Annotated in this window: 24 protein-coding genes; 14 read left to right on the top strand and 10 right to left on the bottom strand. The window is 53.0% G+C overall.

Annotation, left to right across the window (positions count from 1 at the left end; translation table 11 throughout):
- Window positions 1-116: 116 nt before the first annotated feature.
- The 6 genes from deoC to mnmG all read right to left on the bottom strand — a co-directional run bounded on the left by deoC (window position 117) and on the right by mnmG (window position 6,834).
- A complete protein-coding gene (gene deoC / locus KTQ90_RS05810; protein WP_022157671.1) occupies window positions 117-1,055 on the bottom strand; it encodes a deoxyribose-phosphate aldolase in 939 nt (312 codons plus the stop codon).
- 73 nt (window positions 1,056-1,128) lie between these two features.
- Window positions 1,129-1,455, bottom strand: a complete 327-nt coding sequence (locus KTQ90_RS05805; RefSeq protein ID WP_217317563.1) for a nucleotide pyrophosphohydrolase — start codon at window positions 1,453-1,455, stop codon at window positions 1,129-1,131.
- A gap of 114 nt (window positions 1,456-1,569) precedes the next feature.
- Complete coding sequence (gene dtd / locus KTQ90_RS05800) at window positions 1,570-2,022, bottom strand: D-aminoacyl-tRNA deacylase (RefSeq protein ID WP_217317562.1); 453 nt, start codon at window positions 2,020-2,022, stop codon at window positions 1,570-1,572.
- 109 nt (window positions 2,023-2,131) lie between these two features.
- Entirely contained in the window at window positions 2,132-3,961 is a 1,830-nt protein-coding gene (gene uvrC, locus KTQ90_RS05795; RefSeq protein WP_217317561.1) for an excinuclease ABC subunit UvrC, read from the bottom strand.
- Between the two features lie 411 nt (window positions 3,962-4,372).
- Window positions 4,373-4,903: an adenine phosphoribosyltransferase gene (locus KTQ90_RS05790; protein ID WP_217317560.1), complete on the bottom strand. Its 531-nt coding sequence runs from the start codon at window positions 4,901-4,903 to the stop codon at window positions 4,373-4,375.
- Between the two features lie 59 nt (window positions 4,904-4,962).
- Window positions 4,963-6,834 carry a tRNA uridine-5-carboxymethylaminomethyl(34) synthesis enzyme MnmG gene (gene mnmG / locus KTQ90_RS05785; RefSeq protein ID WP_217317559.1) on the bottom strand — a complete coding sequence of 624 codons (1,872 nt, stop codon included), beginning with the start codon at window positions 6,832-6,834 and terminating at the stop codon, window positions 4,963-4,965.
- A gap of 1,613 nt (window positions 6,835-8,447) precedes the next feature.
- Here mnmG and KTQ90_RS05780 point away from each other — a divergent pair.
- The 9 genes from KTQ90_RS05780 (at window position 8,448) to KTQ90_RS05740 (ending at window position 27,604) form a co-directional block, all read left to right on the top strand.
- Window positions 8,448-9,128: a succinate dehydrogenase/fumarate reductase cytochrome b subunit gene (locus KTQ90_RS05780; RefSeq protein WP_217317558.1), complete on the top strand. Its 681-nt coding sequence runs from the start codon at window positions 8,448-8,450 to the stop codon at window positions 9,126-9,128.
- 36 nt (window positions 9,129-9,164) lie between these two features.
- Window positions 9,165-11,147 (top strand): fumarate reductase/succinate dehydrogenase flavoprotein subunit, encoded by a 1,983-nt coding sequence (locus tag KTQ90_RS05775; protein WP_022157665.1) that lies wholly within the window; start codon window positions 9,165-9,167, stop codon window positions 11,145-11,147.
- A gap of 5 nt (window positions 11,148-11,152) precedes the next feature.
- Window positions 11,153-11,908: a succinate dehydrogenase/fumarate reductase iron-sulfur subunit gene (locus tag KTQ90_RS05770; RefSeq protein ID WP_118354848.1), complete on the top strand. Its 756-nt coding sequence runs from the start codon at window positions 11,153-11,155 to the stop codon at window positions 11,906-11,908.
- Window positions 11,909-12,848: 940 nt separating this feature from the next.
- Window positions 12,849-16,151: a calycin-like domain-containing protein gene (locus tag KTQ90_RS05765; RefSeq protein WP_217317557.1), complete on the top strand. Its 3,303-nt coding sequence runs from the start codon at window positions 12,849-12,851 to the stop codon at window positions 16,149-16,151.
- A 303-nt stretch (window positions 16,152-16,454) separates the two neighbouring features.
- Window positions 16,455-19,298 carry a calycin-like domain-containing protein gene (locus KTQ90_RS05760; RefSeq protein ID WP_217317556.1) on the top strand — a complete coding sequence of 948 codons (2,844 nt, stop codon included), beginning with the start codon at window positions 16,455-16,457 and terminating at the stop codon, window positions 19,296-19,298.
- Between the two features lie 486 nt (window positions 19,299-19,784).
- Window positions 19,785-20,996: an efflux RND transporter periplasmic adaptor subunit gene (locus tag KTQ90_RS05755; RefSeq protein ID WP_254359592.1), complete on the top strand. Its 1,212-nt coding sequence runs from the start codon at window positions 19,785-19,787 to the stop codon at window positions 20,994-20,996.
- A gap of 6 nt (window positions 20,997-21,002) precedes the next feature.
- On the top strand, window positions 21,003-24,089 hold the full coding sequence (locus KTQ90_RS05750; RefSeq protein WP_217317555.1) for an efflux RND transporter permease subunit: 3,087 nt from the start codon (window positions 21,003-21,005) through the stop codon (window positions 24,087-24,089).
- Window positions 24,043-25,218 carry a TolC family protein gene (locus tag KTQ90_RS05745; RefSeq protein WP_217317554.1) on the top strand — a complete coding sequence of 392 codons (1,176 nt, stop codon included), beginning with the start codon at window positions 24,043-24,045 and terminating at the stop codon, window positions 25,216-25,218. The genes KTQ90_RS05750 and KTQ90_RS05745 overlap by 47 nt, the downstream gene beginning before the upstream one ends.
- A 175-nt stretch (window positions 25,219-25,393) precedes the next feature.
- Window positions 25,394-27,604 carry an alpha-galactosidase gene (locus tag KTQ90_RS05740; protein WP_254359590.1) on the top strand — a complete coding sequence of 737 codons (2,211 nt, stop codon included), beginning with the start codon at window positions 25,394-25,396 and terminating at the stop codon, window positions 27,602-27,604.
- 519 nt (window positions 27,605-28,123) lie between these two features.
- Here KTQ90_RS05740 and KTQ90_RS05735 read toward each other — a convergent pair.
- A complete protein-coding gene (locus KTQ90_RS05735) occupies window positions 28,124-30,259 on the bottom strand; it encodes a glycoside hydrolase family 97 protein (protein WP_217317553.1) in 2,136 nt (711 codons plus the stop codon).
- A gap of 270 nt (window positions 30,260-30,529) precedes the next feature.
- Here KTQ90_RS05735 and KTQ90_RS05730 point away from each other — a divergent pair, with 270 nt between their 5' ends.
- On the top strand, window positions 30,530-32,905 hold the full coding sequence (locus tag KTQ90_RS05730) for a choice-of-anchor J domain-containing protein (RefSeq protein ID WP_217317552.1): 2,376 nt from the start codon (window positions 30,530-30,532) through the stop codon (window positions 32,903-32,905).
- Window positions 32,906-33,294: 389 nt separating this feature from the next.
- Here the strand turns inward: KTQ90_RS05730 and KTQ90_RS05725 are convergent, their stop codons facing one another.
- The gene (locus tag KTQ90_RS05725) at window positions 33,295-34,353 is read right to left on the bottom strand and encodes a porin (protein WP_217317551.1); all 1,059 of its coding nucleotides are present in this window, start codon (window positions 34,351-34,353) and stop codon (window positions 33,295-33,297) included.
- A gap of 122 nt (window positions 34,354-34,475) precedes the next feature.
- On the bottom strand, window positions 34,476-36,224 hold the full coding sequence (locus KTQ90_RS05720; RefSeq protein WP_369680858.1) for a bifunctional metallophosphatase/5'-nucleotidase: 1,749 nt from the start codon (window positions 36,222-36,224) through the stop codon (window positions 34,476-34,478).
- A gap of 148 nt (window positions 36,225-36,372) precedes the next feature.
- On the opposite strand from KTQ90_RS05720, the gene KTQ90_RS05715 reads away from it, so the two are divergent.
- The 4 genes from KTQ90_RS05715 (at window position 36,373) to KTQ90_RS05700 (ending at window position 41,187) form a co-directional block, all read left to right on the top strand.
- Window positions 36,373-38,031, top strand: a complete 1,659-nt coding sequence (locus tag KTQ90_RS05715) for a Gfo/Idh/MocA family protein (protein ID WP_217317550.1) — start codon at window positions 36,373-36,375, stop codon at window positions 38,029-38,031.
- 51 nt (window positions 38,032-38,082) lie between these two features.
- Window positions 38,083-39,267, top strand: a complete 1,185-nt coding sequence (locus KTQ90_RS05710) for a dicarboxylate/amino acid:cation symporter (protein WP_217317549.1) — start codon at window positions 38,083-38,085, stop codon at window positions 39,265-39,267.
- Window positions 39,268-39,406: 139 nt separating this feature from the next.
- The gene (locus KTQ90_RS05705; protein WP_217317548.1) at window positions 39,407-39,886 is read left to right on the top strand and encodes a T9SS type A sorting domain-containing protein; all 480 of its coding nucleotides are present in this window, start codon (window positions 39,407-39,409) and stop codon (window positions 39,884-39,886) included.
- Entirely contained in the window at window positions 39,883-41,187 is a 1,305-nt protein-coding gene (locus KTQ90_RS05700; protein WP_217317547.1) for a hypothetical protein, read from the top strand. Before KTQ90_RS05705 ends, KTQ90_RS05700 begins: the two co-directional genes overlap by 4 nt.
- 62 nt (window positions 41,188-41,249) lie before the next feature.
- Here the strand turns inward: KTQ90_RS05700 and KTQ90_RS05695 are convergent, their stop codons facing one another.
- Window positions 41,250-42,080, bottom strand: coding sequence for an endonuclease/exonuclease/phosphatase family protein (locus KTQ90_RS05695; protein WP_217317546.1), 831 nt, complete (start codon window positions 42,078-42,080; stop codon window positions 41,250-41,252).
- Window positions 42,081-42,804: the final 724 nt, after the last annotated feature.

Here is a 42,804-nt window from a genome sequence, read left to right as displayed (position 1 = left end):
CTACGCCCTTGGCATAGGAAGGCCTAAGAAGGCTTAGTGAGGCTTAGTTTCTTAGTGAGGCTTAGCTTCTTAGTGGGGTTTAGCTTCTTAGTGAGGCTTAGCTCTCAATGCAAGCTTTAGAAGAACTTGATCTGCTCGCCCTTCAGCTCGCTGAGGAGCATGTTTGCGAGGCGTGATGTGCCGAGGCGGAACCACTTGTTGGTGAGCCACTTTTCGCCCAGAACCTCCTTGACGATGGTGTAGTAGGTGATGGCATCCATAACGGTATTGATGCCGCCAGCGGGCTTGAAACCTATCTGTATGCCCGTTTCATCGTAGTATTCCTTGATAGCCTGGCACATAACGTATGCAGCCTCCGGAGTAGCGGCAGGCTCCAACTTACCGGTAGAAGTCTTGATGTAGTCGGCACCAGCGTACATGGCGAGGATAGACGCCTTCTTGATGTTAGAAGCGGTCTTGATAGCGCCAGTCTCGAGGATAACCTTCATGGCTACGTCCTCGCCGCAAGCTGCCTTCTGCTCCGAAATCTCGTCGCAAACACCCTCATAGTCGCCCGAGAGGAACTTGCCAACCGGCATCACGATATCAATCTCTGTAGCGCCGTCAGCCACAGCGAGCGATGCTTCTGCCACCTTCACCTCGATACGAGCCTGAGAAGAAGGGAACGAGCCGCTAACGCAGGCAATCTCTACGCCGTCTACCTCCAAAGACTCTGCAACGGTCTTTGCGAAGCACGGATATACGCAGATGGTAGCCACGTGGGGCAGTTCGGGATACTCGTTGTCGAAGTCGTTCACGCGCTCTGTAAAGGCGAGTACGCTTGTCTCAGAGTCGGTGGTCTTGAGGGTAGTGAGCTCGATGCTGCCGAAGAGGAACTTTTTCACTTCCTCTGTGTCGTTCTGCGGCACCTTCTCAGCGATAATCTTGCGTACAGCCTCGCGAACAGCGTTGTCGTCGAGGTCGGTGTTGTACTTTGCGAGAGCCTCGTCGTACTTGCTCGGCTCCTGCTTATTTGCCTCCTGGTCGTGGAGGATAACGTCTTTAATGATTCCCATTGTTGTTAATATGTTTTGGTTTGTTGTTCTTTTCTAATTACTAAGCCTTTCTAAGCCTTGGGTAGAGGTTGTTTTATTGCTTTAGCTTGGGGTTGTTCTTGTGGCGATCCTTGTCGCGTTTGGTCTTTTTCTCGAAGCTCTTCTGCAGCGCATCCGTGAGGTCTACGCCAGTCTGATTAGCCAGGCAGATAAGAACCCACAAAATATCCGCCATTTCTTCGGACGGATCGTGCGATTCGCCCTCCTTGAAGCTCTGGTCGCCGTAGCGACGAGCCATGATGCGAGCCAGTTCGCCCACCTCTTCTGTGAGGCAAGCCATGTTGGTCAGTTCTGAGAAATAGCGCACGCCGTACTCCTTTATCCAACGGTCTACAGCCTCTTGTGCTTCTTTTATTGTCATATCGTTATATGTGATGTTATATCTCCAACGACTGTCCCATAAGCTTCATGTATAGTGAATATACAAGCAAAATGGCGAATGTCGCGATGAAACAAATACGGAATTCTTAATAGCCTATTCCTTGTTCTTCGTGTCCATGCAGATGGTTACTGGTCCGTCGTTCAAAAGCTCTACCTTCATGTCTGCTCCAAATTCGCCCGTTCCCACCTGCTTGCCGATTGCATCGCTCAGTTTGCGGCAGAATTCCTCGTAGAGCGGCACGGATATCTCGTGACGAGCCGCGCGGAACCATGATGGTCGGTTGCCCTTTTTGTATGAAGCGTAGAGCGTAAACTGGCTAACCACCAACGCCTCGCCCTCCACATCTACGAGCGAACGGTTCATTACGCCGTTCTCGTCGTCGAAGATGCGTAGTGCTGCCACCTTCTTCACGAGCCAGTCTACGTCCTCAGACGTGTCGGCTTCCTCCACGCCGAGTAGCAGAAGGAGTCCGTTACCGATAGATGATTTGATGTTGCCGTCAATGGTTACTGATGCGTGCTGCACGCGCTGTATTACTGTTCTCATTTCTTGTCTCTGATAGGGTAGTATTGTTATCGTTCGCAGGGCGTTTCCAGCTCTGCAAAACTATGAAATTATCTTCTACAAAGTTAATACAAATACTTGAAATCTGCAATTATTTATCGAAATGCTCTGCTATAAGCTTTGCTTTTGCTGCGCCAATCACTTCTGTAAGCTCCTCCACGCTTGCCTCACGTATGCGTTTCAGGCTCTTGAACGCCTTCAGAAGAGCGTCGCGTGTTGCCGGACCGATTCCCTTTATGTCGTCCAATTCGCTGTGCAGGGCGTGCTTCGATCGCTTGTCGCGGTGGAACTGTATAGCATAGCGGTGCACCTCGTCCTGTATCTGCGTCAGAACATGGAACAGTTCGGAGTTTGTCTTCAGCGCGATGGTCTGCGGCGGATTGCCGTAGAGCAGTTCGTTGGTGCGGTGGCGATTGTCCTTTGCGAGTCCGGCGATAGGGATATTAAGCCCTAATTCGCCCTCCACAACCTCTCTCACGACACTCATCTGTCCCAATCCACCGTCGGTAATAATCAGGTCGGGCAGGGCAGCGTTCTCCTCAATCATGCGCGAATAACGGCGTCTAACCACTTCCTGCATCGAAGCATAGTCGTCAGGTCCCACGACGGTCTTGATATTATACTTGCGATAGTCCTTCTTCGACGGTTTCATGCCCTTGAACACCACGCAGCCAGCCACTGCATCCGTACCCGATATGTTCGAGTTGTCGAAGCATTCTATATGATAAGGCAGTTTTTCGAGCTGCAGTTTCTGCTGCAATTCCTTCATAAGGCGCGTCTGCTTCTGTTCTGGATTGAGCTTTTCGGTCTGCTTCAAGCGATCGAACTTATACTGCTTGCAGTTCATCTCGCCCAACTCCAGCAGATGTTTCTTGTCGCCGCGTTGCGGCACGAAGAACTGCGCATCGTTCAGCGTCCACTCCATCTCGAACGGCACAATAATCTCCTTCGCCTTGCTCTTGAACCTCTCCCTGATCTCTGGAATCGCAGTAAGCAGCAACTCCTGGTCGGTTTCATCGAGCTTGCGCTTGTATTCGAACGTGAAACTCTGGTTTACGGCGCCATTCTTAACGTGTATATAGTTGATGAACGCCGTGCGGTTAGCCTCGTCGTCCACAATAGTGAACACATCCACGTCGGCGATGGTATGGCTCACAACTTCGCTCTTGGCGCAGAAACTCTCTATAAGCAGGTACTTCTGCTTCAGTTCTTCCGCCTCTTCAAACTTCAGTTCGGCGGCTTTCTGCTGCATCTGCTCGAAAACATGCTTAGAAAGCTCGCGTGTGTTTCCTTTCAGAATCTCGCGAGCCTGAGCGATAGACGCCTGATAGTCCTCCAACGACTGCTTTCCGCAGCACGGCGCCTTGCAGTTGTGAATGTGATACTCCAGGCACGGCTTGTACTTGCCCTGTTCGATGCCCTCCTTCGTGATTATCTGTCGGCATGTGCGCGGTTTGTAGAGTTTATGAATCAGTTCGAGCACGGCGAACATGCTGCCTGTGTGAGAGTAGGGACCGAAGAACGTGCCGAACCGCTTGTTCACCTGTCGCGTCTTGAACACACGCGGCAGATACTCGTTCGTGATGCAGATGCTCGGATACGTCTTGCCGTCCTTCAGCAGCACGTTGTAGCGTGGGTTGTACTTCTTTATAAGACTGTTTTCGAGGAGCAGGGCGTCCTCCTCCGTGTTCACCACCGTATAGCTTATGTCCTCAATCTTCGACACAAGCACCTTGGTCTTGAACCTGTCCACCTCTTTATGAAAATAGCTCGACACACGCTGCTTCAAGCGTTTCGCCTTGCCTACATATATGATGGTGTGTTCGGCATCGTAGAACTGGTAGCTGCCAGGTTTATCCGGCATGTTAAGCACGATGTTCTTCAACCGTTCGATGCGCTTTTCGTTTTCTTCCTTTGTCATATAACTTGCTTGAAACTAAGTGTTTTGCTTTGTTTTGTTTCACGTGGAACTTAAAAGGCTATGGCGCATGCCATAGCCTTTAGTAGTGTATTCTTGTATTGTTGGTGCAGCTCTCAGGGGGTGCACTTGTCTCAAGTGCACCAAACAAGTAGGAGTGCGCCAATCAAGTAGGGGCTCACATATTGCTTTGTTGGTGCAGCTGAGACAGCTGCACCCCCTTTAGAATGCTGTTTTGCTTGTTGGTGCAGCTCTCAGGGGGTGCACTTGTCTCAAGTGCACCAACCAAGTAGAAAGTGCACCAATCAATGGAGGTTTCTAATAGTTTGGTTGGTGCAGCTGAGACAGCTGCACCCCCCTTTAGAGTGCTGTTTTGCTTGTTGGCGCAGCTCTCAGAGAGTGCATCCCTTGGGTTTAAATCTTGATGAGCGATGTTATCTCGATGTCTTCGTCGAAACCTTCGCGACCATTGAGTCCTTCGTTAACGAGTTCGATGATGAAGTTGGCGTAAACCTTCTTCGGATGGAACTTCTTAACGAGGTTGCATGCAGCCTTCATGGTTCCGCCTGTGGCGAGGAGGTCGTCGTGCAGCAAAATAACGTCGTCTTCACCGATAGCATCCTTGTGAATCTCGATGGTGTCCTTGCCATACTCCTTAGCGTAGCTTTCCTGTACTGTGTCGCAAGGCAGCTTGCCCGGCTTGCGGCAGAGTACAACGCCAGCGCCGAGACGCAGGGCGAGAGCAGACGACATAACGAAGCCGCGCGACTCGATGCCTACGATTTTGGTGATGCCCTTGTCCTTGTACAGATCGTACATCTCGTCGCAGATTTCCTGCAGACACTCGTTGTTCTTGAATAGAGTAGTGACGTCACGGAAGTTAACTCCCTTCTTTGGCCAATCTGGTATGCAACGCAGATTGTCAAGCAATAGTTTGTTGTTCATTTTCAGATATTTAATTGTTGTTTGTTTATTCAATAGTTTCACGTGAAACGAAGCGACTCTTATCGTTTCATTAGCACCAAGAGCACGTTGATGTCGCTGGGCGAGACGCCGGGGATGCGCGATGCCTGTCCGAGTGTTTCGGGATTGATGCGAGTTAGCTTCTGTCTGCCTTCGGTAGAAATCTCGTGTAGCTCTGCGTAGTTGAAGTGACCCTTTATGTGTATGTCCTCCAGTCGGTGCATCTTCTCAGCCACGAGTCGTTCGCGTTCGATGTATCCCTTGTACTTTATCAGAATCTCCGCCGCTTCTACTATCTCCGCCTGTCGTGCGTCGTTGGTCTGCAGCGCCTCCTGTAGGGTAGGGATAGCCGAGGCAAGCTGCTCTAAGCTCAGTTGCGGTCGTGCTACAAGGTTCGATATAGTGGTGCCGAACTGCATCGGTGTTGTTCCGAAACGTTCGAGTGCATCGTTTATGTCGCGCGGTTTCACGTTCGTCTGATCGCAGTAGCGCACGATGCGCTCTATCTCCGTCTTCTTCTTCAGCCAGTGGTCGTAGCGTTCGCGCGAAGCTATGCCCAGATTGTACGCTTTCTCCGTAAGACGAGCGTCGGCGTTGTCCTGGCGCAGCAGAATGCGGTACTCGGCGCGCGAGGTGAACATACGGTACGGTTCGTCAACGCCCTTAGTGGTGAGGTCGTCGATGAGAACGCCGATATACGCCTCGTCGCGTTTCAGGACGAACGGGTCGGAGCCGCCGCAATAGAGCGCTGCGTTCACGCCCGCCATCAGTCCTTGTCCGCCCGCCTCCTCGTAGCCCGTCGTTCCGTTCACCTGTCCGGCGAAGAACAATCCGCTGACGATCTTCGATTCCAACGACGGCTTCAGTTGTGTAGGGTCGAAGTAGTCGTACTCTATGGCGTAGCCCGGTCGGTAGACGCGTATGTCGCGGAACGCCGGTATCTTCTTCAGCGCCTCGAGCTGCACCTCCATCGGCATCGACGACGAGAAACCATTAAGGTACATCTCGTTTGTGTCCTCGCCCTCCGGCTCCAGGAACAGCGGATGCTGGTTCTTGTCGGGGAAGGTCATGAGCTTCGTCTCGATTGACGGGCAGTAGCGCGGTCCGGTAGACTGTATCTGTCCGTTGTAGAGTGGGGAGTCGGCGATGGCTGCGCGCAGCGTGTCGTGCACCTCCTTATTGGTGTATGTCGTCCAGCAGGGCAACTGTTCGAGATGTCTTGGCGCCGTCATATAAGAGAATCCGTGATAGTCGGTCTCGCCCGGCTGCTCCTCCATATCCTCGAAGTGAACGGAGCGGCGGTCGATGCGCACCGGTGTGCCGGTCTTCATTCGTGCTGCTGTTATGCCGTGTCGAGTGATGCTCTCGGTGAAGTGGAGCACCGCAGGCTCTGCGCATCTGCCTCCTGGCACCTTACGCTTGCCCACGTGCATGAGTCCGTTGAGGAATGTTCCGGCTGTTATCACTACTGCCTTTGCTCTGAGCGTGACGCCCCACACCGTCTCTACGCCCACCGCCTCGCCGTTCTCTACGATCAGCTCGCAGGCTTCGTCCTGCCAGATGTCGAGGTTGTCGGTGTGGTCGAGTTGTGTGCGCCATTCCCAGATGAACTTGCCGCGGTCGCATTGCGCTCTCGGGCTCCATACTGCCGGTCCCTTTCCGCGGTTGAGCATGCGGAACTGTATTGATGTGGCGTCGGTGACGAGTCCCATCTTGCCGCCGAGTGCGTCAATCTCGCGCACTATCTGTCCTTTTGCTATTCCGCCGACGGCGGGGTTGCAGCTCATCTGCGCCAGTTTGTTCATGTCCATCGTCACGAGGCATGTCTTTGCGCCCATGCGTGCTGCGGCTGCTGCCGCCTCGCATCCGGCGTGTCCGCCTCCGATGACGATTACGTCGTATTTCAAAATCATATATTGTTGCGTTGTTTGCTGTTGTTTTTTGCTGTGGATGTTTCTGCTGTGGATATTCTCCCACGGATTTCACAGATCTACACAGATGTTGGTGCCTCTTAGGGGGTGCACTTGTCTCAAGTGCACCAACCGAGTAAGAAGTGCACCAACCGAGCGAATGTGCCTGTCTGCTTTGTTGGTGCAGCTGAGACAGCTGCACCCCCTATAGCAGCTCCACGGAACTCACTCTTGCTTAGGATGTAGTCCCACGGAATTCACGGAATTCACAGAATCTCTTGCTTGGGATGTAGTCCCACAGAATCGGATCTACACAGAATGTTAGAGCGTGTTTCTCCCCGAATTCAGAATTCGCAGAAGTTTTGTGTGCGCTTAGTCAGTAGCGGAGGTCTCCGGCCTCCGCCGCAGCAAGAGTGGGTTCTGTGAGCAGTTTCGCACCCTGCCTTTCTGTGAGTTCTGTGCAATCTGTGGGAGATGTTTTTCGTAGGCATAGCAAGCTGTCGTGATGAACTGTATGTCATGTTGCTATGGCTACGGCAGGAATGCCGTAGCCTCCTACGATTAGCACTGCCCGTATTAGTCGTTTGCTCGGTTGGTGGCGTGGGTATGACAGGGATGCCATACCTTCCTAATCTGTGAGCATCTGTGCCTATCTGTGGGCGGCACATCTCCGCCAGACGGTTCTGTGTGTTCCGCGTATTCTGTGGGAATACTCTCTCCGCTTGCTCGGTTGGTGCAGCTGAGACAGCTGCACCCCCTATAGCAGCTCCCACGGAACTCACTCTTGCTTAGGATGAGTCCCACGGATTTCACAGATCTACACAGATGTTGGTGCCTCTTAGGGGGTGCACTTGTCTCAAGTGCACCAACCGAGTAAGAAGTGCGCCAACCGATCTAATGTGCCTGTCTGCTTTGTTGGTGCAGCTGAGACTGCTGCACCCCCTGAGCTGCTCCCATGGAACTCACTCTTGCTTGGGATGTGGTCCCACAGATTTCACAGATCTACACAGATGTTGGTGCCTCTTAGGGGGTGCACTTGTCTCAAGTGCACCAACCGAACAATAAGTGCACCAACCGAACAATAAGCGCACCAACCGAGTAAGAAGTGCACCAACCGAGCGAACGTGCCTGTCTGCTTTGTTGGTGCAGCTGAGACAGCTGCACCCCCTGCTGGATACCGTTCGCCGCCCGATCGGATACCGTTCGCCGTCCGATCAGATTCCGTCCGCCGTCCGGTCGGATTCCGTCCGCCGCCCGATCGGATTCCGTCCGCTGTCCGACGACTTGGTGTGAGGAAGTAAACCGTGAAGATTGCGCTGCAATACACAGTGGGTTTACGCCGTGCATCCTTTTATGTTCGCAAAATTAAGAAATAAAATCGATTTTTGATGTGAAATAATTTGATTTATCATCAATTTTCAGTATTTTTGCAACTTGAAACGATGTGGCTCTACCTATTAAATAGTATACGCGCGAAGAGACACCCTAAAAAACTATACGCAGACCCCCTCCGAGCGCCCCACGACTACTAACGGAAAGCCCTCCGCAACGCCCCTTTGACGAACCATAAAATATCAATAATTTTATCATTTAATAATTTAAATTTCAAATCATTTATGTGGTTAATCAATTCATCAATCGGTAGAAAGGTAGTGATGGCCATCACCGGCGTCGCACTTGTTCTATTCCTGACATTCCACATGTCAATGAATGTTGTCGCTCTCTTCTCAGGAGAAGGTTACAACATGATTTGTGAGTTCCTTGGCGCCAACTGGTATGCCGTAGTAGCAACAATCGGTCTTGCAGCCCTCTGCGTTCTCCACTTCGTTTACGCCTTCTGGCTCACGATGCAGAACCGCGCAGCCCGTGGCAATTCTCGTTACGAGGTTACAGCAAAGCCTAAGAGCGTTGAGTGGGCATCGCAGAACATGCTCGTTCTGGGTATCATCGTAGTGCTCGGTCTGTTGCTCCACCTCTTCAACTTCTGGTACAACATGATGTTCGCAGAGCTTCTCGGTTTCGAGGGCATCCATGGTCCGGCAGACGGTTTCGAGTGGATCAAGGAGACCTTCCAGAACCCAGTATTCGTAGTGCTCTACATCGTATGGCTCGTAGCCCTCTGGTTCCACCTCTCACATGGTATCTGGAGCGCAATGCAGACATTCGGCTGGAACGGCAAGGTATGGTTCAACCGTTGGAAGGTGATCAGCCAGGTTTACTCAACCCTGCTCGTCCTCGGCTTCCTCGTAGTAGTAGTATTGTTCGCCCTTGGTTGCGCACCGAGCCTCTGCTGCTAATTCAAAATTCAAAAATCAAAATTCATAATTCATATTATGGCTAAGACAATTAATTCAAGAATCCCTGAAGGCCCAGTGGCCGAGAAGTGGACCAACTATAAAGCTCACCAGCGTCTGGTGAACCCCAAGAACAAACTCAAGCTCGACATCATCGTTGTAGGTACAGGTCTTGCAGGAGCTTCTGCAGCAGCCAGCCTCGGCGAGATGGGTTTCCGCGTTTTAAACTTCTGCATCCAGGACTCACCGCGTCGCGCTCACTCTATCGCCGCTCAGGGCGGTATCAACGCAGCTAAGAACTATCAGAACGACGGCGACTCAGTATACCGTCTGTTCTACGACACAGTGAAGGGCGGCGACTACCGTGCACGCGAGGCTAACGTATACCGTCTGGCAGAGGTGTCAAACGACATCATCGACCAGTGCGTAGCCCAGGGCGTACCATTCGCACGCGAGTACGGCGGCATGCTCGCCAACCGTTCGTTCGGTGGTGCTCAGGTGTCACGTACATTCTACGCTAAGGGTCAGACCGGCCAGCAGCTCCTCCTCGGTGCCTACTCAGCACTCTCTAAGCAGGTGAGCACGGGCCGCGTACAGCTCTACACACGCTACGAGATGGAAGACGTAGTAATCGTAGACGGCCGCGCACGCGGTATCATCGCTAAGAACCTCATTACCGGCAAGCTCGAGCGCTTCTCGGCTAACGCCGTAGTAATCGCTACCGGCGGTTACGGCAACGCATACTTCCTCTCTACAAACGCTATGGGTTGCAACTGTACAGCAGCCGTTCAGTGCTACCGTAAGGGCGCTTACTTCGCTAACCCTTGCTACGTACAGATCCACCCGACATGTATCCCCGTACACGGCGACAAGCAGTCGAAGCTCACACTTATGTCAGAGTCGCTGCGTAACGACGGCCGCATCTGGGTGCCGAAGAAGCTCGAAGACGCAAAGGCTCTCCAGGCAGGCACAAAGAAGGGCTCGGACATTCCGGAGGAAGACCGCGACTACTACTTGGAGCGTCGCTATCCGGCATTCGGCAACCTCGTTCCGCGTGACGTTGCTTCGCGCGCAGCCAAGGAGCGTTGCGACAAGGGCTTCGGCGTAAACAACACCGGCCTCGCCGTATTCCTCGACTTCTCTGAGTCAATCAACCGCCTCGGCATCGACGTGATCCGCCAGCGCTACGGCAACCTCTTCGACATGTACGAGGAGATCACCGACGTAAACCCGGGCGAGCTTGCAAACGAAATCAACGGCGTGAAGTACTACAACCCGATGATGATCTATCCGGCTATCCACTACACAATGGGCGGTATCTGGGTAGACTACGAGCTCCAGACCTCTATCACCGGTCTGTTCGCAATCGGCGAGTGCAACTTCTCTGACCACGGCGCTAACCGCCTCGGCGCATCAGCCCTCATGCAGGGTCTCGCAGACGGCTACTTCGTACTGCCGTACACCATCCAGAACTACCTCGCCGACCAGGCTATCTGGCCGCACCTCTCTGTAGACCTCCCCGAGTTCGCAGAGGCAGAAAAGGGCGTTCAGGCAGAAATCGACCGCCTCATGAACATCAAGGGCAAGCGCTCTGTAGACTCTATCCACAAGGAGCTCGGCCACATCCTCTGGGAGCACGTAGGCATGGGTCGTACAAAGGAGGGTCTCGAGGAAGGCATCAAGCTCATCAAGAAGCTCCGCAACGAGTTCAACACCAACCTCTTCATCCCAGGCAAGAAGGAAGGTCTGAACGTAGAGCTCGACAAGGCTATCCACCTCCGCGACTTCATCCTCATGGGTGAGCTCATCGCACACGACGCACTCTCACGCGAGGAGTCTTGCGGTGGTCACTTCCGCGAGGAGCACCAGACAGAAGAGGGCGAGGCAAAGCGCGACGACGAGCACTTCTTCTACGTAGGCTGCTGGGAGTACAAGGGCAACGACGAAACCGCTCCTGAACTCATCAAGGAACCGCTCGAATACGAGGCAATCAAGGTACAGACACGTAACTATAAGAACTAATAAAAATTATGGCAAACATATCATTCACACTGAAATATTGGCGTCAGAACGGTCCTCAGGACAAGGGCCACTTCGACACACGCGAGATGAAGGATATCCCTACGGATACCTCATTCCTTGAGATGCTCGACATCCTTAACGAGCAGCTCATCGAGGAAGGCAACGAGCCTTTCGTATTCGACCACGACTGCCGCGAGGGCATCTGCGGTATGTGCTCACTCTACATCAACGGTCACCCACACGGACCGAACCAGGGCGCTACCACATGCCAGCTCTACATGCGTAAGTTCAACGACGGCGACGTAATCACCGTTGAGCCGTGGCGCTCAGCAGCGTTCCCCGTAATCAAGGACTGCATGGTAGACCGCACAGCTTTCGACAAGATCATGCAGGCAGGTGGCTATGTAAGCGTTCGCACCGGTCAGCCGCAGGACGCTAACGCCATCCTCATCCCGAAGGAAGACGCTGACGAGGCAATGGACTGCGCTACATGTATCGGCTGCGGTTGCTGCGTAGCTGCATGTAAGAACGGCTCGGCAATGCTCTTCGTAAGCTCTAAGGTGAGCCAGCTCGCTCTCCTGCCGCAGGGCCGCCCGGAGGCTGCTAAGCGCGCAAAGGCAATGATCGCCAAGATGGAGGAGCTCGGCTTCGGCAACTGCACCAACACTCGCGCTTGCGAGGCTGAGTGCCCGAAGAACGAGTCTATCGCCAACATCGCTCGCCTCAACCGCGAGTTCATCAAGGCAAAGCTCGCTGATTAATTATAACTCGTTGATTAATACTATAAGCGGTACGGGGTGCTATGCAGCCCGCACCGCTTTCTTTTTATGAACAACGAATTTATGATGTTGTGTTTAACAACGGATTAAGCGGATTTTTGGTGCGTATATTTAACAACGGATTAATCGGATTAAACGGATTTTGGGTGCGTATGTTGAACAGCGGATTAAACGGATGTCGTTATCCGTAGCGGAGGTCTCCGGCCTCCGCCGCAAGCAACATCTGATTTTTGTAAGCAACAGAATCCGTTTAATCCGTTTAATCCGTTGTTAATATTACGCAGCCAACGAATCCGTTCAATCCGTTTAATCCGTTGTTAATTCATTCAATCAAAATCCGTTATTAATCCATTCAATCAAAATCCGTTATTAATCCATTCAATCAAAATCCGCTTTTAATCCATTCAAGCTGTAATATGGCTGGTAGATAGGCTGGTAGATAGGCTGGGAGATAACCCGCTCAGAGGAGAATCTGCCAGCCCTTATTCCGTTCATAATGTGCACGTTGCGCCGTTGCTGGGAGATATGGTAGATATTTTCGCCTACAGAAGTTTTGTAACAGAACATACTCTGTCTGCCCTTTAATATAATAATAAGGTGTAAAGCTCAATCGATGCGCCCTTTAAGCCAACCTATTCAGCTTCAAAGACATAAAAAAGTGGAAAATACTTTGCCACTATCCAAATTTTTACTAAATTTGCACCGAAGATGGAGTGTGTAGTGCCAAAAGGGCGTTGCGCACCATACAACGTGCGCTGAAAATAGCGCCGTACTACAATCTAAGAAACCATAATCTAAAGACCTAAGAAGACCGAATAAACAAACTAAAGAAATCGCGCAAAACCGATTATTACTAAAACAGAAATTTTTAATTAACTTAATTCAATAACAATTTATTAACAAACAAAGAAAAGGATTTAGTATGAAAAAAATCTTATCTCTTCTTGCTTTGTTAGTGATGACGCTTACCGCGTTTGCAACCGACTACACAGGACATCGCACCGTTACATTCGGAAGTATGCCCTCCACCGAGTCGGACGATGCAGTTCTTACAATCACTGACAATGGCGACAACACATTTAATGTGACATTTAAGGATGTCATCAATGTTGATGGCAATTACACAGACAACTATGGTACATACACATTCAGCAATGTTGCTGGTACCACAGAGAATGGTGTTACAACTATCGACCTTTCTAACTTGTCAGCATCAGTAGAAAATTGTGCTCTTGGCTTGAAAGAGGCTTCAGATGGCGTTCTTTTTGCTAAGTTCAATGCAGAAAAAGCATACGCTAAATTCTCGGCAAAGATTGGAACTTATTACAAGTCTACTATCTCTGCTGAATTCGGTGTTAACGATTTCGAGTCTACTGGCGGTGGTTCAACTGGCGGCGACGAGAAGCCGGCTGCTTTCGAGAAGGTTGACTTCGTAGGCGATGGCACTAACTTCAACTGGAGCATCCCAGTAGATTGGGATACACAGAAGATCGTTATGTCTATCAGCACAGCTACTTGTACAACTGGCTGCGAGCACATCATCGGCCTCGGTACAGACGGCACATCATGGGCTGGCAACCTCCACATGTATCGCACTTCTGCAGACAAGCAGCTCCAGTGCTACTTCGGTGCAGGTGCAGTCAACACTGGCAAGTTTGATGAGGGCAACCCTATCAAGGTTGAGATCTCTAAGGCTAATGGCTTCATCGTAGACGGCGCAACACGAATCACTGCAGCGCAGCTTGCAGACCTCTTCGCTATGTCAACAGTAGTTATGGGCACTGGTGAGGGCAATAACATCCTCTCACACGCTACATACAACTACGTTAAGGTAGTTGACAAGGACTGGACAGAGCCGACAGAGCCTGAGGTAACTGTAACCTTTGAGAAGCAGTATGCCGACAAGCTCTATTCACTCGCTGACGGTACTCCGAGCGCAATGGGCGACGCTACCGTAACTCTCAAGGAGATGTCTGACAACACTATCAGCATGTCTCTCGCCTTCTCAGAGATGAACGTTGAGTCTACAGACCTCGTAAAGGGTACAGACGAGAAGGATCGCATCACATACACTGGTACAACTAACTTCCAGGGCACAAACTTCGCTGTTAAGGCTCTCCGCTACACAAAGGATGAGGCAGAGAAGCTTTACATGACTCTCATCCCAACTGAAGGAACAACTCTCGCATTCGGTGAGGATCCCGACTACGTAGCTCCGGCTGAGCCTGAGGACGTAACACTCTGGGAGAACTACCAGGCTGACGGCACTGGCTTCTCTAAGACAGCTACTATCAACTGGGACAAGCAGAAGATCGTTGCTTCTATCGACTTCTCTAACGGTGGTAACGACAAGGATATCCTTGCTATGACTACTGGCGATAGCTTCGCTGCATTCCAGACAAGCACATACCGCACAATGCACTGGTACTGCCAGCAGTCTGAAAAGCAGATGTCTGGTTTCTTCGCAAAGGACGGCGCTGGTAACAACAACACCGGTCGCATGGACGTTGCTGATTGCCTCGCTAAGTTCGAAATCTCTAAGGCTGAGGGTCTGAAGGTTAACGGTGAGGTTAAGATGGCTCCTTACGTTCTTGACGAGCTCTTCGCAAGCAACACTATCCTCATCGGTAGCGGTGAGTCTCCTAAGTTCAGCCAGGCATTCTACAAATACATCAAGGTAGTCTCTCTCGACTGGAAAGAGACAACAGAGCCTGAGACTCCGAAGGCAGTTGTTTACAATAACGACCTCACAATCGTTCGCGACGCCGACCACAAGGTTTACGAAAACGCAGAGGTAACAGTTCTCGCTAAGGGCGAGGGCAAGTACGAGGTTACTCTCCCAGAGTTCTCTGATATGGACCTTGCAAACGCTGGCACAGTAGGCAAGATCGTATTCCAGGCTAACGGCGAGGAAGTAGACGGCGTACTGAAGCTTACAGCAGAGAATGCTGCTGGCGTAATTGCTGCCGGCGGAGACTGGTCAAACTATGCTGCCGACGTAACAATGAGCGGCGAGGTAGAAAACGGTCAGCTTGCTGCTAAGTTCACAGTTGTACTCGGTGGCATGTCCGACTACACTTATGAACTCGGCTTCGGCAAGGAAATCTTCATCCCGACAACCGAGACAATCACCGACTGGGCTAACATCAAGTTCGGCGAATCTGATCCGGTTAACATCGAGAATGCAAAGCTCGACATCACAATGGTGTCTGCGTCTACCGCTAAGTTGACATTCAAGGACGTTGTAATCAACGGTAACACTATCGGCGACTTCGCAATCTCTGGCGTACAGGCTTCTTTGAATTCTGAGGACTACACAACCATTCTCACTACTGAAGCAACAAAGGGTACATGGGTACGCGCTACAGAGAACAACGCTCTTGGTGTAATCGTAGGCGCCGAGTCTGACATCCGCAACTTCGAGGGTACTCAGGACGAGGACGCAGGCAAGACTGTTGTTAAGTTCGGTGTATTCTTCGGCTCTGCTTACGGTTGGGCTGACATCGTATTCGGCGAGAAGGTTGAGACTCCAGAGCCACCGGTTGAAGACTACGCTATCAACTTCGACAAGGACGCTAAGCAGAACCACGTTTCACGCTACTCTACATCTGTTTCTCTCCAGCAGACTGGCAAGGATAAGCAGACTATCGAGTTTGGCAAGACAATGAACGGTTATGAGGACCTCACAGACCAGAAGTTCACTGTTGAGGCAGGTTCAGAGGTAACACCTTCTATCGGTTACGTTGGCGAGTGGATGCACGGTTACGTATACATCGACCTCGACAACAACAAGCAGTTCTCATTCAACGCCGACGGCGCTGACCAGACTGGCACAGAGGTAGTATCTTACAGCTACTATAAGGATCAGAACTCTAAGGGCGAGGCTGTAGAAAGCAACTGCAACGTTAACCCGATGCCTGCATTCACAGCTCCTACCACACCGGGTACATACCGCATCCGCTTCAAGGTAGACTGGGATAACATCGACGCAGGTGGTAGCGTAGCTACTGGTAACTCTATCCTCAACAACGGTGGTGGTATCTACGACGCTACTCTCGAGGTTGTAGAGCCGGTTACCGACGGCATCAGCACAATCAACGCTGAGGTTGCTAACGGCGAGGCACAGCTCTTCACTGTTGACGGCGTACAGATTGCTAAGCTCCAGAAGGGTCTGAACATCGTTCGCACCGCTGACGGCAAGGTTAAGAAGGTACTCGTTAAGTAATCTTTTTTAAGACTATAGGGTAGGGCGCACGCCCTTTCCGATAAACAAAAAATCCCGACTCCAGCAACGGAGTCGGGATTTTTTTTGTATTAATATGTCGTAAACATAAGTATTTTAACGTTATTTTTATTGTGTAAACGATAATTATTCCTACCTTTGCATATAAAGTACGACTAAGAACAGACAAATTGTAAGTATTATCCGGCATTCGGATAACCCTATGCTGCATACATACTAAAATATAGAATATTATAGTTCACTTAATTTAATAACAATTTATTAACAAAAAAGAAAGGATTTAGTATGAAGAAAATCTTATCTCTTCTTTCGATGTTGATGGTTACCGTAATGGCATTCGCTACGGACTACACTGATCAGCTTACTTTCAAGCTGACTTTGGGCAGTAGTCCTTATGTGAAGTCTTTGCCAGAAGGTACTCTCACCGTTGAAAAGCGCGTTGACGGCACATACAATGTGACCGCATGTGGCTGCGACTTCAGCACGAATGGTTTTGAAAACTGGGGCGACCTCAGCTGCGACGGAGTAGAAGGCACAACAGACGCTGACGGTTTGACTACTATCGAAGTAAGCAACCCTAATGTTTCTGCCAATGGAACTCTTCCTGCTGGTGGTTTCTCTCTTAAAGGTGAGTCTCTCCTCGTTAAGTTCAACGAGACAAAGGCTTACGCCCTTCTCAAGGGTAAGTTGGCTCTTAACGCTGTTGTAGGCTATGCTTTTGAGTACACCTTCGGTACTGACGAAGGTTTCGGAGGCGGTGGTTCTACCGGCGGTGGCGAGACTGGCGGCGAGACAAAAGAGAAGTACACTGTTAACTTCGACAAGACAGCTTACCACTCACGTAACGACCGTGTCCTCAGCAGCTTCTCTCTCCAGCAGACTGGCAAGGACAAGCAGACTGTAAACGTATTCGCTTCAAAGGCAGCTTACGAGGATCACACATCGTCTGTATTCAATGTAGAGGCAGGCAGCGAGCTGACAGCTTCGTTCAACTACTCAGGTCAGTGGATGAACGGTTATATCTACATCGACCGCGACAACGACGGCGAGTTCTCTTACAAGGAAGGCCAGTGGGATCAGGCAGGCACCGACTTGGTAGCCTACAGCTTCTATACTACACTTGCTAATCCGAAAGTAAACGATGGCAATGGCTACAACTCTACCGGTGCTTCTGTTTCTGGTGACGATCGTAGCAACGTTAATCCTCCTTCATTCACAGCTCCTACAGAGCCGGGTACATACCGCATCCGCTTCAAGATCGACTGGAACTGCATCCTCCCTGGAGGTTCAAACGACATCCTCTCTGACGGTGGTGGCGTTTGGGATGCAACTCTCAATGTTGTAGCTGCAGAGCCAACAGTTAAGGAGGAGAAGAGCTTCACAGACGCTATCTCTATGGTTGCTAACGGTGTGTCTGAACCAGTAGGTCAGGCTAAGGTTACTATCAAGGAGATGACAGACGAGACAATCAGCATGACACTTGCTATTGTTGGTCAGGAAGATGCAGAGTACACAGCTTCTGGTTTCACCAAGACTGTTGACACAGAGAAGAACCGCACTACCTACACTGGCAGTCTCAACGTTGACGGCGATGATTTCGACGTAACTGCTCTTGTTTATACAGACGGCGCAGAGAAGCTCTATATGGTAGCCAAGGGCGCTGAATACAACTACGTAGTCGGTACAAATCCGGACGCTGCTACAGTGGCTTCTGACAAGACATACACAAGCAACCTCCGCATTTACGACGGAGAAGAGCCGGTTGTAGAGGAAACAGAAGCTCAGGTGAACGTCACCAAGTACTCTGACGATACCTACAAGATCACTCTTAAGGACGTATCTCTCCTCAACCAGACATCCGACCTCGTTTTCGTAGGTAAGGCACTCGTTGACGAGACAGCAGCTGCAGACGAGCCACTCACAATCATGGCTAAGTCTGACGGCGCTACAACAAACTTCTTCGGCGAGGAGATGAACGCTTCATTCGAACTCACAGAGGTTTCGGCTGACGAGGTCAAGATGGAGTTCGCTATCGAGAGCGAGAACTTCAGCTATATGGGTCAGTTCAACTACGAGGAAGAAAAGCCAGAGCCAGAGGTTTACACAAGCAACCTCCACATCTACGACGCAGCAGCTCCTGAGACAGACCTCTTCCAGGCTGACAAGGCTAACGTAGAGTTCTTGGCAACTGAAACAGGTGAGTTCACGCTCACTCTTAAGGACGTAACACTCAACGAGAAGACTCAGGACCTCGTATTCACTGGTACACTTCCTACAACAGAACCAGGTGGTCAGGAGCCGCTCGCAGAAGAGGGTGAGGGTGAAGTAACTCCAGATGAGCCAGCAATGGTTCTCAACGCTACTGCTGACGAGGCTACTGCTACATTCCTTGGTGCTGCATCTGCAACAGCCGAGTTCTCTATCTCTTATAACGCAGCCGACGAATTCATGATGACATTCACCATGAAAGCTGGCGAGAAGAACTACGGTGGCGAGTTCAACTACGAGGTTAAGACACCTGCTGCAGAACCGTTCTGCAAGGAGAACTACGTAGCTGACGGCAATGGCTTCGAGTGGGAGATTCCGGTAGATTGGGATACTCAGAAGATCGTTATGTCTATCGACCCGTCTACATGTACTGGCAACTGCGAGGATGTAATCGGTCTCGGCGCTGTTCCGACAGCTTGGGACAACACTCTCCACTTGTATCGCACAAGCGCAGACCAGATGCTCCAGGGCTACTTCCAGACATCTGCTACAAACAACAACACTGGCAAGTTCGCTGAGACAGCTCCGTTCTTGGTAGAGGTTTCTAAGGCTCAGGGCTTCGTTGTAAACGGCGAGGTTAAGATTGCTTCAAGCGCAATGAGCTATCTCTTCACTCTCCCGACCGTTAAGATGGGTACTGGCGAGGGCGCTAACGACAAGTCGCGTGCTACATACAACTACGTTAAGGTTGTTGACAAGGACTGGACGAAGGATCCTGCGACTGGCATCAACGCAACAACAGTTGCTGAGGGTGAGTTCGAGGTATTCTCTGTTGACGGTGTTAAGCTCGCTAAGCTCCAGAAGGGTCTGAACATCGTTCGCTCTGCTGACGGCAAGGTTAAGAAGGTACTCGTTAAGTAACATTTTAGGGGGTGCACTCAGGGGGTGCACTTGTCTCAAGTGCACCAACCGAGCAAACGTTGCACCAACCGAGATAACATTGCACCAACCGAGCTAACGTTGCACCATCCAAGCAAACGGTGCACCAACCAATAAATTCATAAGAGGGCATGGCATTCCGCCATGCCCTCTTTGCGTATATACCATTGTAGGAGGCTCTCAGGGGGTGCACTTGTCTCAAGTGCACCAACCGAGCAAAAAATGTCAACTGTTTTGTTGGTGCAGCTGAGACAGCTGCACCCCCTGATGATAGCTTTGTTGGCTTGGTTGGTGCAGCTGAGACAGCTGCACCCCCCCCCCCCCCTTGAAGATGGCACTTCACCCCCTGAGGATGGCACTGCACCCCTTAAGTTGCTCCTTTTGAAATATTTGCAACAAGGTTGCATAATCTTTTTCCGAACTTTGTTAGCGATTATTTTTCTCTTAGTAATTAACAACAAACAAAATATGCTTAGAAGATTATCCTATTACTTATTATCAGCAGTCTTCGTGGCGGGCATTGCCGCTTGCGGAGGCCAGTCGCACGACCATCTCGACCACGATTATGACCACGACCACGCCGAGGAAACCGAGCATCACGACCACGCTGCCGAAGAAGCAGAACACGGCGGCGAGGCAAAGGGCGCCCACACCGACGAGATAATACTCTCTGTGGAGAAAGCCCGTGCAGCCGGTGTGAAGGTAGAGGAAGTGAAGCCAGGCACCTTCCACGGCGTTATACACACCAGTGGCAAGGTGATGTCAGCCTCGTGCGACGAGACCACTGTCGTTGCAACCATCAGCGGACGCGTGCAGTACAAGAACCACGTGAGCGAAGGCTTGAAGGTGTCTGCCGGCACCACGCTCTTCTCAATCACCTCAGCCGGCATGCAGACCGCAGAGGGCGACCCCGTGCAGCGTGCTCGCATCGACTACGAGCGTGCAGAGCGCGACTACACACGTGCCAAGATACTCATCAAGGACAAGATAATAAGCGAGAAGGACCTCGCCGTGGCAAAAGCCGAATACGAAGCAGCCAAGCTAACCTATAACGGCATGAAGCGCACACGCAGCGAGGGTGGAGTAGTGGTTACGGCGCCGCGCGGCGGCTACGTCAAGCAGTGTCTCGTCAACGGCGGCGACTACGTAGAAGCCGGTCAGCCGCTCGCCATCATCACTCAGAACAAGCACCTCTATCTGCGTGCCGAGATACCCGAGCGCCGCTTCAACGAGCTTAACCGCATACGCGGCGCCAAGTTCCGCACAAGCTACAGCAAGCGTCTCTACGACATCGCCGAGATGGGCGGACGCATACAGTCTTACGGACGTTCGGCAGAGGTTAACAACTCCTACCTGCCCGTCATCTTCGAGTTCAACAACACCGGCGACGTCGTTCAGGGCTCTTACGCCGAGATATACCTCATAACCCAAGACCGCCCGAACGTCATCACGCTGCCCCTCACCGCCCTTACCGAGGAGCAGGGCATCCACTTCGTCTACGTGCAGATAGACGCCGAAGGCTACCGCAAGCAGGAGGTGACGCTCGGCGAGAGCGACGGCGAGCGTGTAGAGATACTCACCGGTGTTAAGCAGGGCGACCGTGTCGTAACAAAGGGCGCCGTGCAAGTACGATTGGCTTCGGCTGCAAACGCCATCCCGGCGCATAACCATAATCATTAATAAGCTATGCTGAACAAGATAATACGCTTCTCGCTTGAGAACAGAATACTCGTGTTGGTGGCGTCGGTGCTGCTCGTCATTGGCGGCCTTTACTCCACCAGCCAGACCGATGTGGACGTGTTCCCCGACCTCAATGCCCCCACCGTAGTCATCATGACCGAAGCCGGCGGCATGGCTACCGAGGAAGTGGAGCAGCTCGTCACGTTCCCTATAGAAACCGCCGTCAACGGCAGCACCGGTGTGCGCCGCGTGCGTTCGCAGTCTACCAACGGCTTCTCCGTTGTGTGGGTTGAGTTCGACTGGGGCACCGACATCTACCTCGCCCGCCAGATAGTGAGCGAGAAACTCGCCGCAGTAGGCGAGCAGATGCCCGCCGGAGTGAGCGCTCCGGTGCTCGGTCCGCAGTCGTCGATACTCGGCGAAGTGCTCATCGTGAGCCTCACCAGCAAGCATACCTCACAGCAAGACCTGCGCACGTACGCCGACTGGGTGATACGTCCGCGTCTGCTCTCCACCGGCGGCGTGGCTCAGGTGAGCGTCCACGGTGGCGACATCAAGGAGTATCAGATACTCGTCAGCCCCGGTCGCATGAAGCACTTCGGCGTGTCGCTCACCGACATCATGGCATGCACCCGCGGCATGAACACCAACACCAATGGTGGCGTGCAGTACAAGTACGGCAACGAGTACATCATCCGCGGCATCACCTCCACTAACGACGTCGAGAAGCTCGGCACGTGCATCGTGAAGAAGAACGGCGAGAGCGTAGTCACCCTTGCCGACGTAGCCGACATAAAGATAGGCAACCAGTCGCCGAAACTCGGCGTAGCCAGCGAGCGCGCCCAGTCAGCCGTGCTCCTCACCGTTACGAAGCAGCCCAATACGAGCACCATCGACCTCACCAAGCATCTCGACCTCGCACTCGCCGACCTCAAGCAGACCCTGCCCGCCGACGTGCATATCTCTACCGACATCTTCCGCCAGTCCGACTTCATCGAGAGCAGTATCGACAATGTGCAGAAGTCGCTCATCGAGGGCGCCATCTTCGTGGTTATCATCCTTATGATATTCCTCGCCAACGTGCGCACCACGGTCATCTCGCTCGTCACGATACCAATCTCGTTCCTCGTGGCGATGATAGTGCTCAACGCCCTCGGCATAAGCATCAACACCATGACCCTCGGCGGACTTGCCATAGCCATCGGCTCGCTCGTAGACGACGCCATCGTCGACGTAGAGAACGTCTACAAGCACATACGCCAGAACCGTGCGTTGCCCGAGGCAGAGCGTGTGCCTATCATCGAACTCGTGTTCAACGCTTCGCGAGAGGTGCGCATGCCTATCCTCAACTCCACGCTGATTATCGTGGTGAGCTTTGCGCCGCTGTTCTTCCTCAGCGGCATGGAAGGCCGCATGCTCATACCCCTTGGCATAGCCTTCGTCACAGCCCTCTTCGCCTCAACCCTCGTAGCCCTTACGCTCACCCCCGTGCTCTGCAGCTACCTGCTCGGCAAGAGCAAGGGCGAGATGCCGAAGGAAGCCTTCGTAGCCGTATGGCTTAAGAAGTATTACGAGCGCGCCCTGCTGTGGGTGCTCGCCAACACCCGCAAGGTCATCGTCGGCACCGCAGCGTTGTTCGTTGTCGCCGTGGGCGTGTTCTTCTGCTTAGGCAGCAGCTTCCTGCCCAAGTTCAACGAAGGCTCGTTCACCATCAATATCTCCTCGCTGCCCGGCATCTCGCTCGAAGAAAGCGACTCCATCGGCGCACGTGCCGAGCGACTGTTGCTGCAGGTGCCCGAGATAAAGACCGTGGCACGCAAGACCGGTCGTGCGGAGCTCGACGAACACGCCCTCGGTGTGAACGTGAGCGAGATAGAAGCCCCGTTCGAGCTTAAGGACCGCAGCCACGAGGACGTGCTCAACGACGTGCGCAAGCGCCTCTCCGTTCTCGCCGGAGCCAACATAGAGATAGGTCAGCCCATCTCCCACCGCATCGACGCCATGCTCTCGGGCACACAAGCCAGCATAGCCATCAAGCTCTTCGGCACCGACCTCAACCGCATGTTCACCATCGGCAATCAGATAAAGAACGCCTGCCAGGACATCAAGGGCATAGCCGACCTCAACGTGGAGCAGCAGATAGAGCGCCCCGAACTGAAGATTGTGCCGCGTCGTGAACTGCTCGTGCGCAACGGCATCACGCTGCCCGAGTTCAACGAGTTCCTCGCCGTGAACCTCGCCGGCGAGACCGTCTCGCAGGTGTACGAAGCCGGCAGAGCCTTCAACCTCGTGGTGAAAGCCGCCGACTACGACGAGATAAGCAACCTCATCATCGACACGCAGGACGGACGCAAGGTGCCTCTGTGCGACGTTGCCGACATCATATCGAGCGCCGGACCCAACACCATCAACCGCGAGAACGTGCAGCGCAAGATAGTCATCTCCGCCAACACCAGCGGCAGAGCCTTGAGCGACGTAGTAGCCGACATCAAGCAGGCAGTAGGCGAGAACGTGCAGCTGCCCGAAGGCTACCACGTAGAGTACGGCGGACAGTTTGAGAGTCAGGAGAGCGCCAGCCGCGTGCTCTACCTTACCTGCATGCTCGCCATCGTCATCATCTTCTTCCTGCTCTTCATGCAGTTCCGCAACGCCCTTGAAGCCGGCGTCATACTGCTCAACCTCCCGCTGGCACTCATCGGCGGCATCTTCGCCATCGTGCTCACCACCGGCGAGGTAAGCATACCCGCCGTCATCGGTTTCATCTCGCTCTTCGGCATCGCCACGCGCAACGGCATGCTGCTCATCACCGAGTACAAGCGTCTGCGCACCGAGGAAGGCAAGAGCGTGCGCGAAGCCATCGTCGAAGGCTCGCTCTCGCGTCTTAACCCGATACTCATGACAGCCCTCACCTCAGCCCTCGCCCTCGTGCCGCTCGCCCTCGGCGGCGACCTGCCCGGCAACGAGATACAGTCGCCGATGGCGAAGGTGATACTCGGCGGACTCATCAGTTCTACATTACTCAACGCATTCATAGTACCGATAATATATGAGAAGATATCTAATCGCCACAGCCGTGGCACTCAGCGCGTGTAGCGCCGCCCTCGCCGACACCGTTGGCGACGTGCTCAAGCAGATAGCTGCTAACAACCTCACCCTGCAGTCGGCAGCGCACGACATGCGCGCCGATGTGCTCGACATAAAAGCCACGAACACCCTCGGCGGTCCGTCGGTAGAGTACAGCCCGTTCTTCACCAAGGGCTACTCCGGCGTTGCCGAGAGCGAACTTGTGGTGAGCCAGGAGATTGACTTCCCTACGAAGTATGCCGCCCGCAGCAAGCAGGCGCAGATGCAGCAGACCGTAGGCGACCAGCTGCTCGTAAAGCAGCGCCGCGACATACTGCTGCAGGCACAGCTCGTCTGCATCGACGTGATACGCCTCAACCAGAGTCTCGCCATGCTGCGCGAGCGCCTTGCCAACAGCGAGACGCTGCTGCAGATGTACGAGAAGCGCATGGAGGCAGGCGACGCCAACGCCCTTGAGCTGAACAAGGTGAAGATCGACTGCATGGAGGTGCGCACCCTCGTTGGCGAGGCAGAAGGCGAGCGCACCGCCCTGCTGCAGCAGCTGCAGCAGCTCAACGGCGGCAAGCCCATCGACGTATCCTCAACCGAGCTGCCCCACTACGAGCCGATAGTCGACTTCGAGCAGTATCGCGCCCTCGCCGTAGCGTCGGATGCCGACGTGGCAGTGGCGCAGACCGCCCTGCGCGCCGCCGACATGAACCTTAAGGTGCAGAAGAGCGAGTGGCTGCCCAGCATCTCCTTCGGCTACCGCCGCAATACCGAGCAGCGCGAAGCCATCAACGGCTTCATGATAGGCGTGAGTTTCCCGCTCTACAGCAACAGCAGCAACGTAAAGGCGGCACGCGAGCGCCGTCAGAGTGCCGAGCTGCAGGTGCAGCAGGCGCAGCACGACGCCGAAGCCTCACTGCGCACCAGCTACGAGCAGTTGCAGGGCTTGCAGCAGGTGATAGACCACAGCGACGTTAAGCTGCTGCAGGAGTCGCTTTCGCTCTTCAGGAAGGCGCTGCAGCAGGGCGAGATAACCGCCCTTGTCTACTACGTAGAGATAAACAGCATCTACGAAAAGCTGCAGCGACACATCGACCTGCACAGCCAGAGCGTGAAGCTACTGGCGGAGCTGCACCGGAATGAGTTGTGAGTTTTGAATTTAGAGTGTTGCGGTCGGCGTACGCCATTTTGTCCAAACCAGAGTTTATAAAGGAAAACGTTTGCTGATACAGAAAAAATCGTTATATTTGCAAGAGTATGACTCAAGGTACATGACCTGATGATTATTTGCTAAACAAAACTATCTTTTAAAAACTAATATTACTATGTTCAGATACAGCAAAGGCTTTATCCTCCCAGTGTTGGCTGCTACGATGATGACAGCCCCCATGAGCGCCGAGAATGTCAGCGTGTCAACCCCGAAGACATCTCTCGCCCTCGACATTACAAAAGGCGAGACCCTGAAGTTCCTTTATTACGGCGACCGCCTCAACGCCGCCGACGTGGCACAGCTGCAGTCGGCAGGCACCTTCGGCAAGGACGCCTATCCCGTGTACGGACTGAGCGCTGAGGCTCAGGCTGCCCTCTCCGTCCAGCACGCCGACGGCAACCTCACGCTCGACATGAGCGTTGAAGGCTTCGAGCAGGTGGCTGAGGCTAACGCCAAGGTGCTGAAGGTGCAGCTCAAAGACCGCGTCTACCCGTTCTACGTCACCGTCTGCTACCGCGCGTACAACGACGTTGACATCATCGAAATGTGGACAGAGATAAAGAACGGCGAGAAGCAGACCGTAACGCTCAAGCAGTTCGACTCGGCTTACATGCCGATACGCCGCGGCGACGTCTGGATGTCGCACTTCTACGGAGCGTGGGCCAACGAGGCGCAGCTCTCAGAGGAGCCGCTCAAGCCCGGCACCTTCGTCATAGAGAATCGCGACGGCGTGCGCAACGCACAGACCTCGCGCGGCGAAGTGATGTTCTCGCTCGACGGTAAGGCGCAGGAGAACTCAGGACGCGTCATCGGCGCCGCCATCTGCTACACCGGCAACTACAAGCTGCGCGCCGTGACCGACGAGTCGGAGTATCACCAGTTCTTCGCCGGCATCGACGACTACAACTCGGAGTATCATCTGAAGAAAAACGAGACTTTCGTGACGCCCGTCACAGCGTTCTCGTACAGCAAGGAGGGACTCAGCGGAGTGAGCCGCAACTTCCACCGCTGGGGCCGCAAGTACAAACTCGCAAACGCCGACCGCGAGCGCAAGATTCTGCTCAACTCGTGGGAGGGTGTCTACCTTAACATCAACGAGAAGGACATGGCGCAGATGATGGCAGACATCAAGTCGATGGGCGGCGAACTGTTCGTGATGGACGACGGATGGTTCGGCGAGAAGTATCCGCGCAAGACCGACAACAGCGCTCTCGGCGACTGGAAGGTGGACCACGAGAAGCTGCCTAACGGCATAGAAGGCTTGCTCGACGAGGCTAAGAAGCAGGGCGTGAAGTTCGGTATATGGATAGAGCCGGAGATGTCGAACACCAAGAGCGAGCTCTACGACAAGCACCCCGACTGGGTTATCAAGGCTCCGAAGCGCGAACTGCGCACCGGACGTGGCGGCACGCAGGTGGTGCTCGACCTTGCCAACCCGAAGGTGCAGGACTTTGTGTTCTCCGTCGTAGACGACCTCATGACGAAGTATCCCGAAATCGACTACATAAAGTGGGACGCTAACATGCACATCTCCAACCACGGCTCGCAGTATCTCACAGCTGACAACCAGAGCCACCTCTACATCGACTATCACCGCGGACTGGAGAAGGCTCTGCAGCGCATCCGCGCCAAGTATCCCGACCTCACCATTCAGGACTGCGCATCGGGTGGCGGACGTGTCAATTGGGGTTACCTGCCTTACTTCGACGAGTTCTGGACAAGCGACAACACCGACGCCCTGCAGCGCGTCTACATGCAGTGGGGCACATCCTACTTCTTCCCTGCAATAGCTATGGCTGCGCACATCTCCAACGCGCCTAACCATCAGACAGCGCGCACCGTGCCTCTGAAGTTCCGCACCGACGTGGCTATGTGCGGACGTCTCGGCATGGAGATACAGCCGAAGGTGCTCAGCGATGTCGACAAGGACCAGTGCCGTAAGGCAATCGCCGACTACAAGCGCATCCGTCCTATCGTTCAGTTTGGCGACCTCTACCGTCTGCAGTCGCCGTTCGAGAAGAAGGGCGTGGCTTCGCTGATGTACGTAAGCGATGCTAAGGACAAGGCGGTGTTCTACTGGTTCAAGACCGATGCGTTCTGCAACCAGCATCTGCCGCGTATACCGATGGCAGGTCTCGACCCGCAGAAGCGCTATCGCGTAACCGAGCTTAACCGCATCGACCACTCGCCGCTCTCGTTCGAGGGCAAGACGTTCTCCGGCGAGTATCTCATGCAGAACGGCCTTGAGATTCCGTACGGACACAACGCCGACTGGGGCAAGGCTAACGAGTGGGCAAGCCGCGTACTGCTGCTCGAAGCGCTTTAAAAAGTAAAAGAGTAAAAGAGTAAAAAGGGTAAAAGAGTAAAAAGGTAAAAATCTGCGTTTTTTTTACTTTTTTACCTTTTTACTTCTTTACTTTTAGAAGCAAATATAATACAAGTCACCTCCGCGAAAAATCTCATTCTAGAGATTCGCATTCTCGAAAATGCGCCATTTCATCGGTCGGCGCAACCGAAAAATCATAAAAATTGAGACTTTTCAGTGTAAAACGATAGGTTTTACAAACTTTTCGTGAGACTTTACATGGTAACTCTTGAGACTTTACCCAGTAAAACCTATGCTTTTACCATGTAAAGTCTCACGATAAGTTTGGTTCGCTCGAATTGAAAATTGCACACTTTTGCGAAAAACGCTGCAAAAGCTTCTGAATCATCCGTTTACGACTGCACGCTCAAAACTCGCGAAAATGAAAAACAAAATCCGTTGTCGGTTTTTCGCGAGTTATGAGCGTGCAAATCGTGCAAATATCGTCTTGGCAAAAACTGTGCCAAACTTTGTTGCTGCTTACTTCTTCATCAGCGATACGGCGAAGCCGCCGCCGCGTGCCTGCTTAACCTTCAGCACGTCGCCCTTCTTCACGGTGCGGTGCAGGATGGTGTATGCCTTCGGGTTCTTCTCGTAGTCGGCGTTCTTGCCGTCCTGGTAGATGGCGCAGTCGTACTTGGCACCTGCGTCGAGGAAGTCGAGCTTCACGGTAGTCTGACGGGCGTTGTTTGTCTTTCCGCCCACGAACCAGTTGTCCGTGCCCTTAGCCTTGCGAGCTACGGTGATATACTCCGCCGGCTCAGCCTCCAGGTATTTCGAATCGTCCCAGTCGCAAGCCACGTCGCGTATGAACTGGAAGGCGTCGTCGTACTTCTCGTAGTGCTCCGGCAGGTCGGCTGCCATCTGCAGCGGCGAGTATATCACGAGGTAGAGTGCGAGCTGTCCGCAGAGCGTGGTGTGAACGTACGACGGGTTGTCGCTCCATTCTTTCAGGCGTGTCTCGAAGATACCCGGCGTGTAGTCCATCGGTCCGCCCTGCAGGCGTGTGAAGGGCAGCATGACGGTGTGGTAGGGCACCGATCCGCCGAATGCCTCGTACTCTGTACCGCGTGCCGACTCGTTGCCTACGAGGTTAGGCCATGTGCGGCAGATGCCGGTAGGGCGTGTAGCCTCGTGAGCGTTCACCATGATGTGGTGCTTGGCAGCGGTCTCGATGACGCGCTGATAGTGGTTGTTCATCAGCTGCGAGTAGTGGTACTCGCCGCGCGGGATGATGTCGCCTACGTAGCCCGTCTTAACGGCGTCGTAGCCGTACTTGTTCATAAGGTTGAACGCGTCCTCAAGGTGTCGCTCGTAGTTGAGTGCCGACGAAGATGTCTCGTGGTGCATCATCAGGCGCACGCCCTTCGAGTGAGCATACTCGTTGAGATATTTGATGTCGAAGTCGGGGTAGGGTGTCACGAAATCGAACACGTCGAGCTTCTGATGACCGAACCAGTCCTCCCAGCCCTCGTTCCATCCCTCGACGAGCACCTCCTGCAAGCCGTTCTTGGCTGCGAAGTCGATGTAGCGCTTCACCTCGGCTGTGGTGGCGCCGTGCTTGCCGTTGGGTCGGCACTTTGAGTAGTCGGTCTCGCCGAGACGCACCGAAGGCAGGTCGTTGGTGTACGCCCATGTCTTTGTGCCAACGATCATGTTCCACCACACGCCGCAGTATTTCGTCGGGTGAATCCACGATGTGTCCTCAATCTTGCACGGCTCGTTGAGGTTCAGCGTGAGCTTCTTCGAGAGCATGTCGCGTGCGTCGTCGCTCACGAGCACCGTGCGCCACGGCGTGTTGAACGGAGTCTGTATAAAACCCTTGCGTCCTACTGCGTCGGGCGTGAGCCACGACTCGAAGGTGAGCGTCTTATCGTCGAGGTTGAGGTGCATCGTCGGATAGTCGAGACACGCCGCCTCGTGTATGTTGATGTAGAGTCCGTCCTTGGTCTTCAGCTGCAGCGATGTCTGCACGCCCGTGTCGGAGAACACCGTCGTAGACGAGTTTGCGGTGTACGCCTTGCGGTTCTTGCTTATCACCTCGCGTATGCCCGTGAGCGGCGTAATCTGATACTCGTACTCCTGCGTGTCGTAGTCGCCCGGAATCCAGTAGGCGGTGTGGTCGCCAGTCATTGCAAACTGCGTGTGCTCCTCCTTTATCACGAAGTAGTTGAGGTCCTGCTGCTGCGGGAACTCGTAGCGCAAGCCCATGCCGTAGTCGTAGACGCGGAATCTAATCTTGATGTTACGGTTGCTCGACGGCTGGTTGAGGCTTACCTCAAGCTCGTTGTAGTTGTTGCGAATTGTCTTTGTCTCGCCCCAAACCGGTGTCCAAGTCTCGTCGAAGGTAGATGTCTTCGACGTCGTTTCCTTGAATCCGTCCATCAGGTCGGTCTCCTCCATGCCCTTCGACGCGTGCTTGTCGCGTGCAAGCTCCAGTCCGAGGTGCGATGGGTTAATCACCTTCTTGCCCTTGTAGCTCATTTCGTACGTAGGACGTCCGTTGTCGGTGAGCGAGAACGTAAGGCTCACGTTGCCGTCGGGCGAAGCGACGGTCTGTGCCGATGCCATAGCCGGCAGAAGCGCAAGCATGGCTGCAATACTCTTTATGTGCATATCGTTGATTGTTATTTATTTAGGTTTTTTCTGCTGCAAAATTATATATAAGAAATGTGTTCTGCTAAGATTCGGGCGTCATTCTGTCCGACTTTTTCGTGCAAACGTTTACAATTCGGTGCACGGAGCGCTGCTACAAATGTTAAACCGACTTGTAGATATGTTTCATCGGGTAGTTAAAAGTTACAAAATGTATGCAGATATGTTTGATTTTGTTTCAATTTGTATTAACTTTGCGCAAATAGTTTACAATTTTTAAAAAGAATCGATATGAATAAACTTTTACTTAGCTTAGCTGCGCTCGCTGTTTCGGCAGCCGCAAGCGCACAGAATGTGTATTCTACCGACTTTGAAGGAGCAGACGAATTTGCGAAATGGACGGTTGTCGACGCCAATAACGACGGCGTTACATGGGTATATGATGCAGAAGGCTCGCAGTCGAAGGTGTTCTACGCTTATTCTTCGAGCAATGTGGCTGACGACTGGCTCATTTCGCCGGCTATAACGCCTACGGCAACGGGCAAGCTGATGGTGCAGTACACCACGTACGGCACGTCGTACGGCGAGAAACTCGCCGTCTACACAGGCAATGCACCCACGGTTGAGGCAATGACGAAGCTGCAGGCGCAGAACGACAAGGTGCTCGGCGTGCGCACAACGGAGTATTTCTTCTACGACGCTACAGCAGGCGTGCCTTTCCATGTTGGCTTCCACACGACGAGTCCTGCCGACCAGTGGCGCTTCTATATGTGTGAGTTCAGCGTGAAGCAGGTTGACAAGGTTGTAGACTTGCAGGTAGACAACGTGCTTAGCCCCGTTTCGGGCGACAATCTCAGCAACGCCGAGACGGTGAAGGTTCATGTTGTGAACAACGGACTCGATGCGTCTGATAAGTTCGAGGTGGCTTATCAGCTCGACGGCGGTGCCGTTGTGAAGGAGAAGGTAGACCGTTCGCTTGCACCGGGCGAGGCTATGGAGTACACGTTCAGCCAGAAGGCAGATCTCTCTATGCCGCGCCACAAGTATGCACTGAAGGCATATACCATTGAACCGAACGACATCAATACCGACAACGATACTACTGCTGTCGTGGTGCGCCACGGCGGAGCCGTTACGCCGCCTTACTCGTGGGGCTTTGAGCCGGGCGACGACACAGCCGACTTCAAGTTCTACAACCTCAACGGCGACGACGGCGAGTGGAAGGTTTATCAGGCTACGTATATGAATATGGCGCGCACGGGCTATGGCTGTCTCGCGTACAATTATAATAAGGAGAACGACGCCGACGACTGGGCGATGCTCGACCCGATAAAGGTGGAGGCAGGCAACTACGTGCTGCGCTACTGGTATTCGGGTTCTGACGGACACACCGAGAAGCTGGGCGTATACTGGGGCACCGGCAACACGCCCGACGATATGGATGTCTGCATCGACGAGCAGACCATCAAACAGGGCAAATACCAGGAGGCGTTCAAGGTGATTAAGTTTGACAAGCCGCAGACTATCTATCTCGGCTTCTACTCGCACAGCGACAAGAACGAGAACTGGCTCACCATCGACGACGTGCAGTTCTACAAGGCATCGAGCGACGCCGTCGACCTTGTTGTTACCGACATGGCGCTGCCTTACGACTATGTGCGCACGCCTAACGACAAGAACGTGCAGTTCACCATTCAGAACGTGGGCATCAAGGACGCCAAAGGCAAGGTGAAGGTGAGCGTCGACGGCGAGCAGAAGGCTGAGGTAGACCTTTGCATGAAGGCGCAGGAGATAAAGAACCTCACGGCAAGCAACGTGCTCGACGGACTGGCTGCGGGCAAGCACACCGTAACCGTCACTATCGAGAGCGACGACGACAACATGCCCGACAACAACGTGATGTCGAAGGAGGTGAATGTGCTGGGCGCCCCTGTAGTCTACTACGACTTCGAGGATGGCAAGATTTCGTCTGACCTCAGCTTCTATGTAGGCGACTCTGGCACGGTGAACGCTAATGCCGGCGAAGAGTTCAACAAGGAGGGTTGGGGAATCTTCAACATCGAGAAGCACGCCATGCTCGGCGAGCACGTACTGGCTGGCACAAGCTGGATTGACGGTGCTACGCCCGACCGCTGGCTCATCCTGCCGAAGGTGCATGTGAACAGCGAGAATGCTTGCTTCGTTTGGGATGCAATGTCGTTCAACCAGCTGCTGCTCGAGACTTACCGTGTGAAGGTTTCCGACGGTTCGGGCAATCCTGCCGACTACTGGTACACTACCGACCTTGAGGTGAAGGGCGAGACCGTTGCGCCGAAGACACGCGGCATCAGCCTCTCGAAGTACAACGGCAAGGACGTATACATCGCCTTCAACCTCGTAACACCGAAGGGTGAGGTGCTCTGTCTCGACAACATCGGCGTGTACGGCGATGTCGTTAACGGCATCACGGATGTGAACGGCGAGACTGCCGGTATGTTCATCGTCGACAACAACAGCTTCGGCGCAGTAGGTGCTAAGTCGGTGGCTGTGGTAGATCTCAGCGGACGCACCGTGCTTCGTGCTGAGAGCAGTTCGGCAAGTGTAGCAGGCTTGCAGCCCGGCGTATACGTTGGCGTTGCTAAGTTTGCAGACGGCAGCACTAAGTCGCTGAAGTTCGTGAAGAAATAAGTAGGAGCCTCCTACGATAAGCAAAGCAACTTATAAATACAAAAATCCCGTTGCGCAGAAGCATCTGCACAACGGGATTTTTCATGCATTAATAAAGCACAAAAAAATCGGGTGTCTCACGACATCCGATTTTCAAAAACAAACTACTTAAAAACTAATCTACTAAAACAAATCAAAATATCTTATATGCGAAGTTATGCTTTATCGTTTTTGCGAGCGATGTTTTATCGTTCTTTTTACGTTGGCAAAATTACTAATAAAAACAATTCGCTCCAAATCTTTTTTCTACTTTTTTGCTTGATTTAGAGCAAGAAGTAAGGGTTTGAACGATAAGTGTTACTATTTGAAACAATAGTGTTAGTGGATGTCCGTGTTTGTAAACGTTTGCGTTAGAAACGCGTCATAAATTCCACTACAATCTTGTCGCGTTCAGAGCGATGAGCGATGCCTCCGTCGCGATAGAAATACTTCTCGTAGTTGAGTCGGATGTCGCTGACGAACGGTTTCTTGAGGCTCAGCGTTACGCCGCTCGTCAGACGCGAGCGCTGATAGTCGTTCACGATGAGCTTGCCTTCGGTGTTCGCCTTGCCGTCAAGATAGCGTGTGCCGTCGCTGTGGTCGCTCATGTAGTCGTAGCGCACAAGCGGAGTGACGTACTTCACGAGTCCCTTCTTCACCTTTATGTCGTAGCTCACGAACGAGTCGAACGCATGCACAGCCTTGAACGCGTTGTCGGCATAGTGCTTGTAGAGATACTCCGCTTCTACGTGCCATCCGTTCTGATGCCAGTAGGCACCAGCGTCGTACATCATCACGTCGGTGTTGTCGGGCTTTATCTTCTGCGTGCTCAGCGTGAGGTTGAATCCGTGCGGCATGAGCAGTTGCGCCTTAGCCGAGAAGTTAACGTTCTTTGTCCAGAAGTCCTTCTGGTTGGTCAGTCCCGACCCGTTGAAGAGTCCGGCTTCGAGCACGATAGGGAAGCCCACGTTGAACGTGTAGCCCAATGCCGCACCCACGTCGCGCACGTTGCCCACCTGCTTGGCTATGAACGAGCGGTTGGCGAAATACTGCTGGTGGGGCGAGCGGTGGGCGTCGATAGTGAACGGCACGCGCATCTGTCCGATGGTGAACTGCATGGTCTGCCACGGCTTCAGTCGGGTGTAGGCGTCGAGCATCTTTATTTTGCCTTCGTCGCAGAGGTCGATCTCAGCCTTATAATATATAATAGGTGAGAGCGAACCGTCGATGCTCACGCGAGCGTTGCGCACCTCGAAGCGGTGTTCGCCCTCCTCGGTCTGCAGTTCGTACTTGGAGCGTATCGTTCCGTGGATGTTCATTGTGGGTTTCGTCTCAGACTTCTGCTCTGTAGCGGTTTCAGCTTTCGTCTCCTGCGCCATTGCCGTAGCGGCAGCGAGGCTGACGAGAGCTGTTGTGATGAATGTCTTCATTGCTTGTCGTGTTATGATTTCGGCTGCAAAGGTCGACATTCTATTTTTTCACCGCATGTCAAGTGTGTTACAATGCTGTTACCGGCGTTTTTTGTTGTTTCAGACTGTGGCTACGGCTTGTGTCATCTGTTGCCCCACATAGCCTGATAGTCGCGCTTGGCAGCAGGAGCGGTCCACTCTGCAGGCACGAACTGCCAGTTGCCGTGCGTTTGCGGAGTGATGGGCGAATGTTCGCGCACATACCTTATTATATAGTCGCGCAGCGTGTAGTCGCCTCGCCACACTATGCGGCTTTCGAGCTGCGCCTTGTCTATGCCGGCGCCCTTGGTGAGCAGTCCGCCGCCGCCAGCCGCGCGATAGCTGTTTACAGCCACGCGATAAGTACGGCTTTCGTCGAACGCTGTGCCGTCAGCCATGCTCTTTATCACGATGCGCTCGCCGCGCGGCTTCGTCACATCCACGTTGTATACTATGCCTGCCGCCGTGTCGAGATTGTAGAAAGGCTTGGTGAGCCCGAAGAACTTGTCGCGCGACGAGTCGCGGTTGTTCATACATATCAGGTGGTCGTCGGGCGATGTCATCGTTGCTACCCATCCGTCGTAGCTCATCTCAAGATAGCGGCGTATCTCGCTGCCCGTGAGCTGCATCACGCAGAGATCGTTCTCATAGCTGTAGAGCTTGTACATGTCGGCGAGCGTAGCCGCACCGCTCTTCACCGTAACGTCGAACGACAGCGGACTGGCGAATGAGATCTCGGCTCCGCTTGTGCTGAGCATCACGTCGTGAACGAAATCGACGAGTGCGCTCGGACCGAAATAGCAGTCGCGCGAGGTCATTGATGTTGTGAACGAGCCTACCTCGGTGCCTACGTATTTCTTCACTTCCTCAATCTGACTCTCGAAAGCCTTCATGTATTGCTGGTTGACAGATCGCTTGCCCATGTCTACGATGTTCACCTTCAGACTCTTGCCCTTTCCCTTCTTGCTCACCTCAAGCTCGGCGTCGGCGACACGCATAGCGTTGTTGGCAGGATTGACGATGATGGTCGTAGATCCGTCAGCGCTCTTCACCTCCTCGTAGTGAGTAGAGTGGTCGTGTCCGTAGAATATCACGTCGAAGCCCGGCACCTCGCGAGCTATGTCGCGTGTGGCGTCGTTGAGCGAACCGTTTGTGAGGCTGCGGTCGTTTATGCCGGTGTGGAACAAGCCCACTATCACATCCGGACGCTCCTTCTTCTTCACCACATCCATCCACTTGCGTGCCGACTGCACGGCGTCTTCAAAGCGCAGTCCGCTCCACAGTTCCTCCGACAGCCACGACGGCACACCGGGAGTGATGAGTCCGATGACGGCTATCTTCACGCCGTCGCGCTTGAAGACCATGTAAGGTTTCTGATAGGGCAGACCGGTGGCGGTGCTCACTATATTGGCGCCGAGCATAGGGCAGTTGAGTTCCTTCACCCACTTGTCGTATACCGCATGACCCGTCTCCACATCGTGGTTGCCCATAGTCTGCACGTCGTAGCGCATGAAGTTGCTCACAGATGCCGCGATGTTCTCCACATCGGTCTTCTCATAATTATAATATGTGACGACGGGCTGTCCTTGCAGCACGTCTCCTGCGTCCATCAGCAAGAGTCGGTCGCCGTATATGGTGCGCAGCGAGTCGACATACGACGACACGCGAGCGAGCGAACCATCGGTTGGCTGCTGGTTGATGAAGTCGTACGGGAAAAAGCGTCCGTGAACGTCGGTCGTCTCTATCATTCTTATCTTCACTGTCTTGTCTGCTTTGCTTCCTGCATAGGATGCTGCTGATAAGGCGAAAGCCATGAACATGGTCGCCAATGCCTTTGTATGATTTGTTTTCACTGTGTATGTTGTTGAGTTTAATAGTCTCAAAGTTACGTGTTTTAGGCAATATCCACAAATTATTCGTCGGTTTTTGAGTAATGCTTCGAAAATAAAGCGTAATTTTGCAATATCTTATATCAACAAACAAATTAAAAACCAACAATCTATGAACAAATCAGTTATATTAAGTATGGCTTTTGCCGCTGTGATGTCTTTCTGTTCGCTTGCGGCAAACGCACAATCGCTCTCTCCGTCTACAAAATGGCATTGGAACAAAGGCAAGATAATGATTGAGTCGCCCGAACGCCCTGCAGGACAGAAGGACGTGCTCGGACTGGCACTCCCGAAGATGAAGACGGTGCGCGTGGGCTTCGTCGGTCTTGGCATGCGCGGACCGAGTGCGGTAGAAGACTTCTGCTTGATACCTGGTGTGGAGATTGTGGCTCTCTGCGACTACGTAGAGGCGCGCGCAGCCAAGCAGAACGAGACGCTGCGCAAGCACGGACTGGCTCCTGCCGCCGTCTATTACGGCGAGAAGGGCTATGAGGATCTGTGCCGCCGCAACGATATCGACCTTGTATATATAGCTACCGACTGGGAGCATCATGCCGTTGTGGCAAAGTGCGCAATGGAGAACGGCAAGAACGTAGCCGACGAGGTGCCCTCGGCAATGAACCTTGAGGAATGTTGGCAGCTCATCGACCTGGCTGAACAGAAGCAGCTCAACTGCATGATTCTCGAGAACTGCTGCTACGACTGGTTCGAGATGCGCACTCTGAATATGGCGCAGCACGGCGTGTTCGGCGAGATACTGCATGCGCAGGGCGCATACATACACAATCTTGACGAGTTCTGGGACTATTACTGGAAGAATCCGAACGGATCCGACCCCGAGCAGCTCGGATGGCGACTGAAGTATAACCGCGAGAACCGTGGCGACATCTATGCCACACACGGACTTGGTCCGGTGGCGCAGCTGCTCGACATTCATCGCGGCGACCGCATGACTACGCTTGTGGCTATGGACACGAAGAGCGTTCACGGCAAAGAGCTTGTTGAGGCTAAGACCGGCAAGCCCTGCGACGACTTCCGCAACGGCGACCACACCACCACTCTCATACGCACAGCTAACAAGAAGGTGATAGAGTTGCAGCACGACGTGATGAATCCGCAGCCCTACAACCGCCTGTATCAGCTTACCGGAACGCGCGGATTCGCCAACAAGTATCCCGTCGAAGGCTATGCTCTCGACAGCAAGCAGCTTGCGGCAAGCGGCGTGCAGCCACAGGTCGACAATCTCTCTACGCACAGCTTCATGCCCGAGGCTGAGAAGCAGGCTCTCGAGGCCAAGTACGACCATCCTATTCTGAAGAAGTTCGGCAAGCTGGCTAAGGAGGTAGGCGGCCATGGAGGCATGGACTTCATCATGACCGCGCGCCTCGTGTATTGTCTGCAGAACGGTCTGCCGCTCGATATGGACGTATACGACTTGGCTGAGTGGTGCTCCATTGCAGAGCTTGGAGCTTTGTCGATGGACAACGACTGCGCTCCGGTGGCTTTCCCCGACTTCACGCGTGGTCTCTGGAACAAGTTCAAGGGCTACAGGCATGCTTATGCCACACCTGAGGAAGAGGCTCAGACCGAGGCTGCTGCCAACAAGTTCACAAAGGCATACAAGGAGGCTACTGCCAAGCTGAAGCTCTGGACTCTCTACGACAATGTGCAGAACGCCAAGACCGACGCTGCGAAGAAGAAGGCGCAGACCCAGCTCGACAAGGCTGTGGCTAAGGCGAAAAATCATGCCGCAAAGCTTTGCGCTTTGTGATATTATATGTAACTTCGCCCCGAAACTAATCAAACTAAGCACTATCCACGTATGAAAAAGATCAAGTTGGGCTTGCTCCCTAAGATTATCATTGCCATTATCCTCGGTATCGGGTTCGGCATCGTGTCGCCCGACATGCCCGTGCGCGTGTTCGTAACGTTCAACGCGCTCTTCAGCGAGTTCCTCGGTTTCCTTATTCCGCTCATCATCGTTGGACTCGTCACGCCGGCTATCGCCGACATCGGCAAGGGAGCCGGCAAACTGCTTGTAATAACCGCACTCATGGCGTACGGCGCCACCGTCTTCTCCGGCTTCCTTTCTTATGGAGTGGGGCAGGCGGTGTTCCCGGCGCTCATAACCGACAACCTGCAACTGGCGCAGATTAGCGAGGCGAAGGGCATTGAGCCGTTCTTCACCGTGAGCATCCCTGCTTCGCTCAACATTATGACTGCTTTGGTTATGGCGTTCACCTTCGGTCTTGGCATCGCCCATCTTGAGTCGCACACGCTGAAGTCGATGTTCGGCGAGTTCCGCGACATCATCACAAAGACCATACAGGTAGTGGTGTTGCCGCTTTTGCCCATCTATATCTTCGGCATCTTCTTCAACATGACCCACTCGGGCGAAGTGTTCAAGGTGCTCAGCGTGTTCGTGAAGATTATCGGCGTAATCTTCGTGATGCACATCTTCCTGCTTGTTTTCCAGTATTTCATAGCCTCGCTCTTCGTGCGCAAGAACCCGTTGCGCCTGCTTCTCAACATGATGCCGGCTTACTTCACGGCTCTCGGCACGCAGTCGTCGGCGGCTACCATTCCCGTCACGCTGCGCCAGACCATCAACAACGGCGTTAACAAGGACATTGCGGGCTTCGTCATTCCGCTCTGCGCCACCATCCACCTCTCGGGCAGCACGATGAAGATAGTGTCGTGCGCGTTGGCGCTGATGATGATGCAGAATATTCCGTACGACTTCCAAATGATGTCGGGCTTCATCCTCATGCTGGGCATCACGATGGTGGCGGCGCCGGGCGTACCGGGCGGAGCTATCATGGCGGCTCTCGGCATTCTCTCGTCGATGCTCGGCTTCGACGACCAGTCGCTCGCACTCATGATTGCGCTCTACATAGCTATGGACAGCTTCGGCACAGCCTGCAACGTCACTGGCGACGGCGCCATCGCGCTCGTCGTAGACAAACTCACCTACTGGCACAAACGCTCGCATAATAATAATGTGTAGCGAAGCGACTGTGTGCGCAAAAAGGAGACAGAATCATTATTTCCGCAACAAAAAGTTTGGCGAATAGATATATTTATGTACTTTTGCAATCGGTATCGTTCTGTAGCGATATCATTAAACCATAAATAATGTAACAACTATGAACAGAAAAACAATTCTGACATCAGCCATTCTCGCACTGTTTGCAGTGGGACAGAGCTACGCCGACAACAGTTTTGTCGTGAAAGACTCGTCTACCGGCGCAAAGCAGATGGAGGCAAAGCTGAGCACAGTAAGTCGTATCTGCTTCAAGAACGGCAAGATGGAAGTAAGGTTCGCCGACAAAACCACACGCGAACTCGCTTTCACCAACTCTACCGTGCTGTACTTCGAAGGCGAACCGACAAGCGTTACGCAGGTCGTAGGCGGAGCCGAGGGCTTGCAAGTGATGTATGCTGGCGGATTCGTGTCGGCTAACGGACTCACCGGTCCTGCCAACGCTGCCATCTACAACATTCAGGGACAGCGTGCCATGAGCCTCAAGGCTTGGGACGGAACACCGGTTAGCACCGATGCGCTCAGCAGCGGTGTGTATATTCTTAAAGTTAACAACAAATCAATTAAATTCGTAAAGAAATGAAGAAATTCTTCTCTATAGCGGCACTCGCATTGGCGATGTCGACAGGCGTACAGGCACAGACCGACGTAGTACCCAACCGTATGATCATTAACTCTTCTGTAGCAAGCAAGGCTTACGCAGTAGACCATGTTGACAGCATCTCTTTCGCACGCAAGGACGGCGAAGTGAAGGCTAACGTAGAGTTCCTCAGATATGAAAAGGACGAGGATGAGAACGATGTGGTATACGTAAAGGTTACACGTACCGACCCGAGCAGTACTTTCAGAATCGACGTTCTGCCTACAAATACCGCAAAGCAGTACGACGACATTACATTCGCACGCTACTTCGAGCGTATGTCGGGTACGCAACTCGCTGAGGACTTCTCTGAGGGCAAACTCTCTGGCTTCGCTCGCGAGTTCACAGCCAACACTCCGTACACCGTTGTTACTCTCGCTTACGACGAGTACGGCGTGCCGTGCCAGGTTTCACGCGCAGAGTTCAAGACTCCGAAGGTGCCTACAGTGGGCACTCCGTCTGTGACATACACTGTCGACGAGACCACATCAAGCAGCTTCACTCTCACCGTTACTCCTAACAAGGATTGCGAGGAATTCTACTGGTGCCAGTTCGAGAAGGGTAAGGCACAGGAGCAGTTCGAGCAGTGGGGACCGATGATGGGTCTCTCAAGCATTGAGGCTATGATTAAGCAGTTCAGCGGCAAATCTTACTCTGATGAGGCTACAAACACATGGGATGGACTTGCTCCTGGTACCGACTATGAGGTAGCAGTGCTCCCAGTTGACGTAGAAGGCAACTTCGGCGACCTCGTTTACATCTACGTTACAACAAAGGGTCAGGGTGGCGAAGGCGTTGCTCAGGTTACCGCAACCGTAGGCGACTACGTTAACAATGGTGGCTCGTATGTGCAGAACGTAACCTTCACACCGAACGACCAGACCGCCCTCTACCGTGATGCTATATGCGCTAAGGACAAGTACGAGGAGTTAGGTGGTGACAAGTGGGCTAAAGAATACCTCATGCAGGATATTCCGATGGACCCGAACTGGAACCAGTATGGAGTGGACAACTATATTTTCGAGGCAACTCCTAACACAGCCTACTACGCTCTTGCTCTCGCAAAGAACGCTAAGGGCGAGTGGGGTCCGCTCACAAAGCACGAGTTCACAACAGGTGCAGCTCCTGCAGGCGTAGCTCCTGCCAAGGCTGTTGCTATGCCGAAGCGCATCGCTACAAAGAAGGCTGCTAAGCGCACAGCCGTAGCTCCGGTTATGCGCACAATGACGCTCGTTCAGCAGTAAGAAAAGATAAATAAATAGAAAAGGTGCAACGTGTTTGACGTTGCACCTTTTTTGTTGGTATGCTATCGGGGCAATACTATCTCTGCCACAATCGGACGATGGTCGGAAGCCTGCGTGTTCAGAACATCCGAGAAAAGCGTAACCGCCGGATGCTGTGTGCCTCCCTTTCCGTTTTTGCCCGCGCTCTTGCGTTTGTATGCAGCTATGTAGTCGAGACACTCCGTCGGCTTGTCGGCAGGCCACGACTTCTGCTTGCCGCTGCATATTTGGAATTTCTCCTCAAACTGGCGTATGAACGGCGAATCGGGCTTGTCGTTCAGGTCGCCAGCCACCACGAACGGCTTTCCGCTTTTCTTTGCCGCCTCCTCAATGATGCCTATCGACGCAATGCGGTCGGCTTCGGTCAGCGAGAGGTGGGTCGATGCAAATACGAAGTCGTCGAACTCCGCCACAAGCAGCGTTCGTGCCTCCTCAGTTCCGGGCAGCGCATACTGTCTGACGCTTATCGGGCGCTCGCGCGAGAGTATGCCGATGCCGTATTTGCCGCCTTCTAAATCTATTGCGGGTGCATACGATGCGTAGTAGTTCAGCTGTTCTGCTATCTCGCCCAGCGCATAAGTGTTGTTCGTGCGCTGCGTCATGCTGTCCACCTCCTGCACTGCCACCACATCCGGCGAAATAGCTCTCAGCACCTCGGCTATGCGCTTGTAGTTGAGCTGGTTGTCCATGCCCATGCCGTGCTGTATGTTATACGAAGCCACGCGCATCTGGTGCGGCGGTATGCCCGAGTTGTCTTGTGCGTTGCAAGTGACCGATGCGGTTATAGCCGCAGGCAGCAGAAGCGATAAGAATATGCGCTTCAGCTTTTGGTTTACTGTTTTCTTTGTTTTCATTCCTATTGTTTTCATTCTTATTGTTTTTTATAATTATCGTTTTCGAACCGCTAAGTTCGCAATAAATTCTGACAACTGCAAGAGTTTGTAGCTAAAGTTGGTGGTGTAGAAGCCCAAGAAGTGTTCTTCAAAATGCTAAAGATAGTCGTTGGACGGCGAACGGAATCCGATCGGACGGCGAACGGAATCTGATTGGACGGCGTACGGAATCCGATCGGGCGGCGGACGGAATCTGATCGGGCGGCGAACGCAATCCGATTGGGTGGCGAACGGAATCTGATCGGACGGCGAACGCAAAAAAGGGGGTGCACTTGTCTCAAGTGCACCGCTTACTATGTTAGTTGCGTTGAAAAGCTATCTTTATTGTTTAGATACACTTTCAATCTGGTCAGACTTCGTACGCAAAAAGGGTGCACTTATCCCTCTCACTCGCGTATAATATTATAATGTGTACGCCCACAATCATACGCTTTAATTGTAAATATCTGTTAAAATCAAGCTAAAAACTCAACTTTTTCCTGCAAAAGTTTTGGAGGTTTGCAAAAAAGCTATACCTTTGCATCCGCTTTCGAGAACGAACGAAACCTCAAGCAAAACGAGAGGTTGAAGAGCGAAACAGGAAGCGAATAAAAAGAAAGAGTTCTTTGAAAAGATTTACATAAGACAGAAGTAGTACAAGAAGCGAGAACGATGAATAATCGTTCTTGGGTAGAAGAAAAACGAA

It is taken from the genome of Leyella stercorea, assembly GCF_019052365.1.
Classification (GTDB): domain Bacteria; phylum Bacteroidota; class Bacteroidia; order Bacteroidales; family Bacteroidaceae; genus Prevotella.
Note: the sequence above shows the minus strand (reverse complement) of the source record. Positions and strands in the feature narration are given on the sequence as shown.

Bases quoted from the DNA above. Each gene is read 5' to 3' on its own strand.
- KTQ90_RS05695 (WP_217317546.1), bottom strand. From the start codon at position 42,080: ATGAAAACAAAGAAAACAGTAAACCAAAAGCTGAAGCGCATATTCTTA.
- KTQ90_RS05740 (WP_254359590.1), top strand. From the start codon at position 25,394: ATGTTCAGATACAGCAAAGGCTTTATCCTCCCAGTGTTGGCTGCTACG.
- KTQ90_RS05760 (WP_217317556.1), top strand. From the start codon at position 16,455: ATGAAGAAAATCTTATCTCTTCTTTCGATGTTGATGGTTACCGTAATG.
- dtd (WP_217317562.1), bottom strand. From the start codon at position 2,022: ATGAGAACAGTAATACAGCGCGTGCAGCACGCATCAGTAACCATTGAC.
- KTQ90_RS05790 (WP_217317560.1), bottom strand. From the start codon at position 4,903: ATGAACAACAAACTATTGCTTGACAATCTGCGTTGCATACCAGATTGG.
- KTQ90_RS05700 (WP_217317547.1), top strand. From the start codon at position 39,883: ATGAAGAAATTCTTCTCTATAGCGGCACTCGCATTGGCGATGTCGACA.
- KTQ90_RS05775 (WP_022157665.1), top strand. From the start codon at position 9,165: ATGGCTAAGACAATTAATTCAAGAATCCCTGAAGGCCCAGTGGCCGAG.
- KTQ90_RS05735 (WP_217317553.1), bottom strand. From the start codon at position 30,259: ATGCACATAAAGAGTATTGCAGCCATGCTTGCGCTTCTGCCGGCTATG.
- KTQ90_RS05750 (WP_217317555.1), top strand. From the start codon at position 21,003: ATGCTGAACAAGATAATACGCTTCTCGCTTGAGAACAGAATACTCGTG.
- KTQ90_RS05730 (WP_217317552.1), top strand. From the start codon at position 30,530: ATGAATAAACTTTTACTTAGCTTAGCTGCGCTCGCTGTTTCGGCAGCC.
- KTQ90_RS05715 (WP_217317550.1), top strand. From the start codon at position 36,373: ATGAACAAATCAGTTATATTAAGTATGGCTTTTGCCGCTGTGATGTCT.
- KTQ90_RS05765 (WP_217317557.1), top strand. From the start codon at position 12,849: ATGAAAAAAATCTTATCTCTTCTTGCTTTGTTAGTGATGACGCTTACC.
- mnmG (WP_217317559.1), bottom strand. From the start codon at position 6,834: ATGATTTTGAAATACGACGTAATCGTCATCGGAGGCGGACACGCCGGA.
- KTQ90_RS05805 (WP_217317563.1), bottom strand. From the start codon at position 1,455: ATGACAATAAAAGAAGCACAAGAGGCTGTAGACCGTTGGATAAAGGAG.
- KTQ90_RS05780 (WP_217317558.1), top strand. From the start codon at position 8,448: ATGTGGTTAATCAATTCATCAATCGGTAGAAAGGTAGTGATGGCCATC.
- uvrC (WP_217317561.1), bottom strand. From the start codon at position 3,961: ATGACAAAGGAAGAAAACGAAAAGCGCATCGAACGGTTGAAGAACATC.
- KTQ90_RS05705 (WP_217317548.1), top strand. From the start codon at position 39,407: ATGAACAGAAAAACAATTCTGACATCAGCCATTCTCGCACTGTTTGCA.
- deoC (WP_022157671.1), bottom strand. From the start codon at position 1,055: ATGGGAATCATTAAAGACGTTATCCTCCACGACCAGGAGGCAAATAAG.
- KTQ90_RS05745 (WP_217317554.1), top strand. From the start codon at position 24,043: ATGAGAAGATATCTAATCGCCACAGCCGTGGCACTCAGCGCGTGTAGC.
- KTQ90_RS05755 (WP_254359592.1), top strand. From the start codon at position 19,785: ATGCTTAGAAGATTATCCTATTACTTATTATCAGCAGTCTTCGTGGCG.
- KTQ90_RS05710 (WP_217317549.1), top strand. From the start codon at position 38,083: ATGAAAAAGATCAAGTTGGGCTTGCTCCCTAAGATTATCATTGCCATT.
- KTQ90_RS05725 (WP_217317551.1), bottom strand. From the start codon at position 34,353: ATGAAGACATTCATCACAACAGCTCTCGTCAGCCTCGCTGCCGCTACG.